This is a genomic window from Paracoccus sp. PARArs4 (genome assembly GCF_947311865.1).
In the GTDB taxonomy this organism is placed as follows: Bacteria; Pseudomonadota; Alphaproteobacteria; order Rhodobacterales; family Rhodobacteraceae; genus Paracoccus; species Paracoccus zeaxanthinifaciens.
In genome coordinates this window covers 1-47490 of record NZ_CAMZMW010000022.1, presented here as the reverse complement: position 1 = coordinate 47490, position 47490 = coordinate 1, and the positions used below count along the sequence as shown (strand labels likewise).

Genomic DNA, 47490 nt, shown 5'->3' with positions numbered 1-47490 from the left:
GAACGGCCGCAACCGCGCCATCTGCTCATCGCTCAGCCAGAAAAGATTGCTCATCATGCCCCCATCAGTTCGGGAGCATGAATCACGCCGGCAAGGTGGTCGCAACCCGATTAATGGGTCCTGACCCTAACGCGCATGAGGTCATCAGCGAGATTTTCCGTGCGATGAACGTGCCGCTACCGGACCGCGCCAGCGCAAACCTGCCCCGCTGGGCCGATGCCTTCCCCTATGTGAATGGCGGCCTGTTCTCTGGCTCGACCGAGGTGCCGCGCTTCTCGAAGATCGCGCAGCGTTACCTCAGCCATATCGGCGGGCTGGACTGGACCAAGATCAACCCCGACATCTTCGGCTCGATGATCCAGGCGGTCGCGGATGAGGGCGAACGCTCTGTCCTCGGAATGCACTACACCTCTGTGCCGAACATCCTGAAGGTGCTGAACCCGCTCTTCCTCGATGACCTGAACGCGGCGCTGGAGGATGCGGGCGACAATGCCCGCAAACTGCTGAACCTGAGGAACCGCATCGCCAAGATCCGGGTATTCGATCCGGCCTGCGGGTCGGGCAACTTTCTTGTCATCGCTTACAAGCAACTCCGCGCGATCGAAGCCGAGATCAATCGTCGCCGGGGCGAGGCCGATCGCAAGACGGACATCCCCCTGACCAACTTCCGCGGCATCGAGATCCGGGATTTCTCGGCCGAAATCGCCCGTCTGGCGCTGATCATCGCGGAATACCAGTGCGACGTTACCTATCGCGGTCAGAAGGAAGCGCTGGCCGAGTTCCTGCCCTTGGACAGCCAGAACTGGATCACCTGCGGCAACGCGCTGCGGATGGACTGGCTGTCAATCTGTCCGCCCACGGGGACGGGCGTGAAGGTGAAGGCGGATGACCTGTTTCAGACGCCGCTGGATCAGGCCCAAATCGACTTCGAGAATGAAGGCGGAGAGACGTATATTTGTGGGAACCCACCTTATTTAGGATCCACTTGGCAGAGCGAAGAGCAGAAGGTAGATTTGCAGCGCATCTTTGACGGGCGCACCAAGAGTTGGAAGTCTCTGGATTATGTCGCTGGTTGGTTCATGAAGGCCGCTGATTATGGCCTTCACACTTCGACTGGTTCGGCCTTTGTGTCCACCAACTCCATTTGTCAGGGGCAGCAGGTGCCGATCCTTTGGCCGCTAGTATTTGAGACTGGGCACGAGATTTCCTTTGCCCATACCTCGTTCAAATGGGCCAACCTTGCCAGCCACAACGCAGGCGTGACGGTGGCGATTGTTGGCATCTCCAACCATGCGGGGCATGGGCGAAAGCTCTATGCGCTTGATAGTGAGGGTAAGACGGTGCTGAAAGAGGGCGATAATATCAACGCTTATCTGGTCGCCGCGCCAAACGTCGTTGTGCAGAAATCAACAAAGCCGCTGACGGGGGTTGCAGAAATGAGTTTCGGCAACAAACCTGTTGATGGCGGCAACCTTTTGATGAGCTCCGACGAGGTTGCAGCCCTCGGTCTTACCCCAAATCAACACAATCGCTTCATTCGGCGCATTTATGGCTCGGCTGAGTTCATTCGCGGGCAGGAGCGGTATTGCCTCTGGGTTGAAGATCAGCTCCTTGCCGAAGCCATGCAAATCGCGTCTGTCAAAGCCCGCATTGAAGGCGTGCGGACCATGCGCCTTGCCAGCCGTGACAAAGGCGCCAACGAGATGGGCAAGCGAGCTCATCAAATGCGTGAAATGAACATCGGCACCAAGCAAACGATCGCCATGCCCTGTGTGTCATCCGAAAATCGCGGATACCTTCCGGCTGGCTTGATCGACAATCGGTCAACTGTCACTAACCTGTGTTTCGCCCTCTACGATGCACCTCTTTGGAACCTGTCTCTGCTTCTTTCCAAACTACACCTGATCTGGATCGCTACAGTTTGCGGAAAAATGAAGACAGACTTCCGGTATTCCAACACCATGGGCTGGAACACCTTCCCCGTCCCTAAGCTGACCGAGAAAAATCGCGAAGACCTGACCCGCTGCGCCGAAGACATCCTTCTGGCGCGCGAGGCGCATTTCCCGGCCACCATCGCGGACCTCTACGACCCTGAAAAGATGCCAGCCAACCTCCGCGCGGCCCATGACCGCAATGACGAGACCCTGGAACGCATCTACATCGGCCGCCGCTTCAAGAACGACACCGAACGCCTCGAAAAGCTCTTCGACATGTACACCAAGATGACAACGAAGGTTCCGGCTAATGGTTAGACGCCGTGGTCACTCTCGGACCAGCGCCAAAGGCACTGTATTCAGGGTGCGAGAGCACAAGTTTCGCCCCGGCGCGTCCTCTGCAGAATACAAGTTGCGATGGATAAACGGCAACGCTCATATCAACGGCTCCGTCACCTATCTGACGACTTGCCCGCAATGCAAAGGACCAGTGTTCTTCTACAGAAATGAAGCAGGTAGCAGGGTCTTTTTTGACCAGCTTGGAAAGCCATGGCCAAAACGTGGATGCGTCCATGGCATTCGAAAAATGGAGTTCATGCCGATAACATTGGCGACACCCGTTAAGTGTGCTCACCTCAAAGAAATGAATGATGGCGCACCGCCTTCTGAGGTCAGTCTCAACCTCGAACGACTAAAAAGTGCAGTTGCTAGCTATAATCAGGAACAGCGTCGCGCAGCGAAGAGGGCGCTGAAAGCCCGGAGCAGAAAGCCATCCAAATGACCAAGTCCGTCCCCTCTGTTTCCGTTTCCTATCCGGCCAATGGCAGCTCCACCAAGTCCAACGAGCTTGGTATGCGGACCATGCAGGAGCGCGCCTATGAAAAGCGGGGTGAGCAGTACCTGCTGATCAAGTCGCCGCCCGCCTCAGGGAAAAGCCGGGCGCTGATGTTCATCGCGCTCGACAAGCTGCACCATCAGGGTCTGAAGCAGGCCATCATCGTGGTGCCGGAGAAGTCGATTGGATCAAGCTTTGCTGATGAGCCGCTGTCGAAGTTCGGCTTCTGGGCCGACTGGACCGTCGCGCCGCGCTGGAACCTCTGCAATGCGCCAGGCGGCGACAGCGGCAAGGTCGGTACGGTCGGCAAGTTCCTGGGAGGCGACGACCAGATCCTCGTCTGCACCCACGCCACCTTTCGCTTTGCCGTCGACAAGTTCGGGATCGAGGCGTTCGATGACCGGCTGATCGCGGTCGACGAGTTCCACCACGTCTCTGCCAACCCCGACAACAAGCTTGGTGCGCATCTGGGCACCCTGATCGCGCGCGACAAGGTACATCTGGTCGCGATGACCGGATCGTATTTCCGTGGCGACACCGAGGCCGTTCTATCGCCCGAGGACGAGGCGCGGTTCGAACCGGTTCAATACACCTATTATGAGCAGCTCAGCGGCTATACCTACCTGAAGACGCTCGACATCGGGTATTTCTTCTACAGCGGTTCCTATGCCGACGAGCTGCTGAAGGTGCTCGATCCGACCGAGAAGACCATACTGCACATCCCGAACGTCAATTCGCGTGAAAGCACCAAGGACAAGCATCGGGAGGTCGAGCACATCATCGACGCCTTGGGTGATTGGCAGGGCACCGACCCGGCTACGGGCTTCCAGCTGGTGAAGCGCCCCGATGGCAGGGTGCTGCGGATCGCTGACCTGGTGGATGATGACCCGGCCAAGCGGGACAAGGTTTCCGCCTCGCTCAAGGACCCGAGCCAGAAGAACAACCGCGATCATGTGGACATCATCATCGCACTTGGGATGGCGAAGGAAGGCTTCGACTGGATGTGGTGCGAACATGCCCTGACCGTGGGCTATCGGTCGAGCCTGACGGAGATCGTTCAAATCATCGGTCGGGCCACGCGGGATGCGAAGGGCAAGACCCGCGCGCGCTTCACCAACCTGATCGCTGAACCGGATGCTTCGGAAGAGGCGGTACGTGAAGCCGTCAACGACACGCTGAAAGCCATCGCTGCGAGCTTGCTGATGGAGCAGGTGCTGACGCCCAAGTTCGAGTTCAAGCCGAAAACCCCTGCCAGTACGGCACAGGACGGCTTCGACTTTGGCGAGAACGGTTACGACGACAGCAAGTGCAACGTGGGCTTCAACGAGCAGAAGGGCACCTTCCAGATCGAGATCAAGGGCCTCACGCAGCCAAAGAGCACTGAAGCCAACCGCATCTGCGAGAACGACCTGAACGAGGTCATCACAGCCTTCGTGCAGGACAAGACCGCGATCGAGCGCGGGCTGTTCGATGAGGAAATGGTGCCGGAAGAGCTGACCCAGGTGAAGATGGGCAAGATCGTTCGCGACAAGTATCCCGATCTGGACGAGGCCGATCAGGAAGCGGTGCGTCAACACGCCATTGCCGCGATGAATTTCACGCAGCAAGCCAAGAAGACGCTGTTGGGGGATGGCGCTGATGCGCCGTCCAATACCGCCTTTGTCGATGGCGTTCGCCAGTTCGCCATGAGCGTCAAGGAGCTGGACATCGACCTGATCGACCGGATCAACCCGTTCAGCGAAGCCTATGCGATCCTCGCCAAGACCATGAGCGAAGAAAGCTTGAAAGAGGTGGCCGCGGTAATCGAGGCCAAGAAGATCAAGCTGTCCCCGGAGGAAGCCCGAGACCTTGCCAAGCGCGCTGTGAAGTTCAAGCAGGAGCGCGGGCGGCTGCCGTCATTGACCTCCACAGATGCCTGGGAGAAACGCATGGCCGAAGGCGTGGCCTTCCTCACGCGCATGAAGCAGGAGGCGATGAATGGCTGACATGTTCACCGATGAGGACGATGCCCTGCTGTCCGAGCTGGGGATCGAAGTCGAGAAGAAGAGGCAGGTTACGCGGACGCCCCGTGAGGAACGGATCATCGCTGGTTTCGAGGACGTCCAGAAATTCGTCGCCGAGCATGGACGCCTGCCTCGGCATTCCGAGGACGGTGATATTTTCGAGCGGTTATATGCCGTGCGTCTTCAACGGCTTCGGGAACTGCCGGAAGCCGCTGAGCTTCTTGCCGACCTGGACGCGGATGGCCTGCTTGCCGGAGCCGAGATGACGCCCGTTGCCGACGATCTGGATGACGATGCGTTGCTTGCCGCGCTTGGTGTCGAGGTTGAACCCTCCCCTATCACAGAGTTGAAGCATGTCCGTTCGAACGCCGAACGCAAGGAGGCCGAAGACATCGCAAACCGTCAGCGGTGCGAGGATTTCGAGACATTCCAACCGCTGTTCGAGAAGGTGCAGCGTGAACTGGATTCCGGGCAGCGCGAAACCCGCCCGTTTGAGCTAAAGGCCGAGATCCAGAAGGGTCGCTTCTTCATTGTGGAGGGGCAAAAAGCCTATGTTGCGGAGAGGGGCGAGGAAACCCTTACCGATCAAGGGCGGACTGATGCTCGTCTGCGCGTGATTTTCGACAACGGCACGGAAAGCAGAATGCTGATGCGTTCGCTTCAGCGGGCTTTGAACAAGGACGCAACCGGGCGAAGGATCACCGAGTCCGTCCCGGGGCCGTTGTTCGCGGACGCACCCGAAGAGGGCGATAGCACCACCGGCACGATCTATGTCCTGCGCAGCAAGTCGGATCATCCAATGGTGTCCGAGAACCGGGACCTGGTGCACAAGATCGGCGTGACGACTTTGGGCGTCGAGAAGCGAATTGCCGGAGCGCAGTTGCAACCGACCTTCCTGATGGCGCCGGTTGAGGTCGTGGCGACCTATGAGCTCTACAACATCAACCAGACTCGGCTTGAAAACCTGATCCATCGGATTTTCGGGACTGCACAGCTCGACATCGAAATTCCGGATCGGTTCGGCCGTCCCGTGATGCCCCAAGAGTGGTTCTTGGTGCCGCTGTTCGTCATCGACGAGGCTGTTCAGAAGATCAAAGACGGCACGATCACCAAGTTTCGTTATGACCCGGCGAAGGCCAGCCTCGTCTCCAGTTGAATATGAAGTTACCATAGCTTTGGAAGAGATTTGACGTTCGCCCCTTTTTGAGCGAGGTGATCCCCCCGTGCTTTCGGGGGCTTGGTCGTAGAGTTTACGCGGCCACTCTTAGTTTCTGGGCGGGCGTCATCCCGCCATTGCCCATGTTGGGGCGCTCGTTGTTGCAGGACCAAGCCCCCGCAAAACTGGCGGATTACCCACACGAGGCCACACTGGTCACTAGGTAGTGCCGCTATAGGGCCTTACCTAGGGGACGGTCTGTGTTGGTGGTCAGTGCCCAATCTTGACCGGGCATTGACCACTTGCGGACATTCAGTGCTACCCAGATTCCTCTGTCTTATCGTATCCTTTTACTCGACTCGGTATGAGTGTGGGGGGGGCCATGGGTGTTAGGATAGATGTAGCAGTCTCTGTCGCAGTGGCTGTGTTCTTAGCGCAACTTGCGGGGTCTGCTATAGAAAGACGTGCGCTTAACTCTGCTACGGAACATCAAACCAATGTTCAGTTGATTGAACTCGCAATCGGAATTTTATCGAAGCCAGTTGATGATGGCGAAGATCCATATCAGCTGAAGCTTGAAGATCCGTCTGAGAGGGCTCTTCGATCATGGGCTGTCAAAGTCATAAATGAGGCTTCTTCGGTGAAGTTTGACCAGGAAGCCCAAACCTTGCTCATCTCTGGCAACGTTTCCTTGCCTTGGGGGACTTGGAATGACAACAAGCTTGCTGAGTTGCTCGAAATGTATATGGGGCCTGGGACGACTCTTAAGGAAACCATAGAAGGTCCTGCAGAGTAATCCTTCTCATCCTCACCTCAAAGACGCCCCATGGCTTCTGCGCAGGGCGCAGAAGCCTCTTTGCGCGCTTCAGCGCGGGCACCCTCCTATAGCTAGAGAGCATGAAGCACGCCGCCAGTGGCGCCGCATGCCGATTAATGGGTCCTGAGCCTAGGTTAACGGGGATCGAACAGACGGGGCAGGTTGCCGACCGCTGTCAGATCCATGCAGGAGTTTTGCCGTGGCAAGCTTTTCGACCATCGTGCCTCTTTTCTCGTTCGGACAGTGGACCGGCGCATCGACCGTCAGCACGGTCGGCTATTCTGCCGGGACCAGCTTCACGCTGAACGAACCGGCATCGCTGTCGCTTCTGGTCGTGAACGACGATGACGGGCTGCCGGCGGATTCTCCGGACAACCTTTTCTCGGACGGCTTCCTCGACACGCCGGCCGACGGGTCCCCGCCTTCGACCGCGAACAACGACCAGCTGCTCGGCTCGCCGGTCACGCTGGACGGCATCACCTATCCGGCAGGCAGCCAGGTCGAGCTGGAATTTGCCTTCACCACCGTTTCGGGCGATCTTTTCTGGGTGATCCGAATCAACGGCACCAATGTCGGCATCAGCGGACCGGAGCTGCCGATCCCCGGCACGACTTATACGGTCGCCTCCAGCCTTGATTCGCAGCAGACCCCCTATTCGGCGATCCCCTGCTTCGTGACCGGCACCTTGATCGCGCCCCCCCGCGGACAGATCGCGGTCGAGGATCTGGCGGTGGGCGACCACGTGCTGAACCGCGACGGGGCCGCCTGCCCGATCCGCTGGATCGGCCGCCGCGATCTGCCCGAGGCCGAGATCGCCGCGGAGCCCAACCTGCGCCCGATCCGCATCGCGCGCGGCGCGCTTGGGCAGGGGCTGCCGTCGCAGGATCTGATGGTATCGCCGCAGCACCGCGTCCTGGTGCGGTCGGGGATCGCACGGCGGATGTTCGGAACCGACGAGGTGCTGGTCGCGGCCAAGTCGCTGGTCGGCCTGAAGGGGGTCGAAGTCTGCGCAGACGGCCCCGCGCCATCCTATGTCCATATCCTGTTCGACGACCACCAGATCATCCTGTCGAACGGAGCACCGACCGAAAGCCTATTCACCGGCGCCGAGGCATTGAAGGCGGTCGGCACCGCCGCGCGGGCCGAGATCCTGGCCCTGTTCCCGCAGCTTGCCGAGACCGGCTTCCAGCCGCTGCCCGCTGCGCCGATCCCCTCGGGCAGCCGCCAACGAGGGCTGATCGCGCGCCATATCCGGAACGGACGCCCCCTGCTGGGGTGAGGTCGCAGGACGGGGGCGGTCGCCGGACCGGCCCCCGTCGATCAAAGGCCCAGCCCCTCGGGCAGGCCCAGCATGATGTTCATGTTCTGCACGGCCGCACCCGAGGCGCCCTTGCCCAGGTTGTCGAGGACCGCCACGATCAGCGCACAGCCGCCATCCTCGTCGCCATGGACGCTGATGCGCATGCGGTTGGTGCCGTTCATGTCCTGCGGGTCGATGCGCGTGCCCAGGGTGTCGGCGCGCACGACCTGAACGAATTCCTGCCCGGCATAGTGATCGGCCAGCGCCTGGTGCAGCGCACCGATGCTGCGGTCGTCGTCCAGATGCAGCGGCAGCTGCACCGCCATGCCCTGCGCGAAGCTGCCGACCGAAGGTGCGAAGACTGACTGCATCAGCAGCCCGCCATGCGTCATGATCTCGGGGATGTGCTTGTGGCGCTGTCCTGACCCTAGACGGCGGATATTCATCCAGTCGACAGAAAACGGTCGTTCTTGTCGCCTTCACTGCGCCTGCAGCAGGCTCCGCGAATTTGCGGCGTGACGCCGCGCAAGGTTCCTGCCGACACGCCCTCCGATCAAGGGCCTTGCCGGGATCGGGCGATATGCGCGATCCCGCAACTCGGGGAAGATCGCGAAAATCTCGTCCCGGGCGGCGGGCCCGACCGACCTGAGCGCTTCGGCCCCGGTATGCAGCGACTCCGACGCAGCTGATTCGGCAAAGACCACCTCGTGGCGGTCCATCAGGAAATGCACGTAAAGGGGCGCGGCGATATCGTCCGCAACAGCGATCCCCGGCATGCCGCACAGATGCTTGGCCGCGACGAGAATCTCGGGGACGCCCGCCATGCGCTGCGCGATCTTCGAACGAACAAGGATGCGGTGCTGCGGGGAAACCACCAGGTCTCTTGCCGGCAGACCGTCCCCCAGTGCCCCGGCGCTGATCCGTATCGGACGCAGGGCGGGCTTGGCCGCGATCTCTTGCCATGACAGTTGGCGCGTGCCGATCCAGCGGATCGGCTGCAGGCCGTGATCGGCCGTATGGACCAGGGAACCGACGACAAGCCGTTCGACCGGCACTTCGCCACTGTCCGTCGTGATCATGGTACCCGCATGGAAGCAGGGAACGATGTCGGCATAAGCCTCGACCCCGGTGAAGCTGAAGCCCGATATCGTGAAGCTGTCGCCCGGACGCAGCGGGATCGTCGTTGCATAGCCGACGAAATCCGTGACCGCGGTCCCGCCCACAGTGACATAAAGCAACCGTCCCGTTTCGCCTGTGGTGTTGTTCACCACGGTCGCCTCGGCGGCGTTGTAGATGATCTGTCCGGTCGTGCCTTCGACGACGCCATCGATCACCAGATCCTCGGTCAGGTATTGCAGCGCGCCGGGTTCGTCCGGGCTGTCGGGATCCGCGGTCGCGTCGTTGAACAGCGGATCGTCGTCGCTGAACCGCGCCACGTCACCGGTCGAGACGACCGTATAGGTGCCGACCGCAGCAGGCGCGGCCTGCCCGAAATCGGCAGGCGAGAAGAGATAGATGCTGGGCATTCCGGGGCTCTCCCTGATCAGTGGCCCACTGCCCCTCGCCCTGAAGCAGGGCATCGGGCACACGACCTTGGATCAGGATGCACCTATTATGTACGCTTGGAAGCTGTCCAAGCGTACAGGTTTTCGGGTCGCCCCCAGTCGATCAGAGGCCCAGCCCCTCGGGCAGGCCCAGCATGATGTTCATGTTCTGCACGGCCGCACCCGACGCGCCCTTGCCCAGGTTGTCGAGAACCGCCACGATCAGCGCACAGCCGCCATCCTCGTCGCCATGGACGCTGATGCGCATGCGGTTGGTGCCGTTCATGTCCTGCGGGTCGATGCGCGCGCCCAGGGTGTCGGCGCGCACGACCTGCACGAATTCCTGCCCGGCATAGTGATCGGCCAGCGCCTGGTGCAGCGCACCGATGCTGCGGTCGTCGTCCAGATGCAGCGGCAGCTGCACCGCCATGCCCTGCGCGAAGCTGCCGACCGAGGGCGCGAAGACCGGCTGCATCAGCAGCCCGCCATGCGTCATGATCTCGGGGATGTGCTTGTGGCGCTGGTTCAGGCCATAGACGAAATGGGCGGGCGCGGTGCCGGCATCGTATTCGGCGACCAGCGCCTTGCCGCCACCGGTATAGCCGCTGACGGCATGGACGGACAGCGCCTCGGTTTCCTCGATCAGGCCCGCCGCGACCAGCGGCGCGATCATGGCGATGGCGCCGGTGCTGTAGCAGCCCGGGTTGCTGACGTGGCGCGCCGCGGCGATCCGCTCGCGCATTTCGGGGGCCAGTTCCGCGAAGCCGAAGACCCAGTCGGGATCGATCCGGTGCGCGGTCGAGGCGTCGATCAGGCGCACATCCATGTCGCGCGTCAGCTCGACCGCCTCGCGGGCGGCATCGTCGGGCAGGCACAGGATGGCGATGTCGGCCTGGGCGAATGCCTCGGCGCGGGCGGCGGTTTCCTTGCGTCGTGCAGGATCGACCTGAACCAGGCGGATGTCGTCGCGGCGCTCCAGCCGCTCGCGGATCTGCAGGCCGGTGGTGCCGGCTTCGCCATCGATGAACACGCTGTAGGTCATGGGCAATCCCTTCGGTCGAACCGCCACAGCCTTAGACGATCCGGCGCCGCGCGACAACGTCTGGCCCTGGTTCAGGTCGCACAGATGTCCGAGCGTGTCAGGAACCGCCTCTCGCGGCCGTTGTCCAGGCTGAACATCCCCCCGCGTCCCGGCACCACGTCGATGATCAGGTCGGTATGCTTCCACGTCTCGTACTGGCTGCCCGAGATGTAGAAGGGCGCGTCGCCCACATGGCCCAGCTGCACGTCGCGCTCGCCCACCCGGAATTCGCCCTGGGCATAGCACATCGGCGACGAGCCGTCGCAGCAGCCCCCCGACTGGTGGAACAGGACGGGGCCGTGATCGGCCTCGATCTCGGCCAGAAGGGCCAGTGCCTCGGGGGTCGCCGTGACCTTGCTCATGATTTCAGCCTCCTCCTCAGAAATGCCAGGACCCTGCGTTCGTCCGGGTCGAGCCCCGCCCCCGCAAGGTCGCGGTCGATGCGGTCGCGGATGTCCAGGACCAGCTCGTCCGCCAGCCATGCCTCGATCACCTCGGGGTGGACATAGCATTTGCGGCAGATCGCGGGCGTGTTGCCCAACCGCGCGGCGACCGATCCGATGACCTCGCGCAGGGTGCGGTCGCATCCGGTCCGCGATCCTTCGCGTTCGCATTCCGCAAGGGCCAGCGCGGCCAGGACGGTGCCGGTCCATGTGCGGAAATCCTTGGCCGACACGTCCCGCCCCGAGATCCGGCGCAGATAGTCGTTCACCTCGCCCGAGGTGATGGGACGGCGCTTGCCGTCATCGTCCAGGTACTGGAACAGGTGCTGGCCGGGGATGTCCTGCAGGTTGCGGATGACGCGGGCGACGCGGCGGTCGGTCAGGCGCAGGTCCCATTCCTTTCCCGACTTGCCGGTGAAGCGGAACCGGATGCGGCTGCCCGACAGGTCCACGTGGCGTTCGCGCAGCGTCGTCAGCCCGTGCGAGCGGTTCGTCCGCGCATAGCGCGCATTGCCCACGCGGATCAGGCTGTGTTCCAGCAGGTGCACGATGGTCGCCGCGACCTTGTCGAAGCCCAGCCCCCGCTTGCGCATGTCGGCATCGACATGGTCGCGGATGGCGGGAAGGGCTGCGGCGAATTCCATCATGTGGTCGTATTTCGCGGATTCGCGCAGGGCGCGGAAATCGGGGTGATAGATGTATTGCTTGCGCCCCTTGGCATCGCGGCCCGTGGCCTGGATATGGCCGCGCGGATCGGGACAGATCCACACCTCGCGCCAGGCGGGCGGGATGGCCAGCGCATCCAGACGCCTGCGCAGCGCCTTGTCGCGGATGACGGACCCGTCCGCCGCAAGATAGCTGAATCCCTTGCCGCGACCGCGCCTGCCCAGACCCTCCATGTCGGGGCCGACATGGAACAACCCGATCGAGCGGGCGGCATCTTCGGGATCGACGATATCGGCGTCCCGGCTGGCCGTATCCTTGGGCATGGGGTCGTCCGCGAACTGGGAAACTGGTCCGGCCCAACGTCGCCATCCCCCCGGCGGTTGCGACGGAAAGGCGGCCCCCGCAAGGGCCGCCCCGGTCCGCATCAGAAGAAGCCCAGCTTCTTCGGGCTGTAGCTGACCAGCATGTTCTTGGTCTGCTGGTAATGGTCCAGCATCATGCGGTGGTTTTCCCGCCCGATGCCCGACTGCTTGTAGCCGCCGAAGGCCGCATGGGCCGGATAGGCGTGATAGCAGTTCGTCCAGACGCGCCCGGCCTGGATCGCCCGCCCGAAGCGGTAGCAGGTATTGGCATCGCGCGACCACACGCCCGCCCCCAGGCCATAGAGCGTGTCGTTCGCGATCGACAGCGCCTCGGCATCGTCCTTGAAGGTGGCCACCGACACGACGGGGCCGAAGATCTCCTCCTGGAAGACGCGCATGCGGTTGTGCCCCTTGAGGACCGTCGGCTTGACATAGAATCCGCTCGACAGCTCTCCTCCGTGATCGGCGGCGGCACCGCCCGTCAGCACCTCGGCGCCTTCCTTCCGGCCGATGTCGAAATAGGAGAGGATCTTCTCCTGCTGCTCGCTGCTGGCCTGCGCGCCGATCATCGTGCCCTCGTTGCGCGGATCGCCCTGCACGATGGCCTCGACCCGCTTCAGCGCGCGGTCCATGAAGCGGTCGTAGATCTTCTCGTGGATCAGCGCGCGCGACGGGCAGGTGCAGACCTCGCCCTGGTTCAGCGCGAACATCACGAAGCCCTCGATCGCCTTGTCGAGGAAATCGTCATCCTCGCGGCAGACATCCTCGAAGAAGACGTTGGGGGACTTGCCGCCCAGTTCCAGCGTGACGGGGATCAGGTTCTCGGACGCGTATTGCATGATCATGCGGCCGGTCGTCGTCTCGCCGGTGAAGGCGATCTTGGCGATGCGCGGGTTGCTGGCCAGCGGCTTGCCGGCCTCCAGCCCGAAGCCGTTCACGATGTTCAGCACCCCCGGCGGCAAGAGGTCCGCGATCAGTTCGGCAAAGATCATGATCGTGGCCGGGGTCTGTTCGGCCGGTTTCAGGACGACGCAGTTCCCTGCCGCCAGCGCGGGCGCCAGCTTCCAACAGGCCATCAGCAGCGGGAAGTTCCACGGGATGATCTGCCCCACGACGCCAAGCGGCTCGTGGAAGTGATACGCGATGGTGTCGTGGTCGATCTCACTGATGCCACCCTCCTGCGCGCGCAGGACACCGGCGAAATAGCGGAAGTGATCGACGGCCAGCGGCAGGTCGGCGGCCATCGTCTCGCGGATGGGCTTGCCGTTGTCCCATGTCTCGGCGGTGGCAAGCAGCTGCAGGTTCTGCTCCATCCGGTCGGCGATCTTCAGCAGGATGCCGGACCGTTCGGTGGCGGACATCCGGCCCCAGCCGTCCTTGGCGGCATGGGCCGCATCCAGCGCGGCCTCGATGTCGTCGGCGTTCGAGCGGGCGATCTCGCCTATGGCGGCGCCGGTGATGGGGGTGACGTTGGTGAAGTACTTGCCCGAACGCGGGGCGACGAACTTGCCCCCGATGAAGTTGTCATAGCGGCTGGCAAAGGGCATCACGCCCACGCCCTTGAATTCATGCGTCTGGTCGTTCGGCATCCTATCCTCCCTTGGATGTGCGTGCCCGGATCTCCCGTCCCGGGTGTGGTGCAAGGGTTGCGGCGGGCGCGATTCGGGGCAATCGCCCGGACATGCCGCGCCGCAGAAGATGTCTCAGGGGTGGGACAGTCAGCCCTCCTGATGCCCGATGCCCAGCCGCGCCATGCGCCGGTACATGGTTGCGCGCCCGATCCCCAGGGCCCGCGCGGCGCGCGAGACGTTCCCGTCGGCCCGCGCAAGCGCGCGCATCAGCGCCGCGCGTTCGGCACGGTCCAGCGCCGGCAGGTCGGCCTGCCCGCCCAGAAGATCGGCGGCGGGACGGGGCCTGATCGCGCCCTCGCGTTCCAGGCCCAGCATCCGCCGCGCCGCGCGCGTGGCCCCCACCGCCAGATCGTCGCGATCGACCGCCAGCAATGCCGAGGCGTCGCCCGCCACGTCCGATGCCATGACGATCCGCGCGCCCGCAAAGCTCATGCGGAAGAACACGGCCTCGATCGCGCGGGCGGTCTGCTGCACCTGCGCCGAGATGAGGCGGTTGTAGCGCTCCGTCTGGTCGGCCCGCGCGCTGCTGACGTCCAGCGCGGCCAGAAGCCGCCCGTCCGGCCCCCAGATCGGCGCATCCATGCAGGACATGCCGGTATTGCGGGTGTGGAAATGCTCGTCGCGATGGATGGTGACCTGCCGCCCCTCGGCCAGGCAGGTGCCGATGCCGTTGGTGCCCTGCGCCGCCTCGGACCAGTCGGCGCCGACCCACAGCCCCCAGTCGCGGAACTGCGGCGCATCCCCGTCCGAGACCCGCTGATCCAGCACGATCCCCTGCGCATCGGTCAGCATGACGTTGCAGCCCGACAGCCCGACCAGGTTGTACAGCTGGTCCAGCTGCGGCGAGGCGACATCCAGGAACCCCGCCATCGCCCGTCGCCGATCGGCCAGCGCGGCCTCGGTCAGGCGTTCGGGGGCGCGGCGGTCGGCCGGGTCCAGCCCGTGTTTCAGAAGGGACCGGCGCCATGACGCCGCAAGGGCCGAGGTCGCGGAATTGGACCGCGACCGCGCGGCGACAAGCTCCGCGTGGTTTCGTTCGCTCATGTGATCCTCCCACCGGGGATCATAGCACGGCATGGGCGTCGCGGGCTGCAGCTTTTGCCGCAGCCCGCGAATGGGCGGATATCAGCGGACGGGGCCTTCGGGCTTGATGGTCCCGCCCTGGTCCGGAGCGTCCTGCGCAGGGGCCGCCGCACCGCCCGGCGCACCCGAGGGCGCGACGCGCGGACTGTAGGGGGGCAACCCTTCGGGGCCGTCGCGATAGAGCAGCGATTCCCCCTTGTGGAACAGGTGCAGCGCCTGCGGATCGGCGGTCAGCCGGACCGTGCGCCCGTTCAGCCCCGGATGGATGCCCGGCAGCTTGGCGATGATCGGAACCACCTCGGCATCGCCGGTCCCGAAATAGAGAAGCGTGACCTCGCCCAGGGCCTCGGTCAGATCGACCTTGCCCTCGAACAGCGCGGGTCCGTCGGCCTCTCGCATGTCCTCGGGGCGGACGCCCAGGTTGACAGGCATCCCCTCGTCGCCCGCGCGCGTGGGGATCGCCACCTGGGCGGTCAGCCCGCCATCCAGCTCGACCGTGGTGACCGGGCCGACGGAGGTCACGCGACCGGGCAGCAGGTTCATGGCGGGGCTGCCGATGAACTGCGCCACGAATTCGTTGACCGGACGCTCGTACAGCTCCAGTGGCGCGCCGACCTGCGCGATGCCGCCGCCCGCCAGGACCACGATCCGGTCGGCAAGGGTCATCGCCTCGGTCTGGTCATGGGTGACATAGATCATCGTGCGGTCGGGCATCGAGGCCTTCAGCTGCGCGATCTCGATCCGGGTGGCGACGCGCAGCGCCGCGTCCAGGTTCGACAGCGGCTCGTCGAACAGATAGACCTTGGGATCGCGCACGATCGCCCGCCCGATGGCCACCCGCTGACGCTGCCCGCCCGACAGCGCCTTGGGCAGGCGGTCCAGATAGGGCGTCAGCTGCAGCATCTTGCCCGCGCGGTCGGTCGCCTCGCGGATCTGGTCCTTGGACTGGCCCGCGATCTTCAGCGCGAAGGCCATGTTGTCGCGCACCGTCATGTGCGGGTACAGCGCATAGGACTGGAACACCATCGCGATGCCGCGCTGGCTGGGCGGGATGTCGTTCATCCGCTGCCCGTCGATGTCCAGCGTCCCGCCGCTGATCCGTTCCAGCCCCGCGATCATGCGCAGAAGCGTGGACTTGCCGCAGCCCGAGGGCCCGACGAAGACGATGAACTCGCCCGAACGGATGTCGAGGTCGATATCGCTGAGGACCTGCACGTCGCCATAGGACTTGGCGACGCCGGTCAGCTTCAGATCGGCCATCTTCGGTTCCTCCCCTAACCTTCGATGATCTGGACCTGCCAGGGCCGCAGCCCGCCTGCCTCATCGTCGGACAGGTTGGCGCGGACCAGCAGGCTCTGCTCGGCATCGCTGCGGCGGAAGGACAGGATCGGCCCTTCGGATGCCATCTCGGTCATGTCGCCGTGGCGCAGCGCGCTGTGCTTGCGGCGCAGGCCGATGGCCCAGCGATAATGGTGCAGGACCGACTGGGCGTCGGCCTCTTGCGCGACGGCGGTGCGCTGCAGGTGGGTATGCGGCACCGGCAGCCACGGCTTCGAGGTCGAGAAGCCGCCATTCACGCCCATGTCCCAGACCATCGGGGTGCGGCAGCCGTCGCGGCCCTTGAACTCGGGCCAGAACTCGATGCCGTAGGGGTCGCACAGATCCTCGAAGGCGATGTCGGCCTCGGGCAGGCCCAGCTCTTCGCCCTGGTACAGGCAGACCGAGCCGCGCAGGCACATCAGCACCGTGCAATAGGCCTTGGCGGCCTGGTCGGTCAGGTTCCAGCGGCTGATATGGCGCACCACGTCATGGTTCGACATGGCCCAGCAGGCCCAGCTGTTCGGCGCGACCTCGAGCATGCGCTCGAAGACCTGCACGATGCGGTCGGCGGGCAGATCGTCGCCCGACAGGAAGTCGAAGACATAGGACATCTGCACGCGACCCGGCACGCCGGTATATTCCTCGAGCAGTTCCAGCCCGCGCTCGCTGTCGCCGATCTCGCCGACGACGACGGCACCCCAGGGGGCGATCGTCTCGCGGAAGCGTTCCAGGAAGGCCAGGTTCTCGGGCTGGGACTTCGAGAACCGGTGGCTCTGGTGGTTGTAGGGGTTCACGGCGGGCGCGGTATCGGCCTTGCGCAGTTCGGGCGCCAGCGGCGGGTTGTCGCGCAGCTGCGCGTCGTGGAAATAGAAGTTGATCGTGTCCAGACGGAAGCCGTCCACGCCGCGATCCAGCCAGAACTTCGCCATGTCCAGCAGGGCGTCCTGCACGGCCGGGTTGTGGAAGTTCAGGTCGGGCTGCGACGACAGGAAGTTGTGCAGGAAATACTGCTCTCGCCGCGCATCCCACTGCCATGCGCTGCCGCCGAAGATCGACAGCCAGTTGTTCGGCGCGGTCCCGTCGGGCTTGGGGTCGGCCCAGACATACCAGTCGGACTTGGGGTTGTCGCGGCTGGAACGGCTTTCCTTGAACCATTCGTGCTGGTCCGAGGTATGCGACATCACCAGGTCGATCATCACCTTCAGGCCCAGTTCGTGGGCGCGTTCGATCAGCCAGTCGAAATCGTCCATCGACCCGAACAGCGGGTCGATGCCGCGGTAATCGCTGACATCGTAACCGAAATCCTTCATCGGGGACGTGAAGAAGGGAGAGATCCAGACCGCGTCCACGCCCAGCGAGGCGACATAGGGAAGGCGCTGCGCGATCCCCGCAAGGTCGCCCACGCCGTCGCCGGTCGTGTCTTGGAAACTGCGCGGGTAGATCTGATAGATGATCCCGCCCTTCCACCAATCCGTCGTCTGTTCCGTCAAGTCATCCACCTTTCACGGAGCCGGCCAGCAATCCGCGGACCAGGTATTTCTGCATTGCGAAGAAGACCGCCAGCGGCACCGCGATCGAGATGAACGCGGATGTCGCCAGGATCTCCCATTCCCCCCCGCGAGAGCCCATCAGCTCTCGAAGAAGGCCGGTCATCACCAGCTGTTCGCGGGTATTGCCCAGGAAGACGGTGGCCACCAGAAGATCGTTCCAGACCCACAGGAACTGGAAGATCGCGAAGCTGGCCAGCGCCGGGAACGACAGGGGCAGGATGATGCGGCGGAAGATCTGGAAATCCGTCGCCCCGTCCACGCGCGCGGATTCGATGATCTCGCGCGGCAGGCCCACCATGTAGTTGCGAAGAAGATAGACCGCCAGCGGCAGGCCGAAGCCGGTATGCGCCAGCCAGATCCCCAGGTATCCCTTGCCGATGCCCATCTCGTTGTGCAGCCGCAACAGCGGGATCAGCGCGACCTGCAGCGGCACGACCAGCAGGCCGACCACCGCCGCCGTCAGCAGCGCGCGGCCCGGAAACTGCATCCATGCCAGCGCATAGGCCGCGAAGGCCGCGATCATGATCGGGATCACCGTCGCCGGGATCGTGACCGTCATGGTGTTCATGAAGGCGCGCCCCAGTCCCGTGGCCGACAGCACGCGGGAATAGTTGTCAGTCGTGAAGCTGGGCGGCGAGGAGGTGGTGACGAAGATCCGCTCTCCTCGGCGCATGTCGAACTGCGTGTCCGACACCATGCGATAGCTGCCGTCGTCGGCCACGGTGATGTCGATGCCCTCGTCGATCTCGACCGTGTCGCCGGGCGCATGGGCACCCGGTTCGCGGGCGCTGGTGCCCCAGGCGACCAGCTGTTCGCCATCGGCGGTGACGCTGCCCTCGATCACCCAGACGCCGTCCTGCAGGGCACCCTCGGTGCCCGACCGCACGAAGCCGGTCTGCTCGGACCCCGAGAAGCTCTGCCACCAGCCCGATTGCGCGATCTGGTCGCGGTCGCGGAACGAGGACACGAACAGGCCGAGCGTCGGGATCGTCCACAGCAGCACCAGGAGGAACGCCGCGATGTTCACCGCCCAGCCGAGCGAGGATTTCTGTCCGGCCATCCCCTCCATCAGCGGACCTCCTTGCGGGCGTTCCAGATGTTCCAGACCATGATCGGCGTGACCAGGATCATCAGGACGATGGCGATGGCCGAGCCGCGCCCGTAATCGGGCGTGCCGCGGAACATCCAGTCATACATCAGGTTGGCCAGCACCTGCGTGCCCCATTGCCCGTTGGTCATCACGAAGACGATGTCGAAGACCTTCAGCACGACGATGGTGATGGTGGTCCAGACGACCGCGATGGTCCCCATGATCTGCGGCACCTTGATCTTGAAGAACACCTGCAGGGGCGATGCGCCGTCCAGGATGGCGGCCTCGATGGTTTCCTCGGGGATGCCGCGCAGGGCGGCCGACAGGATGACCATGGCAAAGCCGGTCTGGATCCAGACCAGCACGATCATCAGGAAGAAGTTGTTCCAGAAGGGCAGGCTCAGCCAGATCTGCGGCTCGGCGCCCATCTGCGTGACGATCCAGTTCAGAAGGCCGATCTGGGCCTCGCCCGAGGCGCGGTATTCATAGATGAACTTCCAGATGACGCCCGCGCCGACGAAGCTGATCGCCATGGGCATGAAGATCAGCGACTTGCCGATATTGCCCCAGCGGATGCGGTCGGTCAGCTGCGCCGCCAGCAGGCCGAACGCCGTGGAGGCCGCGGGCACGAACAGCAGCCACAGCATGTTGTTCAGCATGGATTCGCGGAACTTGCCGTCGCTCAGCAGCCAGGCATAGTTGTCGGCCCCCACGAAGCGGGTGCCGTTGGAATTGAACAGCGACCGCCACAGGCTGTCGAAGACCGGATAGACCAGGTACATCCCCAGAAAGACGATCGCCGGCCCCAGGAACAGCCACGGCCTGATCTGGTTGGCGCGGCGGATGTTGTCCCCCGCCTTCGGCCCCTTGGCCGGAAAGATCTTGTCGAGGACCCAGTTCGAGCCCCAGAACCACGCCACGCATCCGAAGACGCCGATGGCGATGGTGCTGATGGCCAGCCAGAACAGTTCCATGTCGTCCTACCCCCTGCGGTATCGCGTCGGGCATGGCGCGATCGCCATGCCCCGTTTCAAGGCCGGATCAGTCCAGCGAGGCCCAGGTCTCCTGGATGCGGTCGGCAACGTCCTGCGCGGAATCGCCGCCGACGAAATCGACCATGCCGGTCCAGAAGGCGCCCGCGCCGATCGCGCCCGGCATCAGGTCCGACCCGTCGAAGCGGAAGACCGTCGCATCCAGCAGGATCTGACCCATGCGCTTCAGCGTCTCGTCGCCATAGGCGTCGGGATTGGCGCCCGAATGCGGCGTGACGAAGCCCTTCTGCGCCATCCAGATCTCGTGGGCGGCGGGGGTCTTCAGGAACTCGACGAAGGCCATGGCGGCGGGGTTGTCGCTCATGACGGCGAACATGGTGCCGCCGCCCAGCACGGGCTGGCCGAACTCGCCCGATTCGGGGGCGGGCATGTAGAAGAAGTCCGCATCCTCGCCGATCATCGTGCCCTCGGGGAAGAAGGTCGGGATGAAGCTGGCCTGGCGGTGCATGTAGCAGCCCGGAGGGCTGTCGAAGAGGCCGGCGGGGCTCTCGCGGAAATCGGTCACCGGAACGGCGCCCACGCCGCCCGCGACGAAGTCCTCGTTCTTGGCGAACCAGCCGAATTCCTCGATGGCGGCGACGACCTTGGGATCGTTGAACGGCATCCCGTTCGTGGTCCAGGCGTCGTAATCCTCGGGGGTGGCGGTACGCAGCATCAGGTCCTCGACCCAGTCGGTCGCGGGCCAGCCCGTCGCGCCGCCCGATCCCAAGCCGATGCACCAGGGCGTCTCGCCATCCTCGACCATCTGCTCGGTCAGGGCCTTCAGGTCCTCGTAGGTCTCGGGCACGTCATAGCCGAAATCCTCGAAATTCTCGGGAACGTACCAGACCAGCGACTTCACGTCGGCCTTGTAGGGGAAGGCGAACAGCTGCTCGGTCCCGTCCTGCCCGGCATAGGTGCCAAGCTTCGCCCAGCTTTCGCCAGCGGCATAATTGTCGACCAGCCACTGGCGGGTCTCGTCGCCCAGCGGCTGGAGATAGCCGCGCTTGGCCAGATCCGACGCAAGCCCCGGCTGCGGGAAGACGGCGACATCGGGCGGAGAACCTGCCTCGCTGTCGATCACGATCTGCTGCTCGAAGCTGTCGGACCCGGAATAGCTGGCATTCGCGCCGGTGGCCTCGTTGAAATAGGCGATGACCGAGCTGAACAGCTCCTGGTCGCCACCCAGCCAGGGGCCGAGGATGTCGAAGCTTTCCCCCTCGAGGCCGGTATGCGCGGCCTTGAACTCCTCGAGGCTGGCCCAGTCGATGCGGTCGTCGCTGCCCGGCTCGATCACCAGCTGCGCCTGCGCGGTTCCCGCCAGCAGCGCCATGGCCGCCGCGGTCGTCATGATCTTCTGTTTCAACTCGTCCTCCCTGACTGTCGATGCCGCCCCTTGCCGGGCGGGTATTGGGGCGAAGCTTCGGGCAGAACAGGCCGGAATGTCAAACGCTTCCGGAAGCTGCCGCATCCGTGCGGCAAGGGCGATTCCCGCGCCCGTTCCGGTGTTTCCAGCGATTTCCGGATCGTCCTGCCACAAGCGGGCCGCAGGCTGCGGGCGGCGACGTTGCGGCATTCCGCACATGCGTTTCGAAACCGCTTTCGATACGGTTCCCCGAAGGCCATGCCGGTTCGTCCATCGCGCACCCCCTGCCATCGCGGGACCACCGGCCCCAGGCCTTCATTCAGCCCGCGCACATGCCTCGCGTCAAGCGTGCATCGCGGCGCGCTTCACGGGATTTTGTACGACCCTCTTGATTTTGGATTTCAGGTGCCTAAGCTGGCCTTCCATCAACGCCCCCAAGGGGGATGCACGATGACGGAACACCGCCCGGGGGCGATGGAGGGCGCCCACGGACGGTTCACGCGCAGGCCGATCGCATCGGCATGACCGATCCGCTGAGCGGCCTGCGCGCTTATTCCATCACAAGCCCATTACACCGGCAAAACGAAAGACGGTTTCAGCCGGCCAGGGCCAGCCCGATTCCCGTGCCCGCGGCCAGGGCCAGCACGGTCACCAGCCAGATCGGCAGCGCCGGACGGGGCGCGACGACCGTCAGGCGGGCCTCTTCGGGGTGGGCGCGTTCCCACAGGGCCTGTTCGACCATGCGCGGCAGCAGCGGACCGAAGCGGGCGACGGTCTGCGCGACTTCGCCCAGGTCGTGGGCCACGGCCTTGGGGCCGATGCTTTTCTTGATGTAGTCCGACACGACCGGCTTGGCCGCGTCCCAGATGTTCAGCTGCGGGTCCAGCGACCGGGCGACACCCTCGACCACGACCATGGTGCGCTGCAGCAGGATCAGCTCGGTCCGGGTGGGCATGCCGAAACGCTCGGTCACCTCGAACAGGTAGGACAGCAGATTCGCCATGCTGATGCGGCTGGCATCGGCGCCGAAGATCGGCTCGCCCACGGCGCGCAGGGCGCGGGCGAAGGCGGCCTCGTCGCGGTCGCGGGGGACGTATCCGGCCTCGAAATGCACGCGCGCCACGCGGCGATAGTCGCGCTGGATGAAGCCGTAGAGGATCTGGGCATAGACGCGGCGGGTATATTCGTCGATCTCGCCCATGATCCCGAAATCATAGGCGATCACGTCGCCATTGGCCGCGACTTTCAGGTTGCCGTGATGCATGTCGGCATGGAAGAAGCCGTCGCGCAGGGCGTGGGACAGGAACAGCTGGATCACCCGGCGCGCGATGTCGGTGACATCGTGGCCCGCGGCGATCAGCGCGTCGCGATCGCCCATGGGCAGGCCCTCGGCCCAGTCCGCGCTCATGACCCGGCGGGCGGACAGGCCCCAGTCGGGGCGCGGCACCTGGAAGCCCGCATCCTCGGTCGTGTTCTCGGCGAACTCGGATGCGGCGGCGGCTTCCAGCCGCAGGTCCTGTTCGGCGGTGACGGTCTGCTCGAAATGGCGCACCACGTCGCGCGGGCGCAACCTGCGCGACGACGGGGCGATGATCTCGATCATGCGGGCGCCGAAATGGAAGGCGTCGATGTCACGCTTGAAGGCGGGGCCGATGCCGGGGCGGACGACCTTGACGGCGACCTCTCGGCCGGTCTCGCGGATGCGGGCGCGGTGCACCTGCGCGATGGAGGCCGCGGCCACGGGCTCGGAAAACTCGCTGAACAGCTCGTCCACGGGGGCGCGCAGCTCGGTCTCGATGACCTTGCGGGCGGTGGCGGTGTCGAAGGGCGGCAGGCGGTCCTGCAGCATCCGCAGCTGGCCGGCCAGTTCCGGCCCCACGACATCGGCGCGCGTGGACAGGATCTGGCCGAACTTGATGTAGGCCGGGCCAAGCGCGGTGATCGCACGCGTGATCGGCGGCAGGTTCGGATCGCCCTTGTAGCCCAGCCAGCGGAAGGGCCAGCCCATGACCCGCGCCGCCATGCGCAGCCGGATCGGTGCATCGACCGCGTCCAGCACGGCGGCCATCGCGCCGGTCCGTTCGAAGGTCGCGCCCGTGCGGATTAGCCGCAGGATGTTCAGGGGGCCGCGCATGGGCTCAGATCTTCCAGCCCGAATGCAGCGCGGCGATGCCCATCGACAGGTTGCGATACTGGACCCGACCGAAGCCCGCATCGCCGATCATCTGCGCGAAGGTCTCCTGGTCGGGGAACTTGCGGATCGATTCGACCAGGTACTGATAGCTGTCGCGATCGCCCGTCACCGCCTGCCCCATCGCGGGGATCACGTTGAAGCTGTAGCGGTCATAGGCCCATTGCGCGGCGGGCACCGGGATCTGGTTGAATTCCAGCACGACGATCCGCCCGCCGGGGCGCAGGACGCGGTATGCCTCGGCCAGCGCATCGGGGATGCGGGTGACGTTGCGGATGCCGAAGCTGATCGTGTAGCGGTCGAAGCTGTTGTCGGCGAAGGGCAGCTTCATCGCGTCGCCCGTGACCCAGGCCAGCCGGTCGGCGCGCTCGACGGCCTCGGCGCGCTTCTGACCCTCGACCAGCATGGATTCGGTCATGTCGCAGACGGTGACGCGCGCGCCGGGCGCACGCTCCAGGAAGCGGAAGGCCACGTCGCCCGTACCGCCTGCCACGTCCAGCAGGTGCTGCCCGTCGCGGGGCGCAAGCCAGTCCATCAGCGCGGTCTTCCACAGGCGGTGGATGCCCGCGCTCATCAGGTCGTTCATCAGGTCATAGCGGGACGCCACGCTGGAAAAGACGCCGTGGACCATGCCCGCCTTTGCGTCCTCGTCGACCGTCTGGAAACCGAAATGTGTCTGCTTGCCGTGTGTCATGCCGCTTGCCGTTTGTCCGTTCAGACGCCAGATAATCCCGGCCCGCCGCGGGCACAATGCGACGAAAGGGAATGGATTGCCAGAACTGCCGGAAGTCGAAACCGTCAGGCGCGGCCTTCAGCCGCACATGGAGGGGCTGCGCATCGCCGATGCCGATATCCGCCGCCCGGACCTGCGCTGGCCGCTGCCGCCCGACCTGCGGCAGGTGATGACGGGCGCGCGCGTCACGGGCCTGCGGCGCCGGTCGAAATACCTGCTGACCGACATCGGCGACCGCGGCACCGTCCTGTGGCACCTGGGCATGTCCGGCCGCATGCTGATCGAGGGCGCCAGCCAGGGCGAATTCCACCGCGACCCCGCCGTCTATGCCCGCCACGATCACGTGGTCCTGCGGATGGAGACAGGGACGACCATCACCTTCAACGACGCGCGGCGCTTCGGCATGGTGGACCTGATCCGCCCGGGCCAGAGCCACCCGCTGCTGGACCACCTGGGCCCCGAGCCGCTGGATCCAGGCTTCACCGCCGACCACCTGGCCGCGGCCTTCGCGGGGCGGCGCGTGCCGGTCAAGCAGGCGCTGCTGGATCAGCGCATCGTGGCGGGGCTGGGCAACATCTATGTCAGCGAATCGCTGTTCCGGGCGGGGATCGACCCGCGCCGCGCGGCGGGCCGGATCGGGCGGTCGCGGATCGCGGATCTTGTCGGGCATGTGCGCGACGTGCTGGCCGACGCGATCGAGGCCGGGGGATCGTCCCTGCGCGACCACCGCCAGGCCACCGGAGAGCTGGGCTATTTCCAGCACAGCTTCCGCGTCTATGACCGCGAGGGACAGCCCTGCCTGCGCGCAGGCTGCGCGGGAACCGTGCGCCGGATCGTGCAATCGGGCCGGTCCAGCTTCTGGTGCGCCGCCTGCCAGCGCTGAACGCTTGGATTTCCGCGCCAAGTGCTGCTAGGACTCGCACGCAGTGCAAAACGGCAAGGGGTCCAAAGGCACCATGGCTTACGAAACCATCATCGTGGAGATCGAGGACGAGATCGCCCTGATCCGGCTGAACCGTCCCGAGGCGCTGAACGCGCTGAACGCCACGCTTCTGGAAGAGCTGTCCTCGGCCCTGACCGAGGCCGACCGCAACGACAAGGTGCGCTGCATCGTCCTGACCGGCAGCGAGAAGGCATTCGCCGCAGGCGCCGACATCAAGGAGATGTCCGACAAGAGCTTCGTCGATGTCAGCGACGAGGACCTGTTCGGCGCGCAGATCGAACAGATCACCCGCGTCCGCAAGCCGCTGATCGCGGCGGTCAGCGGCTATGCCCTGGGCGGCGGCTGCGAGCTGGCGATGGTCTGCGACTTCATCATCTGCGCCGAGAACGCCAAGTTCGGCCAGCCCGAGATCAACCTGGGCGTCTGCGCCGGCATCGGCGGCACGCAGCGCCTGACGCGCTTCGTGGGCAAGGCCAAGGCCATGGACATGAACCTGACCGGCCGCTTCATGGATGCCGCCGAGGCCGAGCGTTCGGGCCTGGTCAGCCGGGTCGTCCCGACCCCCAAGCTGATCTCCGAGGCGATGACCGCCGCGCGCAAGATCGCCGAGAAGTCGATGATCGCCGCCCGCACCGTCAAGGAATCGGTTAACCGTTCGTACGAGACGACGCTGCAGGAGGGCCTGCTGTTCGAGCGCCGCGCCTTCCATTCGCTGTTCGCGACCGAGGACCAGAAGGAAGGCATGGCCGCGTTCCTCGAAAAAAGAGAGCCCCAGTTCCGCGATCGCTGATCGGGGCTTTCCTTTCGGGCCGCTTTGTCCTATAGGCCCTGTCCTACATGCGCGTGGGCCCGCTTAAGGCAAGAATCAGGACGGCTTTTCCGAAAGCCGTCGCCTTGGGTCTTTTGCGCGACGAAACGCAACAGACCCGTAAGGAGCCACCACAATGGCCAATACCGCCCAGTCCAAGAAGCGCGCCCGCCAGGTCGAGCGTCGTACCGACGTCAACAAGGCACGCCGCTCGCGCATCCGCACCTTCCTGCGCAAGGTCGAAGAAGGCATCGCCTCGGGCAATGCCGAGACCGCACGCGCAGCCCTGCTGAGCGCCGAATCCGAGCTGATGCGCGGCGTCACGAAGGGCGTCGTCCACAAGAACACCGCTGCCCGCAAGATCTCGCGCCTGGCAGCGCGCGTGAAGGCGATCAACGCCTGATCGCGACCGCCGTTTCAACGGCGGATTCCAAGCCGATTCTACCGGAAACGGATAAGAGGGGTGCATGCGTTTCGCATGTGCCCCTTTTGCATGCGCAGAATAACCGTTTCAAAAAATTCAATGTTTTCAGTGGTGTGTCTTTTTTGTCCGAAGACTCAACGACCTCCGAGATTCGAATCTGGAAACTCGCTGTCAAGCGCATAGTTCGGTTGCGGCAGCCCGAGGGCTGGGGCTAATTTCCAACCTGCGATTCACGTCGCTGTCGGGGGACGGGCCGAACCTGATGCATGGATTTCCACGCATCGCACGGCCGGGCGTTCAAGCGGTTCGCGCTGCTTACGCCCCTCGGGTCCGCATCGGTCGGCTGCCACCGGTCGGTTCGGGTCCTGTGTCTTTGAAGGTTAGCGGGCAAATGCCCTGAAACGGTCGCTTCGACCGTCAGGGATCCTTTGTCCGTTCCGCACCCCGACAGCGCGCGCAACAATTCTGTCCCGCCGGATGAACCGGCGGGGATCGGGGACAGGCACGGGAAACGGGCGATGATGGACAAGATCTGGGGTCAGGCATGCGCAGAGCTGGAAGGCAGCGTGGGGCCGCATAATTACAATCACTGGATCAAGCCGCTGCGCCTCACCTCGATCGACGAGGGTGCCGCGCGCCTGGTCAGCCCCACGCGCTTCATCTCGGACTGGGTGAACCGCCATTACGGCAACCAGATCCTCGAGGTGCTGAACCGCCAGGGCGCCACGGTCGAGCGTCTGCGCTTCGACGTGGGCAGCGCCGCGCCCAAGCCCGTTCCCGCAAACGATCCGGCCCCCGCCCAGCCGACCACGCGCATCGCCCCGCGTGCCGATCTGGGTGCGCCGCTGGACCCGCGCTACACCTTCTCGAACTTCGTCGTCGGCAAGCCGAACGAGCTGGCCCATGCCGCCGCCCGTCGCGTGGCCGAGGGCGGTCCCGTCGGCTTCAACCCGCTGTTCCTCTATGGCGGCGTGGGCCTGGGCAAGACGCACCTGATGCATGCGATCGCGCATGAATACGGCGTCCGCCATCCGAACGCGCAGGTGCTGTACCTGTCGGCCGAACAGTTCATGTACCGCTTCGTGCAGGCCCTGCGCGAAAGCTCGATCATGGATTTCAAGAGCATGTTCCGCAACGTGAACATGCTGATGGTCGACGACGTGCAGTTCATCGCCGGCAAGGACAGCACGCAGGAGGAATTCTTCCACACCTTCAACGCGCTGGTCGATCAGGGCAAGCAGATCGTCATCTCTGCCGACCGCGCCCCCGCCGAGATCAAGGGCCTGGAGGAACGCATCAAGTCGCGCCTGTCCTGCGGCCTGATCGTGGACCTGCACCCCACCACCTACGAGCTGCGCCTGGGCATCCTGCAATCCAAGACCGAGGCCTTCCACCGCCAGCACCCGGACCTGGTGATCGGCGCGGGCGTGCTGGAATTCCTGGCCCACCGCATCAGCACCAACGTCCGCGTCCTGGAAGGCGCGCTGCAGCGTCTCTTCGCCCATGCCAGCCTGCTGCGCCGCGAGATCACGCTGGAGGTCGCGCAGGAATGCCTGACCGACATCCTGCGCACGAACGACCGCAAGATCTCGATCGACGACATCCAGCGCAAGGTCGCGGAACATTACAACATCCGCCTGGCCGACATGATCGGCCCCAAGCGCGCGCGCAACGTCGCCCGCCCGCGCCAGATCGCGATGTATCTGTGCAAGCAGCTGACCAGCCGCTCGCTGCCGGAAATCGGTCGCCGCTTCGGCGGTCGCGACCACACGACCATCATGCATGGCGTCCGCAAGGTCGATGAACTGATGGGCGACGACACCGCCCTGGCCGAGGACGTCGCCGTCCTGCGCCGGATGCTGGAAGGCTGATCCATCTAACGTCTTGAGCGATGCGCCGGGGGCCGTTACACATCGGGTCCGGCCTTCGCATCGATGGCCGAATGGGACAGGGGAAGCTGATGAAATTCTCGATCGAGCGTGCCGTGCTGGTCAAGGCCGTCGCACAGGCCCAATCCGTCGTCGAGCGTCGGAACACCATTCCGATCCTTGCCAACGTCCTGATCGAGACATCGGATGACGGCGTCAGCTTCCGCGCGACCGATCTGGACACCGAGGTCGTGGACCGCGCGCCCGCGCAGGTCGTGCGCCCCGGCGCCACGACCGTCAGCGCCGTCATGCTGAACGAGATCGCCCGCAAGCTGCCCGACGGCGCGCTGGTGCAGATCAGCGCCGATGCGGAATCGGGACGTCTGCAGGTGCAGGCGGGCCGCTCCAGCTTCAACCTCGCGACCCTGCCGCGAGAGGATTTCCCGGTCATGGCGACCAGCGAATACGCCGCGAACTTCACCGCCCCCGCGGGCGTGCTCAAGCGGCTGTTCGACAAGTCGAAATTCGCCATCTCGACCGAAGAGACGCGGTATTACCTGAACGGCGTCTACATGCATGTCTCGGACAGCCCCGAGGGGCGCAGCCTGCGCTGCGTGGCGACCGACGGCCACCGCCTGGCCCGCATCGACGCCGACCTGCCCGATGGCGCCGCCGACATGCCGGGCGTGATCGTTCCGCGCAAGACCGTGGGCGAGCTGCGCAAGCTGCTGGACGACGACGAGGCCGAGATCGCCGTCTCCGTCAGCGAGACGAAGATCCGCTTCGCCACGCCGACCATCACGCTTACCTCGAAGGTGATCGACGGGACCTTCCCCGATTACAGCCGCGTCATCCCCGTCAGCAACGCCCGCAAGCTGGAGGTGGACGCGACCGACTTCGCCCGCGCGGTGGACCGCGTGGCCACCGTCAGCAGCGAACGTTCGCGCGCGGTCAAGCTGGCGCTGGACCAGGACCGCCTGATCCTGTCGGTCAACGCCCCCGATGCCGGCGCCGCCGAGGAGGAGCTGATCGTGGCCTATGGCGACGAGCCGCTGGAAATCGGCTTCAACGCGAAATACCTGCAGGAGATCGCAAGCCAGGTCGATCGCGACAATGCCGTGTTCATGTTCAACGGATCGGGCGACGCCGCCCTCATCCGCGAGGGCAGCGACGAGAGCGCGGTCTATGTCGTCATGCCGATGCGCGTGTGACACTGCGGCGGATCGAGCTGGCGCAGTTCCGGTCCTGGCCGCGCCTGGATCTTGATCTGGACGCGCGCCCGCTGGCGATCTTCGGCCCGAACGGATCGGGCAAGACCAACATCCTGGAAGCCGCGTCAATGCTGGCGCCGGGGCGCGGCTTTCGCGCGGCGCCAGCCCCCGAACAGGCGCGCAAGGGCGTCGATGCGGGCTGGCGCATCCGCGCCGAACTGTCCGACAACCTGATCGAGACCCAGGCCGCACCCGGCCAGTCCCGCAGCGTCGCCATCGACGACAGGCAGGTGCCCCAGACCGCGCTGGCCCGCCTGCTGCGGGTGATCTGGCTGGTCCCCGCGATGGACCGCCTGTGGACCGAGGCCCCCGAGGGGCGGCGGCGTTTCCTCGACCGCGTGACGCTGTCGCTGATGCCCGACCATGCCGATCTTGCGCTGAGCTATGACAAGGCGATGCGCGAACGGAACCGCCTGCTGCGCGACCAGGCGGGCGATCCGCGCTGGTATCGCGCGCTCGAGGCCCGCATGGCCGAGGCCGGCGCCGCCCTGACCCGCAACCGGCTGGAGGCGCTGGACCGGATCGCCGCGGCGCAGGAAGGCGGGCGCGACTTTCCGGCCGCACGCCTGACGCTGCTGCCCGGCGAGGGTCATGCCGACGATGCGGATGCCGCATCCATCGCCGACCGCATGGCCGCGATGCGCCCGCGCGACATGGCGGCGGGGCGCAGCCTGACCGGCCCGCACCGTGCCGATCTGGGCGCGCATTGGGGCCCCGAGGACATGCCCGCCGCGCTGTCCTCGACCGGCGAACAGAAGGCGCTGCTGCTGTCGCTGATCCTGGCCAATGCCCGTGCGCTGTCCGACCAGCCGGTGCTTCTGCTGCTGGACGAGGTGGCGGCCCATCTGGATGCCGACCGCCGCGCGGCACTCTATGACCGGATCGCCACCATGCCCGCCCAGAGCCTTCTGACCGGCACCGGCCCCGAGCTGTTCGACGCCTTCGGCATCCGCGCGCGCGCCCTGTCCGTGACCCGCGACGGCAGCCGTTCGCAGGCCGCCTGGCCGGACTGATCGAAAACCCGCCGCGGGGGCTGAAAAACCCTGTCAAAGCCGTGACTTTGCCCGCCCGAGGGGATATATCGGGACAGTACGACAAGGAACCTTCATCCATGAACGACACTGCCGCGCAACCCGCCAGCTATGGCGCCGATTCCATCAAGGTTCTCAAGGGCCTCGAGGCCGTGCGCAAGCGTCCCGGCATGTATATCGGCGATACCGACGACGGATCGGGCCTGCACCACATGGTCTACGAGGTCGTGGACAACGGCATCGACGAGGCGCTGGCCGGTCACGCCGACTTCGTCCGGGTGAAGATCCATGCCGACAACAGCGTCAGCGTGCGCGACAACGGGCGCGGCATCCCGGTGGACATGCACCCCACCGAAGGCGTCAGCGCGGCCGAGGTCATCATGACCCAGCTGCATGCGGGCGGCAAGTTCGACCAGAACAGCTACAAGGTTTCGGGCGGTCTGCACGGGGTGGGCGTGTCGGTCGTGAACGCGCTGTCGGACTGGCTGGAACTGCGCATCTGGCGCAACGGCCAGGAACATTACGCCCGCTTCGAGAAGGGCGAGACCGCCGAGCATCTGCGCGTCGTGGGCGATGCGCCGGGCGAATCCGGGACCGAGGTGCGCTTCATGGCCTCGTCCAAGACGACGGACCCGGAAGGCACGTTCAGCAATCTCGACTATGTCTTCAAGACGCTGGAGAACCGCCTGCGGGAGCTGGCCTTCCTCAACAGCGGCGTCCGCATCATCATCGAGGACGAGCGTCCCGCCGAGCCCCTGCGGACCGAGCTGTTCTATGACGGCGGCGTGCGCGAGTTCGTGAAATATCTCGACCGTTCCAAGACCACCACGATGGAGACGCCGATCTTCATGACCGGCGAGCGGAACGGCATCGGGGTCGAGGTCGCGATGTGGTGGAACGACAGCTATCACGAGACGGTGCTGCCCTTCACCAACAACATCCCGCAGCGCGACGGCGGCACGCATATGGCGGGCTTCCGCGGGGCGCTGACGCGCGTCATTACCAAATACGCGCAGGAAAGCGGCATCGCCCGCAAGGAAAAGGTGGACTTCACCGGCGACGACGCCCGCGAGGGCCTGACCTGCGTCCTGTCCGTGAAGGTGCCGGACCCGAAATTCTCCAGCCAGACCAAGGACAAGCTGGTCAGCAGCGAGGTGCGCCCCGCGGTCGAAGGGCTGGTGGGCGAGAAGCTGGCCGAATGGTTCGAGGAGAACCCCAACGACGCCAAGCAGATCGTCGGCAAGATCATCGAGGCCGCGCTGGCCCGCGAGGCTGCCCGCAAGGCGCGCGAGCTGACGCGCCGCAAGACCGCGATGGACGTGGCCTCGCTGCCCGGCAAGCTGGCCGATTGCCAGGAAAAGGACCCCTCGCTGTCCGAACTGTTCATCGTCGAGGGCGACTCGGCAGGCGGTTCGGCCAAGCAGGGCCGCTCGCGCAAGAACCAGGCCGTGCTGCCCCTGCGCGGCAAGATCCTGAACGTGGAACGCGCGCGCTTCGACCGGATGCTGTCCTCGGAAACGGTCGGCACGCTGATCACCGCGCTTGGCACCGGGATCGGGCGCGACGAATTCGACCTCAAGAAGCTGCGCTACCACAAGATCGTCATCATGACCGATGCCGACGTGGACGGCGCGCATATCCGCACGCTGCTTCTGACCTTCTTCTTCCGCCAGATGCCCGAGCTGATCAAGGCGGGGCATCTCTATATCGCGCAACCGCCGCTGTATAAGGTCGGTCGCGGCCGGTCCGAGGTCTATCTGAAGAACGAGGCCGCGCTGGAGGATTACCTGATCCAGCAGGGCATCGACGGCGCCAGCCTGCGCCTTGCCGACGGCCAGCAGATCACCGGCAACGACCTTGCCCGCGTGGTCGAGGAGGCCCGCACCGCGCGGCGCATCCTGCGCGCCTATCCCACGCATTACCCGCCCCACATCACCGAACAGGCGGCAATCGCCGGTGCGCTGGTGCAGGGCCGGGTGGACAGCGACGCGCAGGGCGTGGCCGATGCCATAGCCGGCCGGCTGGACCTGATCGCCGCCGAATACGAACGCGGCTGGCAGGGGCGCCCGACCCAGGACGCCGGCATCCGCCTGACGCGCACCCTGCGCGGGGTCGAGGAGGCGCGCGTGCTGGACGGCCAGATGCTGCGCAGCGGCGAAAGCCGCCGCCTGGGCGAGATGACGCAGGCCCTGCAGGAGATCTATTCCAAGCCCGCCCACTTGGTCCGCAAGGATCGCGACCAGCCGATCTATGGCCCGCTCGGGCTGCTGTCGGCGGTCTTCATGGAGGGCGAGAAGGGCCTGTCGCTGCAACGCTACAAGGGTCTGGGCGAGATGAACCCCGAACAGCTGTGGGAAACCACGCTGGACCCGGTCGCCCGCACCATGCTGCAGGTCCGCATCGAGGACGTGGCCGAGGCCGAGGACCTGTTCACCAAGCTGATGGGCGACGTGGTCGAACCGCGCCGCGAATTCATCCAGCAGAACGCGCTCAACGTCGAGAACCTCGACACCTGATCCCGAAACGCCCGGACCCGCCGTCCGGGCGTCTTCGCATCAGCGCATCTCGATCCGCGCGAATGCCTCCAGCACCAGCCGCTCGGACCGGTCCAGATAGGATGCCAGATGCTCGGCGGCACCCTGCGTGTCGCCCGCCACCAGCTTGTGCAGCAGGTCCTGGTTCGTCTCGATGAAGGGGGCGTGCAGCTCTTGCGCGTCGTCGATCAGCCCGAAGGCCAGCCGCAGTTCCGCAGTCAGCTGCGCGAAGAATGCCGTCAGCCGCGGGCTGTCGGTCAGCGCGACGATGCCCGCATGGAACTGCATGTTGGCGCTGCCGACCCCCTGCCAGTCCCCCGCCTCCCTCGCGGCGCGCGCGTCGTCCACCGCCTCGGACATCCGGGCGATGGCCGGGTGGCGGGGGCGCGCATTGGCAAGGGCCGGAAGCTCGATCAGGCGCCGCACGCGATAGATGTCGAGGATCGCCCCCATCGAGGGCACGGCGACCGAAACGCCCCGGTTCGGCAGATGCGTCAGCAGCCCCTCGCGGGTCAGCAGGCGGAACACCTCTCGCAGGGTGTTGCGCGAGACCTGCATGTCGGCGGCCAGCGCGGCCTCGGACAGGCGCTGGCCGGGGCGCAGGATGCCGCCCGTGATGCGGTCGCGAAGTCGGGCCGCGATTTCCTCGGGCAGGCTGGGTGTGGTCGTATCGCTCATCAGGGTCGGATCATTGCGCGAACGCCGTCCTGCGACAAGCGCCGTCACATCGATTCGCCCGAATGTCGGGGGCTTCAGGCCCGATAACTGCCTAAACAAAGGGCATAACAGGGGCGTGATCACATTTATTGTTCAACAATCTGTGCAGATTTGTCGGAAATTTATTGACCGATCGCCGCACCGTCATCGAACCTTCGTGAAAAGAACGACAGGAGAGCATCATGACAACCAGCGCGCCCACGGCCGCCAACGCCACCGTCAGGGGCGGCTTCCTTGCCGCGATCTTCCTGATGGCCACCTCGGCCGTGGGGCCGGGCTTCATCACGCAGACCGCCAGCTTCACCGCGCAGATGGGATCGGCCTTCGCCTTCGCGATCCTGGCCTCGATCATCATCGACTTCGTGGTGCAGCTGAACGTGTGGCGCATCACCGCGCTGACGGGCCGGCGCGCGTCCCAGACGGCGAACGCGGCGATCCCCGGCGCGGGATACCTGCTGTCGGCGCTGGTCGTGATCGGCGGGCTGGCCTTCAATATCGGCAACATCGCGGGCGGAGGCCTGGGGCTGAACGCGCTGCTGGGCTTGGATCCGAAGATCGGCGGCGCGATCACCGCCGCGCTGGCCATCGCGATCTTCCTGTCGCATCGCGCGGGCCTGCTGCTGGACCGCATGATCGTCGGGCTGGGCGTCGTGATGATCCTGATGACGCTGTTCGTCGCGCTGCAATCGAACCCGCCCGTGGGCGAGGCGCTGCGCCAGGCGGTCTTCCCCTCCGATATCGACTTTGCCGCGATCACGACCATCGTGGGCGGCACGGTCGGCGGCTACATCACCTATTCCGGGGCGCATCGCCTGCTGGACAAGGGCCTGACCGGGACCGAGAACCTTGCCGCCGTGACCCGCGCCGCGCTGACCGGCATCGCGGTCACCGGGGTCATGCGCTTCGTTCTGTTCTGCGCGATCCTGGGGGTCGTCGCGTCGGGCGTCACGCTGGACCTGTCGGGGCAGGCCGCGAACCCCGCGGCACAGGCCTTCGCCGCCGCAGCCGGAGAGATCGGCCTGCGCGTCTTCGGCCTGGTCCTGTGGGCAGCGGCGATCACCTCGGTCATCGGGGCGGCCTATACCTCGGTCAGCTTCCTCGACGTGGTAGGCGTGCGCGGCGATGCGGCACGGGGGCGCGCGACGGTCGGCTTCATCGCCTTCTCGCTGGCGGTGTTCCTGTCCCTGGGGACCGCGCCCGCCGCGATCCTGGTCTTTGTCGGCGGCTTCAACGGGCTTATCCTGCCCATCGGCCTGACCATCTTCACCTATGTCGGTTTCGCGCGATCCGACCTGATGGGGGGGCACCGCTACAACCGGCCGCTGCTGCTGGCAGGCGCGATCATCTGCGCGCTGACCTGGTACATGGGGGCCGCATCGGTCGGCACAATCTTCGCCTTCCTCGGCCAGTGAACAAGGAGACCCGCATGACCACCATCGACCTGAACAGCGACCTGGGCGAGGGCTATGGCGCCTGGTCCATGGGCGACGACGCAGCCATGCTGGACATCGTCAGCAGCGCCAACATCGCCTGCGGCTTTCACGCGGGCGACCCGGCATCGCTGCTGGCGGTGCTGCGAATGGCCGCCGAACGCGGCGTGTCCGTGGGCGCGCATGTCAGCTATCCCGACCGGGTGGGCTTCGGTCGGCGCGCGATGGATGTCGCGCCGGACGACCTGACCGCCGATGTCATCTATCAGATCGGGGCGCTGCAGGGGCTGGCGCGGGCGGCGGGAACGCGGGTCGCCTATGTCAAGCCGCATGGCGCGCTGTACAACACCATCGCGTCGGATGCGCGGCAGGGCGATGCGGTGATCGCGGGGATCCTGGCGGTCGATCCGTCGCTGGTGCTGATGGGGCTGGCCGGGGCGCCGATCCTGACCCGCGCCCGCGATGCGGGCCTTGCGACCGTGGCCGAGGCCTTCGCGGATCGCGCCTATACCCCCGGCGGCGCGCTGGTGTCGCGCCGCGATCCCGGCGCGGTGCTGCACGACCCCGAGATTGTCGCCGCGCGGATGCTGCATCTTGCGCGCACGGGCACCATCCAGGCCATCGACGGCAGCATGCTGGACCTGCAGGCCGACAGCATCTGCGTGCATGGCGACAGCCCCGGCGCCGTCGCCATGGCCGCCCGCATCCGCGACCTGCTTCTGGCCGAGGGCGTGACCATCGCCCCCTTCGCGGGCAAATGACCATGCGCTTCCTGCCCATCGGCCCGCAGATGACCCTGGTCGAGCTGCCGGATCTGGACGCCACGCTGGCGCTGTTCGACGCGCTTGCCGCAGACCCCGTGCCGGGCGTGGCCGAGATCATTCCCGCCGCCCGCACCCTGATGATCCGCACCGCCCCCGGCACCCTTGCCGACGCGGCGCTTGCGCGGCGCATCGCGCAGGCCGCCCCGCGTCCGGGCACCGCCCCCGCCCTGCGAGACGCCCGCCTGATCGAGATCCCCGTCACCTATGACGGCGAGGATCTGGACGACGTGGCCCGCCACATGGACCTGACCACACCCGAGGTGATCGCCGCCCATCAGGCCGCGACATGGCAGACGGCCTTCTGCGGCTTTGCCCCCGGCTTCGCCTACATGACCTGCGACGATCCGCGCTTCGACCTGCCGCGCCGCGCGACGCCGCGCACGCGCATTCCCGCGGGCTCGGTCGCGCTGGCGGGGCGCTTCGGCGGGATCTATCCGCAGGCAAGCCCCGGCGGCTGGCAGCTCATCGGCCGGACCGAGCTGCCGATGTTCGACCTGACCCGCGACCCGCCCGCGCTGCTGCAACCGGGAACGCGCGTGCGCTTCGTCGAAGGTCGCGCCACGCCGCATTCGGTGGCCGTGCCCACACCCGCACCGGCCAGGGGGCTGAGGGTTGAGCGTACCGCATTCCCGATCCTGTTGCAGGACGAGGGTCGCGCCGGTCAGGCCGCGCAGGGCGTCACGGCGTCCGGGGCGATGGACCGGGGCGCGATGCGCCGCGCCAACCGCGCCGTGGGCAACCCCCATGGCCGTGCCGTGCTGGAGATCACCCTCGGGCCGGTGGTGCTTCTGGCCGAGGAGGCGCTGACGCTGGCCCTGACCGGCGCCGCGACCGCGCATGTGAACGACCTGCCCATCGCCCCCGGCGCGGCCTTTGCGATGGATGCGGGCGACCGGCTGCGGATCGACCCGCCCGCGCGTGGGATGCGCAGCTACCTCGCGCTGCGGGGCGGGTTCGACGTGGCCCCCGTGCTGGGATCGGCCGCGACCGACACGCTGTCGAATATCGGCCCCAAACCGCTGACGGCAGGCGATGCGCTGTCGCCCGCCCGCCTGCCCGCCGACGCGACGGGCCTGCCCGAATCCGCGCCCGACCTGCCGGCATCCGACCGGACCGTCACTCTGCCCGTCACCCTGGGGCCGCGCACGGACTGGTTCACCGACGACCAGGTGCAATCCTTCCTGGGCCAGGACTGGCAGGTCACGCCGCAATCCTCGCGCGTGGGGATCCGTCTGCAGGGCGATGCGCTGACCCGCGACGGGGCCGAGCTGCCGTCCGAAGGCACCGCCATCGGCGCGATCCAGGTCCCGCATTCCGGCCAACCCGTCCTGTTCCTTGCCGATCACCCGCTGACCGGCGGCTATCCGGTCATCGCCACCCTCGACCCCTCGGCGCTGGATCTGGCCGCCCAGATCCCGCCCGGCGCACGCATCCGCTTCGTCGCCCGCGCCCCCTTTGCCCCGCTGACACTGGAGCCTTCCCATGACGCTGTTTCTTGACACGGGGCATTCGCCCATCACCCGCATCCTGATCGCCAACCGCGGAGAGATCGCCCTGCGCGTCATCCGCGCCTGCCGCGACGAGGGGATCGAATCCGTCGCCGTCCATGCCGATCCGGACCGCGATGCGCCCTTCGTGCGGCTGGCCGACCAGGCACATGCGCTTGGCGGCGCAAAGCCTGCCGACAGCTATCTCGATGGGGGCAAGATCATCGCGATCGCCCAGCGCACAGGCGCGCAGGCGATCCATCCCGGCTATGGCTTCCTGTCCGAGAACGCGGATTTCGCCCGGGCCGTGCAGGATGCCGGGCTGATCTGGATCGGTCCCGATCCCGCCGTGATCGAGGCGCTTGGCGACAAGATCCGCGCGCGTGAGATCGCCGAGGCCGTGGGCGCACCGCTGGTTGCGGGCAGCCCCGGTCCCGTCGGCAGCGGTGCCGAGGCGCTGGCCTTCGCGCAGGAACACGGCCTGCCCTTGGCGATCAAGGCCGCCCATGGCGGCGGCGGTCGCGGCATGAAGGTTGCCTGGGCGCTGGACGAGGTCGAGGAGCTGTTCGACAGCGCCACCCGCGAGGCCGTCACCGCCTTCGGCCGCGGCGAATGCTATGTCGAGCAGTTCCTCGACAAGCCCCGCCATATCGAGGCGCAGGTGCTGGCCGACCGCCACGGGCGCGTCAAGGTGCTGGGCACGCGCGACTGCTCGCTGCAGCGCCGCAACCAGAAGCTGGTCGAGGAAGCCCCCGCCCCCTTCCTGACGGACGACCAGCGCGACCGCATCCATGCCTCGGCCCGCGCGATCTGCGCCCATGCCGGATATTCCGGCGCCGGCACGGTCGAGTTCCTGCTGTCGGCCTCCGGCACCATCTCGTTCCTCGAGGTGAACACCCGCCTGCAGGTCGAACACCCCGTCACCGAGGAAACGACCGGCATCGACATCGTCCGCGCGATGATCCGCGTGGCCCAAGGCGCGCGCCTGGCCGACGAGGACGTCCCCGCCCCCACCGGCCACGCGATCGAGTTCCGCATCAATGCCGAGGATCCGGCCCGCGGCTTCCTGCCGACCCCCGGCCCGATCGAGGTCTTCGCCGCCCCCGGCGGCATGGGCGTGCGGCTGGACAGCGGCGTCGAACAGGGCGGCACGGTGCCCGGCGCCTTCGATTCGATGATGGCCAAGCTGATCGTCACCGGGCCGGACCGCGCGACCGCGCTGGCCCGCGCCGCGCGCGCGCTGGCGGAATTCCGCATCGAGGGTGTCGCCTCGGTCCTGCCCTTCCACCGCGAGGTTCTGAAGGCGCCCGAGTTCCGCGCCGATGAAGGCGGCTTCGCGGTCCATACCCGCTGGATCGAGACCGACTTCGCCGAACGGCTGGATGCCGCGCTGACCCCCGCCCCGCGCGTCACGCCCGACCCCGATCCCGTGATGCTGCGCCTGCCGATCGAGATCGACGGCCGCCGCCACATGATCGCGCTGCCGCAATCGCTGCTGGCGGGGATGGGCAGCGCTGCCCCCGTCGCCGAAACCCGGCCCGCGGACGAGGCGACGGTCACGGCCCCCATCGCGGGCACCCTGTCGGCCTGGCAGGTCGAGGACGGCGCCGAGGTCCGGCAGGGTCAGGTCATCGCCGTGATCGAGGCGATGAAGATGGAGACCCGCATCGAGGCCCACCGCGCGGGCCGCCTGACCCGCATCGCGGCCGAGGGCGACACGCTGGCCCATGACGCACCCGTGGCGCGGATCGGGGACTGACAGCCCGCACGCCGGGGGGCTTGCATCGGGGCGGCATCCGTCACAGCGTGACTCCGCCCCGAATTCCTGAAAGGCCCTGCCCATGCTGATCTTCTGGCGCAAGTCGCTGGTGATGTTCTCGGTCCCCAAGACCGGCACGCACAGCTATATCGACCATCTGCATGCCCATGCCGACATGGTCTTTCGCCATCCGGTCGGTGTTGTTGCATTACCCTGGCTTTAGGGGTGACTGCCCCTATCCCCGCTGACGTCGGGCCACGCGGGCGATCTCGGCGGTGCCGAGGGCGTTAAAGCGGTTCATGAGGGCGATGCGGATTGGAACCTCGGCGGTTTGGCGGTCTGGGTCTCTTGCAGCGATCCGTTCGCCGAAGGCTTTGAAGCACCGCATCTTCGCCTCGAGGCGACTTCGGATATGGTAGCCCGTCGAGCGCTGCCAGAACGCCCTGCCGTAGTGACGCGTTGCGCGCAGGGTCTCGTTTCGGACTCTGGCCGCCGGGCCGTCGTCCTTCCAGGGTCTGCCGTTCTTGCGGATCGGAATGATCGGGACGGCATCGCGTTCGAGGACAGCGGTGTGGCAACGGCGGGTATCGTAAGCGCCATCAGCCGTCACCGTGCCGATTGGTTCGTCCTGAGGCACCTGATCGAGCAGCTCGGGCGGGACGTCGGACGTGGCGGGGTCCATGGCGATATGAACCTTTCGCCACTGGCGGCGCCCCTGCACGCCGGGCTTGCGGGCCTGCCATTCACCATCGCCGAGAAACTTGATGCCGGTGCTGTCCACGAGCAGGTTGAGCGGGCCCTCGTCGCGGCGATACGGGATCTGCACCGCCAGGGTTTTCTGCCGGCGGCAGAGCGTAGATGCGTCCGGAACGGACCATTCGAGCCCTGCTTGCTGCAAGAGGGTGGCGACCATCCCTGCGGTCTGTCGCAAGGGGAGCCTGAACAGAGCCTTGATCGACAAGCAGAACTGGATCGCCGCATCGGAGAAGACCGGTGGCCTGCCGGCATGACCGTCGTGCGGCGCGAGCCACGTCATGTCTTTGTCGAACCAGATCAGCATCTCGCCGCGCTTGCGCAGCGCGGCATTGTAGGCGGACCAGTTCGTGGTGCGGTAGCGGGTTGGCGTCGCCTTCGGCATGACGCCCTACAAACTTGCTGGATCCCAGCTGTGAATCCTCACCGGCTCAGGTTCTGCAACAACGCCTTTCCGGTCAAGTACGACAAGCGCCGCTACAAGCGGCGAAACCGCATCGAGATCATGTTCGGCAGGCTCAAGGACTGGAGGCGTGTGGCGACCCGATACGACCGCTCCCAGAAGGGCTACCTCTCAGCTATCGCCCTCACAGCTGTCGTCATCTATTGGTTATGAATCCTGACCCTGGGCAGGCTTGCTTCGGCTCAATTAAAAGTCTACTATTTTCATTTAAGTTAGCGCGACGCAAGCCGCTGATATCAACATATATGCCTCTAGCATAGGAATTATCGTATTGAATATCTCGAAAGAAACTCCCTCCGAATCCCGAGCGCCCTCCCTGGTTATTGTCGGTGGATCAAACTCGCTACTTAAGCACGGGTGGGCAGACAAACTTAAGGAAATTCACCCCAATAAAAACTACGTTACCAATCTTAGTATTGGAGCATCGACTTCTGCCATGGGGCTTTATCGGTTGCTGACCTGTGCGGATATGCCGAATAATCCGGTTATTCTGTGGGAGTACGCACTAAACGAAGCGAACTACTTTTCGCATGGGCTGCCTGTCAAAGTACTGATCCATCATACGCAATGGCTCTTCGAAATATGCGCCCGCCGCGGCTATCGCGTATTGCCGATCGTCCTCTATAACAAAAGCGAAGCAGGCAGCGCCGAGCAGGTAAAATATCGCGATCTCCTAGCGCGGACGTTTGCGGCCTATGGCCTAACGCCGGTCGATGCCAGCCAACTTTGGCGCAAAAACTTCGGCCATCTATCCGTCGACCAGCTTTACGCGGATAACCCTCATTATTCGGTGGAGACTGAATTCCCGAGTGCTTTGGCTCAGACGGTGCTGCAGCAGTCTCGGTCGGCAAAAGTGCCCAAGTGCGGGAAGGAACTGGAAAGGCGGTTTTCAGGCAAGGACCTACAGATCGTGTTCCCGAATTCCGGAAGGTCGGAGGCTTTTGCCAACCGAATCCTCAAATGTGACATTTTTCCGCTAGGGGCGGACCTGCATTTCAATCTGTCAGGCCGGCTTCTAGCCTGCTTCCTGATTGCCTCACGGGCTGAGCCTGCGATCACCTTTCATTCGGACCGCGGGCAGAAGGGACCGTATTCAGTAGAGATCAGTTCAAAGGTCGATGGTCCAGTCCGGCAATTAAAGCACCTGCTGCTGTGGTCGCCGCAGGACCCCCCGCTGGAGGCGCGGGGCGATCTGTTCCTATCTGCCCAGCCCAGCTTCGGCATAACACCAATGCTCCAGCATACCATGGCTTGGAACCCGTTTGAGGAGGGCAGCAGTCCGGGATCGGGGGGAGTGATTGGTATCTTAGCAGAGGTGGGTGCCTAACGTAAGCCTCAACGGGGGCCCCAAGCTGCCGTTCACCCAAATCTGCCGCCGCAGGGTGCTGGTGCAGTTATACAGTTGTCGATACTATCACCAAGTTGTGGTTTCACCTATGGTGATGGGCAGTCGTGGGCTGCCCCGCGATACGGTACCGATTGGAAGTCGCGGCCCGTGGAAGACAAGGCGGGTGAAACCCGGATTAGAGGATCAAAGAAACGGCTATGACGAAACGGGAAGACCAGCATGGACAGACGCATCCGTCCGACCTTTACGCACGATTTCTTGAACTGATTGGCCGGAACAACGCACCCGACGTTTCGGATTTCCGGGAAGCTCTGCTCGCTCAGCGGCACCAACTTCACCGCATCGGCTTTCCGCGCCGCAACCTAATGACCGGATTTTCCGCGAACCTTCCACGCCTGTTTCCTAACCTGATTGCCATGGACGAAACGGACATCGACGGCAACGCTCCAGTGATGATGTACGGTGCGATCCTAGACGACTTGTCCAAATCGCATGACAGCACTCGCAATCTGCTTCCGCGTGTGCGTCGCCAAGATCGGGTGCTCTTCTTCGAAATGGGGTTCCTAGCCTCAACCACCAGTTGGTCCGAAGCGCTGGCCTCGCGCGATCCGAGGCAGGCCTGTCTGGGCTATATTTTTGACGACCGCGCCCAATACTACATGTCGGATTACGAAACTCGGTTGGACGAAAAGCTGAACGGCGACTTCAGCCTAACCGTGGAACAGCGCGCCCGGGCCGAGCGCGCGATGCAGCGCATTGTCGATGCGCGCATCTCGAAGTACAATTCTCAGCCCTTTTACCGACCTTCGGTGTCGCCCGACTACGCGCGCCGCGTGCTGGTCGTCGACCAGAACTTCTCAGATGCCTCGACCTTCTACGGGCGCGCGTCGGAGCAAGATTTCAAGGCGATGCTTGACGCCGCCGTTTCCGAGAACCCAGATGCCGAGATCTTGGTCAAGACCCACCCGGACCTGAATTGGGTTAAGGGTGCCACGCGGCGGGGCTATTTTGACCACCTAACTTCGGAAGGGCGCGTTCGAATCCTGCGTGACAGCGTCAATCCCTTCGAGTTGTTCGATATGGTCGATAAAGTCTATGTCGGCACTAGCGGCATGGGACTGGAGGCATTGCTAGCCGGTAAGCCGGTAGTCTGCTTCGGAGCGCCCCTCTATGCTGGCTGGGGTCTGACCGACGACCGGACGACGGTGCCGCATCGCCACCGCTCCCGCGACTTGGCAGAGCTGTTCTACGCCATTTACATCTGGTACACGATCTACCACCTGCCGGAAGGCGATATGCCCGCCGAGATCGAGGACGTGTTGGATTTCATTGAGACCAACCGTCCGGTCCGCCCATCTCCCCAGGAAGTACAGGACATCCCTGACGTATCGATCGTGATCCCCGTTTATGGTGTGGAACGCTATGTCGCCGAATGCCTTGGCTCAATCCAACGGCAGAGCATGCAGAATTTCGAAGTCATCCTGATCGACGATGTCAGCCCTGACAGGTCGGCCGATATCGTCGAAAGCTTTGTCGCGCACGACCCTCGGTTCCGTTTAGTCCGGCGCACCGAGAACGTCGGACCGGGCTTTGCGCGCAACCAAGGCATGGATTTGGCGAGTGGACGATTCGTGCTATTTATCGACCCCGACGACTACATGCCCGATCCCGGCCATCTGAAGCGCGTCGTGGACATGGCCGACGCGGACGAGGCCGACATGGTGCGCTATCGCAAGCGCTATGAGCAAATCGAGGACGAGCAGGGTAACGTCCTAAAAATGCGGCGTGACACCACTGAGGGGTTCTTCCCCCGCGAGGTCCATCGCACCTCTCTGGACAAGCATCACGAAATAGCCCATTCGCGACATTTCTGGAACTGGCTTTACCGACGCGACTTTCTAGACCGCAACCAAATTAGATTCTTGACCAGCTATCGTGAGGAGCGCGCTTTTCTGCTCCAAGCATACATGGCCGACCCAGTGATCTCGCTCTGCAACAGCAATGGTGTCGTGTATCGTATCCGGTCTGATTCCGCTGTTCGGCGCGCGCAGACTATGGCGGATGTGGACAACCAGTTACAGAACTTCGACCTTGTGGTCCGGCACTTGCGCGACCACGGCGCGCTGGACCCCGGATCACCCCATTGGTGGCTTGCACGCTTTCAAGTGTCGCAGTTTTTACATTATCTATATTTTGGATTTGCTTGGAAGACCGCAAAAGCCGAAAAGTCCGAGGATATCTTCATCGAACGGCTTGCCGCCACGCTTGAGCGCTCTGGCCTCGGCCCTCAACATCTTCTTCGGGATCCTTCGCAGCTTTCAGCCGTCCATCTTCGCGCGGGTGCTTATGGACTACTGTTCGCCGCAACCCGCCTGCGGCGCCGCGACTATATCGAGCGCGCACATGCTATTAAGCCCATTGATGCGGCTGAGCTTTACAAGGAGTACCTACAGAATCCTAAAAATGCGGCGGAGCGCGATTTTCAGCAGGCGCTGAATACTTACGCCCGCAACAAACTAGTTAAGCCCTCAACATCACCGAACGCTATGCCCTGCAAGCTGCCGCGTGTGATCTTGCATCTTGGCGCCACTAAAACCGGTAGTACTGTATTGCAGCACCTGCTAGAGGACAACCGCCCCGAGCTACTGCGCAATGGAATCTGGTATCCCGAAGTCGGCCTTTTCTGGCAGGCTGACCGGCCGCACAAGCAGGCTGGCCATGTCGGATTTATCAGCGAGGCATCCGACAAACGGCAGATCCTGCGCCAGCACCTGCTGAGTGGGCTGTCGCTGATGGATGGGCGGATCCATACTATCGTGCTGTCCTCAGAGGCCTTTTTCCTCAACCGCAACTCTTTGAATCTTGCTGAGTATTTTAAGAATTTCAACCCGGAGATGGTGGTCTATCTACGCCGCCAAGACGAATGGGCAAACTCCCAGTACTGCGAGTTCGTGGCCGGCGGTGCGATCAATTCGACTTCGGAAAGCTTCGCAAGATGGCTGGCCAAAGACAAGACGCAGGAATTGTTGGACTACGATGGCCTGGTTCGCGGGTGGGAACAGCACCTTCCCCCCAAGGCAATCCACGTACGCCGCTATCTGCGCACGCGCAGTCAAGAATGGAGCATCATTGATGATTTTGCCAGCGTCACTCGACTGCCTTTGATTGCTCGATTGCCCCTGCCCGACCGGCACAAGACCAACGAAGCTCGCGTATCGGCCACACACGTTGAATTGATCCGGCAGTTCAACAAGCGGCCCTTCTCCAACAAGCAGATCTACTTGAAGTTCATCGAGGCGATCACAACCGGCTTGGTCGCTTGGCGGCGGCAAAACAAGTTGCCGATGCCTGCACCTTGGGTCTTATCGGACAAAGAAGCCACAAGCCTCATGGAGGCGGCAGCAGCTGGGAACGGTCGCATCGCACGGGACTACTTCGACTCGGAGGCGATAGATTTGTTCCCTCGACGCGAGGCCCCGCCGCCATCCTGCCCAATTTATCTTGAGGAGTTCCAACTGGCCGAGGCAGCCTATGCAGAAAGCAGAACCGCAGCCAAAAAGGCCAAGGCCAAGAAAAAGCTGAAAAGGATTGTGAACTATGGGCCGTTTGGATGGCGGCTCTGGTCCTCGGTTCCTATGATGGCGCTAGTGTATCGTCGGCGCGGTCGAAATGACCTAGCATCCAGCCTAACGGAAAACCCGGCCGCCTTTGCACGCGAACATTGGGAGGGCCGCCATTCAAGGCTGTGTTGGCTGGCCTATTCCAAGGCAAGCCCTCTTGGTCCGCAAAACATGCTACGCGTTTGGCTTCCGATCCTGGAGCCGGTCGTACGTCGGCGCGGCGGCGATACGGCGGTTAAGCATCTGCACAGTACCCCAATTGTCTTTGTCAGGAACATCCGCAACCCATTTGCCAAGCTGGTAGGCCGGCTGATGTTTCCCATGGGCGAAAAATCATAAACACCGTGGCGTCTTTAAAGAACCCGATGACTAACACGACCGCTAGCCGCAAGATTGTGACTCTCGAGGTTCCTGAGGCATGGTTCAGGGACTCCGAAGACGGCCAGCGGCACCGTCTTTTCTACAGTTCGCTGCTTGCAGCGCTGGCCGACCTCGGTGTGCTTGTGGACCCCGTCTGGTTGCCGCGTGGAGCCGAACGCGCGCCTCGTCCCGACGGAGCGGGGGATGCCACGATCAGCTTTCATTCCCATGGCCGGGCTGGCAACATCTTGCGCTGTAAGGAAGGTTATATTTCCCCTTATTATACTATGGACCGGATGGGTTATGCTTGCTTTTCAGAACTGGCCAGTCACCCCGAACGGTTCGCAGCGGAGATCAGTAGAAAGGATGCCAGACAGGCAGGAACCTTTGTGCGGGCATTGGCGCAAGGAATGCGGAAAGAAAACCGTTCAAAGTATCTCCAGCCCGAACAGGGTACCGACATTAAGTCGGGATATCTGTTCATTCCCCTGCAGGTCGAGAACGATTCCGTCACCAAAGGTTTGTGGTTGGATAAGTTCAAGGCCGTCCGCTGCATTGTCGAGGCAGCCGCCGCCCAGAGGTTAAGGGTCGTCATTAAGCGACATCCGCGCTGTAGAAGCAAAGCAATCTCGGCGTTGCTGTCCGAGCTCGCCCAGAGGCCGAACGTATCGCTTTCGCAGGCTTCTATCCATACCCTAGTCGCGGACGCTAAGTTGGTGGCGGGAGCAAATTCTGGCGTTCTTTTCGAAGCGCTGATTCAGGGTAAGCCCGTCATTAGCTATGCTGCTTCGGATTTTGGACAAGCGACGCAGCAGGTACGCACGTATGATGAGCTGACCCGCGCAGTAGCGGCTCCGGTAACGCCAGATCCGAGTTTCCGTGACCGCTTCTTGTTCTGGTACTTGACAGAATACTGCGTTCAGACAGACGATATCGCCACTATAAAGCTTAAGATCGAGATGCTTCTAGACAGCGGTGCAGGTAATCGGTACGGAGTCGCCGGCCATGCATATAGGTACAGGCTTTATGCTTACTCTTTAGCCGATCGTTTGCGGAGAAGGCTGTTCTGACCTTCGACAAATGGGTCGCGGGGTTCAGTCCACGATCAGTGTCTTAGGCTCCAGACTCGTTAATTTTCAAAGCCAGAAGATGACAGTTGCGGCGAGAGCGACGGCGGACAGAAAGACCCTCGGGCACCTGTCGTAGCGGGTCGCAATGCGGCGCCAATCCTTGAGCCTGCCGAACATGATCTCGATACGGTTGCGCCGCTTGTAGCGGCGTTTGTCGTATTTGACTGGCTTGCCTCGGGACTTCCGGCCAGGAATGCAGGGCGTGATGCCCTTGTCCTGCAAGGCTTCACGATACCAGTCGGCGTCATAACCCCGATCGGCCAACAGCCATTCGGCCTCGGGCAGGGCACCCAAAAGGGCCGCCGCGCCGGTGTAGTCGCTGATTTGGCCGGCTGTCATGAAGAACTTGATCGGACGGCCTTTCGCGTCAGTGACGGCATGCAATTTGGTGTTCATGCCACCCTTCGTCCGCCCAATCAGCCTGCCACGCCCCCCTTTTTCAACCGCAGGCTTGAGGCTGTGCGGTGCGCCTTGAGATAGGTGGCGTCGATCATCACTGTCTTCCGGTCGGCGGCTTCGGAAGCAAGTCCCTCCATCATCCGGGCGAAAACACCCATGTCGCTCCAGCGCTTCCATCGGTTGTA

At 64.5% G+C, this 47490-nt stretch carries 35 protein-coding genes and 3 pseudogenes; 21 read left to right on the top strand and 17 right to left on the bottom strand.

Annotated elements, in window-relative coordinates:
• The 5 genes from QMZ16_RS15030 to QMZ16_RS15010 all read left to right on the top strand — a co-directional run.
• Positions 1 to 2252, top strand: a 2252-nt coding sequence (locus QMZ16_RS15030; protein WP_282603832.1) for a DNA methyltransferase, incomplete at its 5' end; no start/stop codon positions are given.
• A 459-nt stretch (positions 2253 to 2711) separates the two neighbouring features.
• Positions 2712 to 4754, top strand: coding sequence for a DEAD/DEAH box helicase (locus tag QMZ16_RS15025; RefSeq protein ID WP_282603831.1), 2043 nt, complete (start codon positions 2712 to 2714; stop codon positions 4752 to 4754).
• Positions 4747 to 5928, top strand: a complete 1182-nt coding sequence (locus QMZ16_RS15020) for a GIY-YIG nuclease family protein (RefSeq protein ID WP_282603830.1) — start codon at positions 4747 to 4749, stop codon at positions 5926 to 5928. Before QMZ16_RS15025 ends, QMZ16_RS15020 begins: the two co-directional genes overlap by 8 nt.
• Before the next feature lie 382 nt (positions 5929 to 6310).
• Positions 6311 to 6724: a hypothetical protein gene (locus QMZ16_RS15015; protein WP_282603829.1), complete on the top strand. Its 414-nt coding sequence runs from the start codon at positions 6311 to 6313 to the stop codon at positions 6722 to 6724.
• Positions 6725 to 6944: 220 nt separating this feature from the next.
• A complete protein-coding gene (locus QMZ16_RS15010) occupies positions 6945 to 8024 on the top strand; it encodes a Hint domain-containing protein (protein WP_282603828.1) in 1080 nt (359 codons plus the stop codon).
• A gap of 41 nt (positions 8025 to 8065) precedes the next feature.
• Here QMZ16_RS15010 and QMZ16_RS15005 read toward each other — a convergent pair whose 3' ends face one another.
• The 14 genes and pseudogenes from QMZ16_RS15005 to ubiE all read right to left on the bottom strand — a co-directional run bounded on the left by QMZ16_RS15005 (position 8066) and on the right by ubiE (position 24097).
• A complete protein-coding gene (locus tag QMZ16_RS15005; protein ID WP_282603827.1) occupies positions 8066 to 8416 on the bottom strand; it encodes a hypothetical protein in 351 nt (116 codons plus the stop codon).
• Between the two features lie 108 nt (positions 8417 to 8524).
• Positions 8525 to 9571, bottom strand: coding sequence for a Hint domain-containing protein (locus tag QMZ16_RS15000; RefSeq protein WP_282603826.1), 1047 nt, complete (start codon positions 9569 to 9571; stop codon positions 8525 to 8527).
• Between the two features lie 142 nt (positions 9572 to 9713).
• A complete protein-coding gene (argC, locus tag QMZ16_RS14995) occupies positions 9714 to 10631 on the bottom strand; it encodes an N-acetyl-gamma-glutamyl-phosphate reductase (protein ID WP_282603825.1) in 918 nt (305 codons plus the stop codon).
• 71 nt (positions 10632 to 10702) lie between these two features.
• Positions 10703 to 11032 (bottom strand): DUF779 domain-containing protein, encoded by a 330-nt coding sequence (locus tag QMZ16_RS14990; protein ID WP_022707096.1) that lies wholly within the window; start codon positions 11030 to 11032, stop codon positions 10703 to 10705.
• Positions 11029 to 12102: a DNA topoisomerase IB gene (locus QMZ16_RS14985; RefSeq protein ID WP_282603824.1), complete on the bottom strand. Its 1074-nt coding sequence runs from the start codon at positions 12100 to 12102 to the stop codon at positions 11029 to 11031. Before QMZ16_RS14985 ends, QMZ16_RS14990 begins: the two co-directional genes overlap by 4 nt.
• Before the next feature lie 101 nt (positions 12103 to 12203).
• Complete coding sequence (gene adh / locus QMZ16_RS14980; protein WP_282603823.1) at positions 12204 to 13730, bottom strand: aldehyde dehydrogenase; 1527 nt, start codon at positions 13728 to 13730, stop codon at positions 12204 to 12206.
• 129 nt (positions 13731 to 13859) lie between these two features.
• Positions 13860 to 14816 (bottom strand): GAF domain-containing protein, encoded by a 957-nt coding sequence (locus tag QMZ16_RS14975; RefSeq protein ID WP_282603822.1) that lies wholly within the window; start codon positions 14814 to 14816, stop codon positions 13860 to 13862.
• Positions 14817 to 15026: 210 nt separating this feature from the next.
• Positions 15027 to 16115: pseudogene (gene ugpC / locus QMZ16_RS14970) on the bottom strand (sn-glycerol-3-phosphate ABC transporter ATP-binding protein UgpC); the annotation flags it as partial.
• 14 nt (positions 16116 to 16129) lie between these two features.
• Entirely contained in the window at positions 16130 to 17665 is a 1536-nt protein-coding gene (locus tag QMZ16_RS14965; RefSeq protein WP_022707101.1) for an alpha-amylase family glycosyl hydrolase, read from the bottom strand.
• Position 17666: 1 nt separating this feature from the next.
• On the bottom strand, positions 17667 to 18794 hold the full coding sequence (locus QMZ16_RS14960) for a carbohydrate ABC transporter permease (RefSeq protein ID WP_282603820.1): 1128 nt from the start codon (positions 18792 to 18794) through the stop codon (positions 17667 to 17669).
• The gene (locus tag QMZ16_RS14955; protein WP_282603819.1) at positions 18794 to 19789 is read right to left on the bottom strand and encodes a sugar ABC transporter permease; all 996 of its coding nucleotides are present in this window, start codon (positions 19787 to 19789) and stop codon (positions 18794 to 18796) included. Before QMZ16_RS14955 ends, QMZ16_RS14960 begins: the two co-directional genes overlap by 1 nt.
• A 67-nt stretch (positions 19790 to 19856) precedes the next feature.
• On the bottom strand, positions 19857 to 21197 hold the full coding sequence (locus tag QMZ16_RS14950; RefSeq protein ID WP_051142322.1) for an ABC transporter substrate-binding protein: 1341 nt from the start codon (positions 21195 to 21197) through the stop codon (positions 19857 to 19859).
• Between the two features lie 610 nt (positions 21198 to 21807).
• The gene (gene ubiB, locus QMZ16_RS14945) at positions 21808 to 23346 is read right to left on the bottom strand and encodes a 2-polyprenylphenol 6-hydroxylase (RefSeq protein ID WP_282603818.1); all 1539 of its coding nucleotides are present in this window, start codon (positions 23344 to 23346) and stop codon (positions 21808 to 21810) included.
• A gap of 4 nt (positions 23347 to 23350) precedes the next feature.
• Complete coding sequence (gene ubiE, locus QMZ16_RS14940) at positions 23351 to 24097, bottom strand: bifunctional demethylmenaquinone methyltransferase/2-methoxy-6-polyprenyl-1,4-benzoquinol methylase UbiE (RefSeq protein WP_282603817.1); 747 nt, start codon at positions 24095 to 24097, stop codon at positions 23351 to 23353.
• Positions 24098 to 24173: 76 nt separating this feature from the next.
• On the opposite strand from ubiE, the gene mutM reads away from it, so the two are divergent.
• The 7 genes from mutM (at position 24174) to gyrB (ending at position 32997) form a co-directional block, all read left to right on the top strand.
• Complete coding sequence (mutM, locus tag QMZ16_RS14935; RefSeq protein WP_282603816.1) at positions 24174 to 25019, top strand: bifunctional DNA-formamidopyrimidine glycosylase/DNA-(apurinic or apyrimidinic site) lyase; 846 nt, start codon at positions 24174 to 24176, stop codon at positions 25017 to 25019.
• Positions 25020 to 25092: 73 nt separating this feature from the next.
• Complete coding sequence (locus QMZ16_RS14930; protein WP_022707108.1) at positions 25093 to 25869, top strand: enoyl-CoA hydratase; 777 nt, start codon at positions 25093 to 25095, stop codon at positions 25867 to 25869.
• 154 nt (positions 25870 to 26023) lie between these two features.
• Positions 26024 to 26290 (top strand): 30S ribosomal protein S20, encoded by a 267-nt coding sequence (gene rpsT, locus QMZ16_RS14925; protein WP_022707109.1) that lies wholly within the window; start codon positions 26024 to 26026, stop codon positions 26288 to 26290.
• Between the two features lie 539 nt (positions 26291 to 26829).
• On the top strand, positions 26830 to 28182 hold the full coding sequence (gene dnaA, locus QMZ16_RS14920) for a chromosomal replication initiator protein DnaA (RefSeq protein WP_282603815.1): 1353 nt from the start codon (positions 26830 to 26832) through the stop codon (positions 28180 to 28182).
• 89 nt (positions 28183 to 28271) lie between these two features.
• Positions 28272 to 29390: a DNA polymerase III subunit beta gene (dnaN, locus tag QMZ16_RS14915; RefSeq protein ID WP_028725748.1), complete on the top strand. Its 1119-nt coding sequence runs from the start codon at positions 28272 to 28274 to the stop codon at positions 29388 to 29390.
• On the top strand, positions 29387 to 30463 hold the full coding sequence (gene recF / locus QMZ16_RS14910; protein WP_282603814.1) for a DNA replication/repair protein RecF: 1077 nt from the start codon (positions 29387 to 29389) through the stop codon (positions 30461 to 30463). The genes dnaN and recF overlap by 4 nt, the downstream gene beginning before the upstream one ends.
• 98 nt (positions 30464 to 30561) lie before the next feature.
• Positions 30562 to 32997, top strand: a complete 2436-nt coding sequence (gene gyrB, locus QMZ16_RS14905) for a DNA topoisomerase (ATP-hydrolyzing) subunit B (RefSeq protein ID WP_282603813.1) — start codon at positions 30562 to 30564, stop codon at positions 32995 to 32997.
• A 39-nt stretch (positions 32998 to 33036) separates the two neighbouring features.
• On the opposite strand, the gene QMZ16_RS14900 is transcribed toward gyrB, so the two are convergent.
• Positions 33037 to 33693: a GntR family transcriptional regulator gene (locus QMZ16_RS14900; RefSeq protein ID WP_282603812.1), complete on the bottom strand. Its 657-nt coding sequence runs from the start codon at positions 33691 to 33693 to the stop codon at positions 33037 to 33039.
• A gap of 221 nt (positions 33694 to 33914) precedes the next feature.
• On the opposite strand from QMZ16_RS14900, the gene QMZ16_RS14895 reads away from it, so the two are divergent.
• From QMZ16_RS14895 to QMZ16_RS14875, 5 genes are all read left to right on the top strand, one after another.
• Positions 33915 to 35144: an NRAMP family divalent metal transporter gene (locus tag QMZ16_RS14895; RefSeq protein ID WP_282603811.1), complete on the top strand. Its 1230-nt coding sequence runs from the start codon at positions 33915 to 33917 to the stop codon at positions 35142 to 35144.
• Between the two features lie 14 nt (positions 35145 to 35158).
• Positions 35159 to 35923 (top strand): 5-oxoprolinase subunit PxpA, encoded by a 765-nt coding sequence (locus tag QMZ16_RS14890; RefSeq protein WP_282603810.1) that lies wholly within the window; start codon positions 35159 to 35161, stop codon positions 35921 to 35923.
• On the top strand, positions 35920 to 37485 hold the full coding sequence (locus tag QMZ16_RS14885) for an urea amidolyase family protein (protein WP_282603809.1): 1566 nt from the start codon (positions 35920 to 35922) through the stop codon (positions 37483 to 37485). The genes QMZ16_RS14890 and QMZ16_RS14885 overlap by 4 nt, the downstream gene beginning before the upstream one ends.
• Positions 37469 to 39232 (top strand): biotin carboxylase N-terminal domain-containing protein, encoded by a 1764-nt coding sequence (locus QMZ16_RS14880; protein WP_282603808.1) that lies wholly within the window; start codon positions 37469 to 37471, stop codon positions 39230 to 39232. Before QMZ16_RS14885 ends, QMZ16_RS14880 begins: the two co-directional genes overlap by 17 nt.
• Positions 39233 to 39314: 82 nt before the next feature.
• Positions 39315 to 39455, top strand: coding sequence for a hypothetical protein (locus QMZ16_RS14875; protein WP_282603807.1), 141 nt, complete (start codon positions 39315 to 39317; stop codon positions 39453 to 39455).
• A 12-nt stretch (positions 39456 to 39467) separates the two neighbouring features.
• Here the strand turns inward: QMZ16_RS14875 and QMZ16_RS14870 are convergent, their stop codons facing one another.
• Positions 39468 to 40370: an IS5 family transposase gene (locus QMZ16_RS14870; protein ID WP_282603806.1), complete on the bottom strand. Its 903-nt coding sequence runs from the start codon at positions 40368 to 40370 to the stop codon at positions 39468 to 39470.
• A 69-nt stretch (positions 40371 to 40439) separates the two neighbouring features.
• On the opposite strand from QMZ16_RS14870, the pseudogene QMZ16_RS14865 reads away from it, so the two are divergent.
• The 4 genes and pseudogenes from QMZ16_RS14865 to QMZ16_RS14850 all read left to right on the top strand — a co-directional run.
• Positions 40440 to 40601 (top strand): annotated as a pseudogene (locus QMZ16_RS14865) (transposase); the annotation flags it as partial.
• A gap of 118 nt (positions 40602 to 40719) precedes the next feature.
• Positions 40720 to 41775 carry a hypothetical protein gene (locus QMZ16_RS14860; RefSeq protein ID WP_282603805.1) on the top strand — a complete coding sequence of 352 codons (1056 nt, stop codon included), beginning with the start codon at positions 40720 to 40722 and terminating at the stop codon, positions 41773 to 41775.
• 218 nt (positions 41776 to 41993) lie between these two features.
• Positions 41994 to 45755, top strand: coding sequence for a glycosyltransferase (locus tag QMZ16_RS14855; protein ID WP_282603804.1), 3762 nt, complete (start codon positions 41994 to 41996; stop codon positions 45753 to 45755).
• Positions 45756 to 45781: 26 nt separating this feature from the next.
• On the top strand, positions 45782 to 46846 hold the full coding sequence (locus QMZ16_RS14850; RefSeq protein ID WP_282603803.1) for a hypothetical protein: 1065 nt from the start codon (positions 45782 to 45784) through the stop codon (positions 46844 to 46846).
• A gap of 66 nt (positions 46847 to 46912) precedes the next feature.
• Here QMZ16_RS14850 and QMZ16_RS14845 read toward each other — a convergent pair.
• Positions 46913 to 47490, bottom strand: a pseudogene (locus tag QMZ16_RS14845) (IS5 family transposase); the annotation flags it as partial.

What these genes read in the sequence shown, in the direction of transcription:
- gyrB (WP_282603813.1), top strand. Translation starts at nt 30,562, where the DNA reads ATGAACGACACTGCCGCGCAACCCGCCAGCTATGGCGCCGATTCCATC.
- QMZ16_RS14890 (WP_282603810.1), top strand. Translation starts at nt 35,159, where the DNA reads ATGACCACCATCGACCTGAACAGCGACCTGGGCGAGGGCTATGGCGCC.
- QMZ16_RS15000 (WP_282603826.1), bottom strand. Translation starts at nt 9,571, where the DNA reads ATGCCCAGCATCTATCTCTTCTCGCCTGCCGATTTCGGGCAGGCCGCG.
- argC (WP_282603825.1), bottom strand. Translation starts at nt 10,631, where the DNA reads ATGACCTACAGCGTGTTCATCGATGGCGAAGCCGGCACCACCGGCCTG.
- QMZ16_RS14955 (WP_282603819.1), bottom strand. Translation starts at nt 19,789, where the DNA reads ATGGAACTGTTCTGGCTGGCCATCAGCACCATCGCCATCGGCGTCTTC.
- dnaA (WP_282603815.1), top strand. Translation starts at nt 26,830, where the DNA reads ATGATGGACAAGATCTGGGGTCAGGCATGCGCAGAGCTGGAAGGCAGC.
- QMZ16_RS14895 (WP_282603811.1), top strand. Translation starts at nt 33,915, where the DNA reads ATGACAACCAGCGCGCCCACGGCCGCCAACGCCACCGTCAGGGGCGGC.
- rpsT (WP_022707109.1), top strand. Translation starts at nt 26,024, where the DNA reads ATGGCCAATACCGCCCAGTCCAAGAAGCGCGCCCGCCAGGTCGAGCGT.
- QMZ16_RS14850 (WP_282603803.1), top strand. Translation starts at nt 45,782, where the DNA reads ATGACTAACACGACCGCTAGCCGCAAGATTGTGACTCTCGAGGTTCCT.
- QMZ16_RS14885 (WP_282603809.1), top strand. Translation starts at nt 35,920, where the DNA reads ATGACCATGCGCTTCCTGCCCATCGGCCCGCAGATGACCCTGGTCGAG.
- QMZ16_RS15005 (WP_282603827.1), bottom strand. Translation starts at nt 8,416, where the DNA reads ATGCAGTCAGTCTTCGCACCTTCGGTCGGCAGCTTCGCGCAGGGCATG.
- QMZ16_RS14930 (WP_022707108.1), top strand. Translation starts at nt 25,093, where the DNA reads ATGGCTTACGAAACCATCATCGTGGAGATCGAGGACGAGATCGCCCTG.
- QMZ16_RS15020 (WP_282603830.1), top strand. Translation starts at nt 4,747, where the DNA reads ATGGCTGACATGTTCACCGATGAGGACGATGCCCTGCTGTCCGAGCTG.
- QMZ16_RS14960 (WP_282603820.1), bottom strand. Translation starts at nt 18,794, where the DNA reads ATGGAGGGGATGGCCGGACAGAAATCCTCGCTCGGCTGGGCGGTGAAC.
- QMZ16_RS14975 (WP_282603822.1), bottom strand. Translation starts at nt 14,816, where the DNA reads ATGAGCGAACGAAACCACGCGGAGCTTGTCGCCGCGCGGTCGCGGTCC.
- dnaN (WP_028725748.1), top strand. Translation starts at nt 28,272, where the DNA reads ATGAAATTCTCGATCGAGCGTGCCGTGCTGGTCAAGGCCGTCGCACAG.
- QMZ16_RS14900 (WP_282603812.1), bottom strand. Translation starts at nt 33,693, where the DNA reads ATGAGCGATACGACCACACCCAGCCTGCCCGAGGAAATCGCGGCCCGA.
- ubiE (WP_282603817.1), bottom strand. Translation starts at nt 24,097, where the DNA reads ATGACACACGGCAAGCAGACACATTTCGGTTTCCAGACGGTCGACGAG.
- QMZ16_RS14880 (WP_282603808.1), top strand. Translation starts at nt 37,469, where the DNA reads ATGACGCTGTTTCTTGACACGGGGCATTCGCCCATCACCCGCATCCTG.
- QMZ16_RS14990 (WP_022707096.1), bottom strand. Translation starts at nt 11,032, where the DNA reads ATGAGCAAGGTCACGGCGACCCCCGAGGCACTGGCCCTTCTGGCCGAG.
- QMZ16_RS14875 (WP_282603807.1), top strand. Translation starts at nt 39,315, where the DNA reads ATGCTGATCTTCTGGCGCAAGTCGCTGGTGATGTTCTCGGTCCCCAAG.
- ubiB (WP_282603818.1), bottom strand. Translation starts at nt 23,346, where the DNA reads ATGCGCGGCCCCCTGAACATCCTGCGGCTAATCCGCACGGGCGCGACC.
- QMZ16_RS14855 (WP_282603804.1), top strand. Translation starts at nt 41,994, where the DNA reads ATGACGAAACGGGAAGACCAGCATGGACAGACGCATCCGTCCGACCTT.
- QMZ16_RS15025 (WP_282603831.1), top strand. Translation starts at nt 2,712, where the DNA reads ATGACCAAGTCCGTCCCCTCTGTTTCCGTTTCCTATCCGGCCAATGGC.
- QMZ16_RS15015 (WP_282603829.1), top strand. Translation starts at nt 6,311, where the DNA reads ATGGGTGTTAGGATAGATGTAGCAGTCTCTGTCGCAGTGGCTGTGTTC.
- QMZ16_RS14870 (WP_282603806.1), bottom strand. Translation starts at nt 40,370, where the DNA reads ATGCCGAAGGCGACGCCAACCCGCTACCGCACCACGAACTGGTCCGCC.
- QMZ16_RS14985 (WP_282603824.1), bottom strand. Translation starts at nt 12,102, where the DNA reads ATGCCCAAGGATACGGCCAGCCGGGACGCCGATATCGTCGATCCCGAA.
- QMZ16_RS14950 (WP_051142322.1), bottom strand. Translation starts at nt 21,197, where the DNA reads ATGACGACCGCGGCGGCCATGGCGCTGCTGGCGGGAACCGCGCAGGCG.
- adh (WP_282603823.1), bottom strand. Translation starts at nt 13,730, where the DNA reads ATGCCGAACGACCAGACGCATGAATTCAAGGGCGTGGGCGTGATGCCC.